Here is a 56,807-nt window from a genome sequence, read left to right as displayed (position 1 = left end):
GCCGTCCGTGCCGAGCTGGACACGTTGTCGGGCAAGGCTTCCGGTGACGGGCGCGCGAAGCAGGGTGTCTCGAAGCTGCGGGGCCTGGCGAGCTGGCGGGTCGACCAGAAGACCAACAGCGTCGTCGTGACCGCGGTGAAGGGACAGCAGGCGTCCCTGTCGGCGCTCGCGAAGTTCGGTGACGCGGTGCGCGTCGAGCAGACCGACCGCGCGCCGGTGCGGACCGCCAACTACCTCGACGGCGGCGACGCGATCAACTACGGCAGCTGCTCGGCGGGCTTCAACCTGCGCAACCAGAACACCGGCCAGGGCTTCCTGCTGACCGCGGGTCACTGCGTCGGTGCGGGGTCCACTGTGTACGGCCAGGACGGCGTGGTGCTCGGCACCACCGTGGCCAGCTTCTTCCCGAGCTACGACGACGCGCTGGTCCGCAACGACAACCCGTCGTACTGGTACCAGGGCTGGTGGGTCGACACGAACCCGTCCAACGGCGGGATCATCACGGTCAGCGGCCACAGCGACGCGCCGGTCGGCACGTACCTGTGCAAGTCGGGCATCACGACGAAGTGGACCTGCGGCTACATCACGGGCAAGGACGAGACCGTGAACTACAGCCAGGGCGCGGTGTACGGCATGACCCGCCACTCGGCGTGCGTCGAACCGGGCGACTCGGGCGGTGCGAACGTGGCGGCCCTGTCGCACTGGTCGCCGGAGGGTGTCACCAGCGGCGCGCAACTGTACTGGGACGGCAGCCGCTACCGCTGCGCCGCCGCGGTCGGTGCCGGGCAGAACGTGTCGTGGTACTTCCCGATCGCGGACAGCCTCGCGTACTACGGTCCCGCGTACGGCGTGACGATGTGGTGAGTCAGTAGCAGGCAACGGTCCCGGCAGCATGGCTGACCGGGACCGTGTGCGTTGTCCCGTCGAGGTGGAGCAGGAACGACGTCGGTTCGGGAAGGTAGTCCGGGACCGTGCCGGTCATGGCGAGCCCGCTCTGGAGGTGGGTGCTGGGTGCGGTGACGAGGATCGTGCCGGCGAAGGCGGCGGTGACGTGGCGGTGGACGTGCCCGGCGAGAACGGCGGTGACGTCGTGCCTTTCGACCACCGCGGCCAGTTGCTCGCCGTCGGTCAGGCGCTGCCGGTCGAGGAACGGTATGCCGACCGGGATCGGCGGGTGGTGCAGGCAGACGAACGCCGGGCCGGTGGTGGCCAGCGTGCGGTCGAGCCACGCCAGCTGCTCCGCACCGAGGTACCCGGCGGCGGAGTCGAGGACGACGAGGGTGTCGGCGGTGTAGTGCGTTGTCCCGCCGAGGAACCGGGTGTTCCCGAACTCGGCGAGGAGCTTCTCCGGGTTGTCGTGGTTGCCCGCCACGAGGTGCAGTGGGAGCGGGAAGCGGCCGATCACCTCGTGCAGGGCCCGGTATTCCTCGGGGGTGCCGTGTTCGACCAGGTCGCCGGTGATCACGACGCGGTCGGGTGGCGGGTCGAGCGTGCGGACGCGGCCCAGTGCCCGGTACAGAGCGGTCGCTGGTGCCGCGCCCAGTGGGCCGGTGGTGAGGTGCGGGTCGCTGAGGTGCGCGATGACGGCCATGGTCCCGACGATCCGCTTCGCTGTTCGCCGCGGCAACGCGTCATGCTCAGAGCGAACCTCGGGTGGTGCGCGCCGCGTGGTCGATGGTCAGCTGCGCGCGCTGACCGGGCGTGAGCGCAGCACGCCGAGCGCCACCGCTCCGTACAAGGCCACGCCGGACAGCGCCAGTCCTTCCAGGCCGACGACGACCTCGGTGGCATTGCCGCGCGGAGCAAACCACCGCCGGCGTGACCAGCCGTGCGCTGGTCAGCGGGGGCGACCCGGCACCCCGGGCCGGGTCTGCCACGGATGCGGGCCCGCCAGCGGGCGGTACTCCACGCCCAGCGCGTCCAGCCGTGGCAGGTGGTGTGCGATCAGCCGTTGCTCGAACTCCTCGTACGAGCGGTCCGGACCGCTCCACACCACCTCCGCGAACGCCGCCAGCCTCGGGAACGCCGCGTAGTCCACGCGCCGAGGCGAGTCCAGGTGCTCGGACCACACCTGCGCCTGCGCACCCAGCGCCGACGCCGACGGCTCGTACGCGTACACGTCTGCCAGCGTCCGCAGGTACCCCACCGGGATCGGCTCGGAGGGGTGGTCGGACTGGCGGTGGTCCAGGTACAGGTGGTCCTCCGGGCACAGCACCACGTCGTGCCCCCCGGCGTCGACGTCCGGGTGCCAGGCAGCGACGATCGTGCGGGGTGGCAGCCTGGGGGACAGGGCCTCGTCCCACACGGATGCCCTGCGGCCCAGCGACTCCAGGTGGGTGGCCAGCTGGGCCACGAACCAGCCGTGCAGCGAGTCCACATTCGACAGACCGAGGTCGGCCGCGCGGTCCACCGAACCAGGGTCCGCGGCCCACTGCGTCGCCGGGACCTCGTCGCCGCCGAGGCAGATCACCTCGGACGGGAAGATCTCCGTCACGTGGGTCAGGACCCTGCGGTAGAAGTCGACCACCTCGTCGGTCATGGCCAGCACGTTCTCGTTGACGCCCCACCGGGTCAGGACCTCGAGGCGCTCGCCGGTCACGCCCAGCCACGGGTACGCCGCGATCGCTGCCTGGCTGTGGCCCGGCACGTCGATCTCCGGGACCACCGTGATGTGCCGCTCCGCCGCGTACGCCACGATCTCCCGCAGGTCGTCCACCGTGTAGTACCCGCCGTGCGGGCGGCCGTCGTGGCCCGGGGTGCCGTCCGGTGGGCGGCCGGTCCACGAACCCGCTCGCCACGCGCCCACCGTCGTGAGCTTCGGGTACTCCGGGACCTCCAGGCGCCAGCCCTGGTCGTCGGTCAGGTGGAGGTGCAGCACGTTCAGCCGGTGCGCGGCCATCAGGTCCAGGAAGCGCAGCACGGCGTACTTCGGCATGAAGTGCCTCGCCACGTCCAGCAGACAGCCGCGCCAGGAGAACCTGGGCCAGTCCTCGACCACACCGCACGGCAACGGGTCACCGGGGAGGTCGACCGCGCGGAACGCCGCCGGGCCCCGCAGCTGCCGCAGTGCCTGGAAACCGTAGAACTCGCCCGCCGGGTCGGCCGACTCGACGTGCACACCGTCCGACGACACGGTCAGCCGGAAACCCGACGGCGGCAGCGACAGGTCCTTGGCGAACGTCGGCGCGGGCGGATCATGCAACGTCCCGCCCGTCGGCGTCACCCGTACCGGGCGTGGCAGCAGTCCTTCGAACACGGTCACCCCTTCACCGCCCCGGCCATGCCGGACACCAGATGTCGTTGCACGATCAGGAAGAAGGCCAGCACCGGGAGCGTCATCAACGTCGAACCGGCCATGATCGCGCCCCAGTCCTGCTCCTCGGGCTTGAAGAACACCAGCAGCCCCAACGGGAGCGTGCGGTTGTCGGTGCCCGAGATGAGGAACGTCTTCGCGAACAGGAAGTCGTTCCACGCGTGGATGAACGACACCACGCTCGCCGCGACCAGACCGGGAGCCACCAGCGGGAACAACACCTGCCACGTGAAGCGGAACCGGGACGCGCCGTCGAGTGCCGCCGCCTCCGCCAGCTCGTCGGGCACGGTCGCCACGAAGCCGCGCAGCATCCAGATCGCGAACGGCAGGCTGAACGCCAGGTGCACCACCACGAGCGCGCCCAGCTGGTTCAGCCCGATCGCGGGTACCACGTCGCCGAACGACCGCATCAGGAAGAACAGCGGGATGGTCAGCGCCTCCACCGGCACCATCTGCGCCACCAGCAGCATCACTACCAGCACGGTCCTGCCGCGGAACCGGAACCTGGTCAGCGCCACGGCCGACAGGAACGACACCACCAGCGACAGCGCGACCACCAGCAACGCGACCACGAGGCTGTTCACGAAGTACAGCCCGAAGTTCTCCACGTCGAGCACCCGGCGAAAACTGTCCAGAGTGGGCGCTCCGGTCCACGGGCGGGGGTTCGCCGACTGCACCTCACCCGCCGGCTTGAGCGCCGACAGCACCATCCAGTACAGCGGGAACGCCACGACCGCGGCGATCACCACGCACGCGACGTCGACGACGAGCTGCCCGCGCCTCACCGCACACCCCGCTGCGCCCGCACGTAGAGCCCGGTGATCAGCAGCAACAGCACGGTCATGACCACCCCGATCGCCGCGCCGAGGCCGTACTGCTCACCGGCGAACGCCTTCTGGTACGCGAACACGTTGAGCACCAGGTTCTGCCCGGCCACGCCACCGCCGTTCGTCATCACGTAGATCTGCGTGAACACCTTGAAGTCCCAGATGATCGACTGGATCGTCGCGATCATCAGCAGCGGCCGCAGGATCGGCAGGATCACCGCCGTCGCCGTGCGGCGGGCCGACGCGCCGTCCAGCGCCGCCGCCTCGATCACCTCACCGGGGATCGCCTTGATGCCCGCGTACATGGTGACCAGCACGAACGGGAACGAGCACCAGATGATCTCCGCGGCGACCAGCCCGAACGCGGAGAACCGTTCGAACGTCCAGGAATGGCCGCGCATCCCGTCGAAACCGAGACTCCCCAGCGCCTCGTTGACGAGCCCGAAGTCCTGGTCGAACAGGAACAGCCACACGTACGAACCCGCCATCGTCGGCGTCGCCCACGCACCCAGCGCGGCGAGGAACAGCAGCGTCCTCGGCACGGTCCGCGCGCGGTTCGCCAGCACCGCCAGCGCCGTGCCGACGAGCAGCGTCCCGACGACGCAGACCGCCGCGAACACGACCGTCGTGAGCAGGACGTCCCAGAACCGCGGGTCCGACAGGAGCGTGACGTAGTTGTCCACCCCGAGGAACACGAGCGGCGCCGCGCCGCTGGCCTGTGGCTGTCCGTAGTCGTACAGCGAGATGACGACCAGCTGGTAGATCGGGTAGGCCAGCAGCGCCAGCAGCACGACCGCCGCGGGCAGCAGGTACAGCAGGGCGGCGCGCCCGTCCCGCCGGTGCGCGAACGCCATCAGCTGCCGAAGGCTTCGTTCATCTCGGCCGCCGCCGCGCTGGTGGCCGCGGCCACGTCCAGCTGCCCGGTCGCGACCTGCTGGACCGTGGTCGGCAGCACGCCTGCCGCGTCGATCTTCGTCCAGGCCGGAGTCGACGGAACGAAACGGGTCCCGCTCTGGACGGTCTCGATGAACGGCTGGAGGAACGGGTCGTCGGCCGCGACGCGGTCCTGCACGTCGGTGAACGTGGGCATGTTGCCCATCGCGCCGAACATCTTCTCCTGGTAGGTCTTGCCGCCCAGGAGCTGCACGAAGTCCAGCGCGAGCGTGCGCTTCTTGCTGGAGGCGAACACGCCGAGCAGGTTGCCGCCCGCGAACGCCGGTGCGATTGAGCCCTCGGTCTTGCCGGGCAAGGGGATCACGGCGTACTTGCCCTTGACGGCACCGGCGTCGACCGCGGCCCGGTTGAAGTCGCCGCCGATCGTCATCGCGGCCTTGCCGCCGGCGAATGCGGCGACGGACTGGCTGCCGGTGAGCTGCGCGCACGCGGCGGGCGGGCAGATGTCCTCGCTGATCAGCTCGGCGTACTGGCTGAGCCCGGCACGGGCCGCCGCCGAGTCGATCGTGGCCTTCCAGGTCTCACCGTCCTGTTCGGCCACGTCGCCGCCGTTGGCCCAGATGTAGGGCAGGAGCGCGAACTGGTACTTGCCACCGACCGCGATCCCGTACAGGTCCGGCTTCGCGGCTCGGATCTGGCGCGCCGTCGCGGTCAGCTCGTCGAGCGTCGCGGGCGGCTTCAGGCCGAGTTCGGTGAAGACGTCCGTCCGGTAGTAGAGCGCGCGGGTGCCGGTGTACCAGGGGATGCCGTAGGTCTTGCCGTCCACTGTGGCCGTGTCGAGCACCTCGGGCACCAGGTCCTTGCTGTCCGGCCACGACCCGAGGTCGGCGGTCAGGTCGGCGAACCCGTTCGACGCGGTGTAGCCCGCGAGGTCGGTGTTGCCGAACTCGGCCACGTCGGGGGCGCTCGCCTTGTCGTTGAAGGCACCGTTGAAGCGGGACGCGCGGCCGTCGACGGGCAGGTACTCGACGTTCACGGTGACGCCGTCATGTGCTTTCTCGAACTCGGCCTTCGCCTCGTCGACAACGGCCTCCTTGGCGGCGTTGGACGCCTCCTGGAACAGCCAGACACGCAGTTCGCCAGTGGTCTCCTCGCTCTGCCCCGAGGTGTCGTTCGACGCCTGCGGTGGCGCGCAACCGATTGCGAGCGCGCCGAGAGCGGCAACAGCCAGTGTCCGTCGGAACTTCATGGTGGGACCCCCGTTGCACTATGCGCAATGGACGTTCTGCATTCCGCAACGGATGCTAGAGAGGTGCCACCACCGGCACAAGGGTCTGGACCAATCAGCGGGCGGCGACCAGCACGGTCACGACCACGACGACGCAGGCGAGGAGGATCGCGGGTAGCCACCACCCGGCGACAAGTGCACCGAGCACGATGAGACCGCCACTGCCGAGCACGACGCCGGTGCCATTGCTGGCGCCGTCCGGTGTCTCGGCCGCGGGACGGCTGCCCGGCGTCGCCTCCCAGCCGTCGCGCTCCTCGCCCATGAGCGGGTGCGGCGAGGGCAGGTCGGCGAACAACGCGCGGAGGTCGGCACGGGTCTGCGCGTCACGCACCAGGTCCCGGCGGCGGTCGTGTTCCGCCGTCGTCAGGTGTGCGGAGTCCCGGTGCTCGGCCAGCGCTCGCAGCGCCACCTTGCGGTCGGCGCTGTCGACCCAGAGTTCGTCGTCGTCGCTCATCGCCCGGCGACGATACCCTTGCCGGATGGCGGTCCGCGCGTCCGGCACGACCGTCGTCGCGGTGCTGGGCCGGCGTCAGGGCCAGGCGACGATGCCCACCGACGGCACCGGTGCCGAGCCCGCCGACGCGCCGAGGGTGCCCGTGGCCGGGTCGCGGGGGAGCCACGTGACGGTGCCGGAGTTCTGGTTCGACACGTACATCCACCGCTCGTCCGGGCTGAGCGTGCAGTGCCGTGGCCAGTCGCCGCCGGTCGGGGTGGCGCCCAGTGCGGTGAGCTGGTCGCCGGACACGACGAACGCCGCGATCGTGTTGTCGCCGCGGTTGGACGCGTACACGAACCGGCCGTCGGCGCTGACCGTGATCTCCGCAGGGAAGTTGCCGTCTCCCGCGGTCGGGATGACCTGGCCCGGGGTGAGTGTCCCGTCCTCCCACCGCGCCACCGTGATCTCCGGGCGCAGCTCGCCCAGGATGTAGACCAGCGGCTCGGTCGGGTGGAACGCCAGGTGGCGTGGGCCGGCACCGGCCGGGAGCCGGAGTTGCTGGTGTTGCGTGAGCTTCCCGTCCGCCAGCCCGTACACGTACACCGAGTCGGTGCCGAGGTCGACCGCCAGCACCCACTCGCCGGACGGGAGAACCTGGTGGGCGTGGGGGTCGCGGTCGCCTTCGTGCCGCACGAGGTCGGTCTGCTCGCCGATCGAGCCGTCGTCGTCCAACGCGTGCACGGCAACGGAACCCGACGTGTAGTTCGCGGTGAGCAGGTGGCCGGACGGGTGCACCGAGACGTGTGTCGGGCCCGCGCCGCCGCTGGACCGCGTGTTCAGCACCGCGTTCGTGGTGCGGTCGATCGCGGTGACGCGGCCCTGACCCTCGTTCGTGGTGTACAGGAACCGGTCGTGGAACGCCAGGAACGACGCGTCCGGCACCCCGGCGACCGAGCCGGTGACCGTCAGCGTGCCGTCGTCGGCCACCGCACCGGTCCGCAGGTCCGCGCCGAAACTACCGAGGTACACAGTGGACGGAGCGGAAAGCTCGCCCGCACCCCGGGCCAGCGCGAACGCGGCCGTGACGAAGCCCGCGTACCCGAGGAACTCCCGTCGGTCCAGCATCAGATCACCGCCATCAGTATCGCCGCCACCGCGAAGCCGACCACCGACAGTATCGTCTCCAGCACGGTCCACGTCTTCAGCGTGTCCTTGACCGAGATGCCGAAGTACCGCGACACGATCCAGAACCCGCCGTCGTTGACGTGCGAGGCGATGATCGAACCGGCGCAGATGGCCGCCGCGATCAGCGCCAGCTGTGGTTGCGAGTAGCCGACGTCCTTGATGGTCGGGCCGATGATGGCGGCCGACGCGGCGATCGCGGCCGTCGCGGAACCCTGCGCGATCCGCAGCCCGCAGCTGATCACGTACGCCGCGAAGATCACCGGCAGGCCAGCGTCGTGCAGGCTGCCGGCGATCACGCCACCGATGCCGGTCGCCTTCAGGACCGCGCCGTAGAACGCGCCGGCACCCACGACCAGCAGGATCATGCCGACCGGCCGCAGCGACGCCGCGCTCAGGTCCGCGACCTGCGACTTGGTCATGCCGCGGCGGTAACCCAGCAGCCAGAACGCCAGCAGCACGGCGATGGTCAGCGCGATCGCCGGGGTGCCGATGAAGTTCGCGACGCCGGCCGCGGTGGAGCCGGCGGGGAGCCAGATGCTGCCGAACGTCCCGGCCAGGATCAGCACCAGCGGGATCGCGATGATGCCGACGACCATGCCGAGCCCCGGTTCGTCGCCCTCCCGCTCGGTCTCCGCCGCCGCCAGCATCTCCTCGGGGACCGGGATGTCGATCCGCTTGCCGATCCACGACGAGAACAGCACGCCGCCCACGTACCACGCGGGGATCGCGCACACGGCGCCCATCAGGATCACCCAGCCGAGGTCCACACCCAGAAGTCCCGCCGCGGCAACGGGTCCGGGATGTGGTGGCAGGAAGGCGTGCGTCACCGACAGGCCCGCGAGCAGCGGCAGGCAGTACAGCAGGATCGACCTGCCGCCCTGCTTGGCCGCCACGTACACGAGCGGCGCCAGCACGAAGATGCCCACGTCGAAGAACACCGGGACGCCGAAGATCAGGCCCGCCAGCCCCATCGCCAGCGGCGCCCGGTTCTCACCGAGCGCACGCAGCAGCGATCTGGTCAGCACCTGCGCGCCGCCGGACGCCTCGAGGATCGCACCGAGCATCGTGCCAAGGCCGATGATCGCGGCGATGTGGCCGAGGATGCCGCCGAAACCCGTCTCCAGCAACGACTCGCCGGGTTTCTGCGCCGAACCGACCAGCGACTGCACTGGCAGCCCGGCGGCGAGCGCGGTCAGCAGGCCGATCACGAGCAGCGCGATGAACGGCTCGACCTTCCACCTGATGATGAGCGACAGCAGCACCGCGATGCCCACCGCGGCGAGCAGCAGCAACCCCGGTGTGGAGTGCTGCAGCCAGTCAACGAACCCCGACATTCGTCTCCTTGTGCGGTTCTATCCGATGGCCGCGAGGAATTCCTTCGCGCGCTGTGCGATCTCCGCGAGCCTTGACTCGGCCGCGAGCTTGGGCCCCACCACACCGCTGCCCGCGGTCACGGCGATCGCGCCGCCCGCCAGGTATGCCGCGGCGTTCTCCGCGTTCAGGCCGCCGGTGGCGACCAGGTTCACGTCCGGGTACGGGCCGTGCAGGTCCGAGAAGTACGCCGGGCCGAGCCGCGCCGCGGGGAACACCTTCACCGCCGTCGCGCCAAGGTCGACCGCGGTCGCCACCTCGGTCGGGGTCATCGCGCCGAGCACGATCGGCACCTGCTGCCGCACCGCCTCCTCCGCGACCGCGGGCCGCAGCCCGGGGGTGAGCAGGAACGTCGCGCCAGCGTTGATCGCGTCGCGGGCGTCCTGTTCGGACATCACGGTGCCCGCGCCGAGGATCAGCCCCTCCACCCGCGCCGCCTCCTCGATGAGCCGTGGCGCGTCCGGGGTGGTCAGCGCGAACTCGACGATCGGCAGGCCCGCCTCGACGAGGGTCCGCGCGAGCCCCACCGGATCGGGGATGATCGGCGCGCGGATGATGCACAGCGCGCGCCGGGCACCGAGTTCGGCGAGCAGGTCCATGTCAGACTCCTTCTGAACGTAGCTTGCGGAGTGAACAGTCAGGTCCGGTGTGGCTCGCGGAGTGAACGATCCGTCGTGTTGCGGATCGAGTGCCCGGCGAGCGCGCCGGTGTGCCTGCCGTCCTCGATGACGGGAACGCCGTTCACCAGCACGTACGGGATGCCGGCCGCCGCCTGGCGCGGCTCGTCGAACGTCGCCGTGTCGGCCACGGTGTCCGGGTCGAACAGCACGAGGTCGGCGGCGTAACCCTCCCGCACGAGCCCGCGGTCGGTCAGCCGGAGCCGCCGCGCGGCCCGGCCCGTCAGGTGCGCGACGCATTCTTCGAGGCTCAGCACCCCCAGCTCACGCACGTACCGCGCGAGGTAGCGCGGGAACGTGCCCCACGCCCTCGGGTGCGGGCGCTCGCCGACCAGCAGCCCGTCGCTGCCGCCGGTGTGGGCGGCGTGCCGCATGATCGCGCGGACGTTGTCCTCGTGCCCGACGTGCATGAGGCACGACGTGCCGAGCTTCTCGCTGATCAGGGTGTCGAAGTACAGCTCGGCAGGCGGCCTGCCGGCCTCCTGCGCCGATGCCGCGACCGATTTCCCCACCAGGTGGGCGTTCTCGTCGCGGCGGACGCCGTTGACCTCGATCGCGTCCCAGTCGACGGGCACGCCGTGGCAGCCGTCCGAGCCGTGGTCCTCGAGGTCGGCGCGGATCCGCTCCCGGATGTCCACATCGGACAGACGGGCGAGTGTCGGGTCCAGGCCGCCCTCGGTGGCCCAGCTCGGCAGCAGCGCGGACAGGTAGGTCGCGCCGGGCAGGTACGGGTAGGTGTCGAGCGAGATGTCGCAGCCGTCCGCGATCGCGTCGTCCAGCAACGACAGCAGCTCACCCGCGCGGCCTTCGTTGACGGGGAAGTTCATCGTGGCGTGCGCGAGGTGCAGCGGGCAGCCGGACCGCCGCGACACGTCGACCATCTCCGCGTACGCCGCCAGCGCACCGGCGCCGTAGCTGCGGTGGTGCGGGCTGTAGTACCCGCCGCCCGTGCCGACGACCTCGCACAGTGCGACGAGTTCGGCGGTGTCGGCGTACATGCCGGGTGTGTAGGTGAGCCCGGACGACATGCCCATGGCCCCCTCGGCGAGTCCGGTCGCCACCAGCGCCCGCATCCGGTCCACTTCGGACTCCGTGGCTGGCCGCGACTCCCAGCCCACCACGAGCATCCGCACGGTCCCCTGCGGCACGAGGTATGCCGCGTTCACCGCGATGCCCTTGTCGAGCCGGTCGAGGTACTCGCCGACGCCGCGCCAGTCCCAGTCGAACCCGGGCGGGTCGTCGTTCCACCCGGCGAGCTGTGCGCGCAGGGCGGCGAGCGTGTCGTCGTCGACCGGTGCGTACGACAGCCCGTCCTGGCCGAGCACCTCGAGCGTGACCCCCTGCGAGACCTTCGCCAGGTGGTCGGGCTTCGCCAGTACCTGCAGGTCGGAGTGCGCGTGCATGTCGATGAACCCGGGCGTCAGCACGAGCCCGCCGGCGTCCACGACACGGCCGCCGCCACCGTCGCCGATCGCGGTGATCCGGCCACCGTCGACGGTCACGTCGGCCCGGCGGGCGGGGGCACCGGTGCCGTCGACCACCGTCGCGCCGCGGAAGGTCAGCATCAGAAGAACGTGCGGATCAGGTCGACCACGGTCTCGCCGTCGGCGCCGACCATCGGCATCAGCGGGACCTTGTCGAACGTCGTGCACGGGTGGGAAAGCCCGAGACCGACCCAGTCGCCGACCTCCAGCGCCGCGTCCGTGCCGAGCGTGACGAACCCGTGCTGGTCGTTGACCGACGTGACCACGCAGCCGGTCAGCTCCGAGGTCACCCCGTCCACCCGCCGCAGCTCCGGCACCGGCAGATCGATGTCGTAGGGCACGTCCCGTTTGCCTGCGGTGATGAACGCGAGCCGCGGCTCCGGGCGCGAGGTGACCTGCGCCCACGCCCGCACCGCGGGCCGCAGCCGCGCGCCGTCGAGCCGGGGAGTCGCGCCGAGCGGCGAGTTGCGCTCGTAGTAGCCCTCGTCGTGCGTCAGGTACGCACCGCTGCGCAGCACCGGCAGCACGGGCAGCCCGTCCGGCCACGGCGCGCCGAGCACCTCGACGACCTGGTCGAAGAACGAGCTGCCGCCCGCGGTCACGACCACCTGGGCCACCCCGTCGAAGTGCCCGCGTTCCGCGAGGTCCAGTGCCAGCGACCGCAGCTCGGTCAGGTGGTCGTGCACGGCGGCGAGCCCGTCGGCGGACGCGTTGCGGGACACCGCGCCCTCGTAGCTCGCGACCCCGGTCAGCCGCAGCACCGGGCTCGCCGCGACGGCCTCCGCGACCTTCAGCGCCGCGGTCCGGTCCCGGCACCCGGTGCGGCCACCCGCCACCCCCAGCTCGATCAGCACGTCCACCGGCCGGGACGGTGCCGCCTCGCGCAGTGCGGCGGTCATCAGCTCGACGCCGCGTTCGGTGTCGACCCAGCACCAGAACTCGAAGTCCGGGTCGCGGTCCAGCTCACCCGCGAGCCACCGCAGCGCGGCGGCGTCGACCAGCTCGTTCGCGAGGATCACCCGGTTCACGCCGAACGCGCGGTAGATCCGCAGCTGGCTCGCGTTGGCCGTGGTCTGCCCCCACACGCCGTGCTCGAACTGCCGCGCGAACAGCTGCGGCGCCATCGTGGTCTTGCCGTGCGGCGCGTGGGCGAAGCCGTGGCGTGCGCACAGGGCGGCCATCGTGGTGAGGTTGTGGGTGAGTGCCGGCTCGTCGAGGACGGTGACCGGAGGGAGGAACCCGTCGGAGAAGAGGTTCACGCCGCGCGCCCTGGCGTCCCGTATGGACAATCCGGACAGTGCGGCCGGAATTCCCTTGAAGCGCCAGTCGATGCGCTCGTCGAGGAGCGCGTCGAGTGCGCCGGGGTTCAGCCGGCCCGGAGTGATCTGCGGCAATCCGCTCACCTCATATTGCGTATCTTGCAACGGCTATTGCGCTATGTGCCACGAAGTTGTGTAGCATCTCCTCGGCCGGCCAGTCAACGGCGGAGGAGGCGCGGCACTCGTGCGTACCGATGTGTTGTGCCTCGGCGAGACCATGGCCATGTTCGTGCCCGCCGAACCGGGCCCGCCCGCCGAGGTGACCACGTGGCACCGGACGGTCGGCGGCGCGGAGTCCAATGTGGCCTGCCACGTCGCCGCGCTCGGGCTGCGGTCGGCGTGGGTGAGCGCGGTCGGCGACGACGCGTTCGGCACGGCCGTCACCGCCGCGGTCGCGTCGTTCGGCGTCGACGTGTCCCGCGTCGCGGTCGACCAGGACCGGCCGACCGGCCTGTACGTCAAGGAACGCGACGCCTCCGGCAGCCCGGTCCGCTACTACCGCCGCGGCTCCGCCGCCTCCGGCATGGGGCCCGCGCTGCTCGACGAGCTGCCGCTCGACGAGGTGCGGGTCGTGCACACCAGCGGGATCACGCCCGCGCTGTCGGACAGCTGCCTCGCGCTGATGGACCGCCTGGTGCACCGGCCACGGGACTTCACGCTGTCGTTCGACCTCAACTGGCGGCCCCGGCTCTGGGCCGACCGCGACCCCTCGGTGCTGCGGGACCTCGCCGCCGCCGCGGACGTCGTGTTCGTCGGCGCCGACGAGGCCAAGCTCGTGTGGGGTGTCGAGGAGCCGGGACAGATCCGCGCGCTGCTGCCGGAACCGGCGACGCTCGTGGTCAAGCAGGGGGCCGAGGGTGCGACGCTCGTCGAGGGCGACGCCGAGCTGTGCCAGCCCGCGCTGAAGGTCGACGTGGTCGAGCCGGTCGGGGCCGGTGACGCGTTCGCCGCCGGGTTCCTGCAGGCCACGCTCGCCGGGTGGGCGCCGAGGGCGCGGCTGCGGGCCGGGCACCTGCGGGCCGCGACCGCGCTGCGCACCCACCACGACGTCGGCCCGTCGCTGCCGCCGGAGTACGTGTCCGCGATGCTGCACGCGTCCGAGGCGGAGTGGGCCGACGCGTACGTGACCGGGGACCTGTCATGAGCCAGAGCCTGGACCGCGCGCTCGTGCTGCTCGACGAGCTGGCCAACGGGCAGCGGACCCTCGACCAGCTGGCGATGCGGCTCGACGTGCACAAGACGACCGTGCTGCGGCTGCTGCGCACGCTCGAGTCGCACCGGTTCGTGCAGCGCGACGGGATCCGGTACTACCGGCTCGGCACGTCGCTGTTCGAGCTGGCGTTCCGGGCGCTCGACGAGCGGGACGTGCGGCGCAGCGTCGAGCCCGCGCTGCGCGCGCTGAACGCCGAGACCGGCCACACCGTGCACCTCGCGTCCTACGAGGACGGTGAGGTGATCTACATCGACAAGTACGAGAGCAGGCACAACGTGCGGATGTACTCCCGCATCGGCCGCCGCGCGCCACTGCACTGCACGGCCGTGGCGAAGGTGTTGGTCGGCGCGTTGCCGGAGGACCAGCGCAGGGAGATCGCCGCGTCGATCACGTACGAGAAGATGACACCGAACACGATCACCACGCCACGCGCGTACCTGGCGGAGCTGGACCGGGTGGCGGCGCGGGGCTACGCGATCGACGACGAGGAGCACGAGGAGCACATCCACTGCGTGGCCGCGCCGGTGCGCGGCGCGCGGGGCGAGGTGCTCGCGGCGATGTCGTTGTCGGTGCCGCAGGTCGTGCTCGACCTGGACGGTCTGCTGGAGCTGGTGCCGGCGTTGCTGGCCGCGGCGTCGGCGGCGTCCGTCGAGTGTGGTTACCCGGAAACGAGGAGGAGCAACTGATGCCGGGCCACACTGTGCACGTCGCGTCTCGCGAGGTCGGCGAGGTGATCTACATCGACAACCCGGAAACGAGGAGGAGCAACTGATGGCGAAGGTCGCGATCCACCCGGAGGGAACGAAGATCCCGACGGTGCCGCTCACGCACGGCATCCGCAAGGGCAACATCCTGCAGGTGGCCGGCCAGGTGGCGTTCGACCCCTCGACGAACGAGATCGTCGGGACCACGGTCACCGAGCAGACCCGCCAGGTCATGCAGAACGTGCGCCGGGTCCTCGAGGCGGGCGGTGCCACCCTCGACGACGTGATCATGTGCCGCGTCTACCTCACCGACACGGCCCACTTCGGCGAGCTGAACGACGCGTACCGCGAGTTCTTCGAGGAGTCCTTCCCGGCCCGCACGACCGTCTACGTCGGCCTCCCCGAGGGCCTGCTGGTGGAGATCGACGCGCTGGCCGTCCTGGACTGACGTGAGTGGGGGTCTCGTGACGGCACGGGACCCCATCGATTGACTTTCGATAGGTAGATGTCGATACTCGATGCATGATCGGTGTGCATCGGGCCGTCGTGGTCCCGCTCCGCGTGTTCCTCGTGGTGTTGTTCGGGATTCTCGTCCTGTTCCAGGTGATGTCGCTGCCCGGGCAGTTCGCGGACATGGCCAGGGAGAACCCGGACGCCGCACCCTTCCGGTGGCCTGCGACCGTGATCGCAATCTTCCTCGTGCTGTGCGTGCAGGTGGTGATCGTGGCGACCTGGAAGCTGCTCACCATGGTCCAGAAGGACCGCATCTTCACCGAGGACGCGATGAGGTGGGTGAACGCGATCGTGTGGGCCATCGCCGCGGGCTGGGTGGTGCTCGTCGGCGTGTTCCTGTTCGTGGGGTTCAACGCCGACGACCCCGGCGTCCCCCTCGTGCTGTTCCTGCTGACGACGGGGGTCACCGTGCTGGGACTGCTGATGGTGGTGATGCGCGCACTGCTGCGCCAGGCCACGACGCTGCGCAGCGACATGGAGTCGGTGATCTGATGCCGATCGTCGTGCGCATCGACGTCGAACTGGCCAAACGGAAGATGAGCGTGGGGGAGTTCGCCGAGAAGGTGGGCCTCACCCCGGCGAACGTGGCGGTACTGAAGAACGGCCGCGCGAAGGCGGTGCGCTTCTCCACGCTGGAGGCGATGTGCCGGGTGCTGCAGTGCCAGCCGGGCGACCTCCTCGAATGGGTGGACGAGGAGGAGCCGCCTACCTGACGAGGCGGTCGGCCTCCGTCTGCTCCGTGGGCGCGGGGCCGTCACGCCGTGCGAACCACGCCGTGACCACCGACTGGCGGAGTCCGGTGATCGCACCAGCAAAGGAAGTGAACGCCGCGATCCGGTCCTGCCGGAGGCGTTCCGCGCGCCCGACGCGCTCCGCCCGCCGGGCGGTGAACCACCCGAACAGGTAAGTGAGGCCCGACCCGGCCAGGGTGCCGCCCACGGCGACCAGAGTCGTGACCAAACCGTCCACGGCGGAAGAGTCTGTCAGCCAGCCACAACGCCGGTACAGTCCCGAGGATGTCCGACGACTCACCACTCGACCGGCTGAACGCCGAGGAGGCCGCGGCCGCGGAGCACGACCTGCTCGCCTGCTGCGCGTCCCGCCGCTGGGCCGACGAGATCCTCGCCCGGCGCCCGTACCACGACCTCGCCCAGCTGCGGAGTGTCTCCGAGCAGGTCCTCCGCGCGCTCGACTGGGCCGACGTCGAGCACGCGCTCGCCGCCCACCCGCGCATCGGGGAGCGCGCGACCGGGCCCGGGCCGGAGGCCGCCTGGTCCCGTGAGGAGCAGGCGGGCGCCACCCCGGACGAGGACCTGGCGGCGGGCAACGTCGTCTACGAGGAGCGGTTCGGGCACGTCTTCCTCATCTGTGCCACCGGGCTGACGGGCGAGGAGATGCTGGCCGCCCTGCGCGCCCGCCTCGGCAACGACCCGGCGGCCGAACGCGACGTGGTCCGCGAGGAGCTGCGCAAGATCGTGGACCTGCGGCTCGGGAAGGCGTTCGGATGAGTCTCTCCACCCACGTCCTCGACACGAGCGAGGGGCGGCCCGCCACGGGTGTGCCCGTGCGGCTCGAACTGCACGACGACGGCTGGCGCACCATCGCCGACGGGCACACCGACGACGACGGGCGCATCTCCGGCTGGGACACCGCCGAGCCCGGTGTGTACCGGCTCGTCTTCGAGATCCGCGGTGAGTTCTACCCCGAGGTCACCGTCGCCTTCCGGGTCACCGACGACAGCCACTACCACGTGCCGCTGCTCATCAGCCCGTACGGCTACTCGACCTACCGCGGGAGCTGACCCACGTTGACCGATCACGACATCCGCCTCGGCGACAACCAGTACGGCAAAGCCGAGACCCGACTCGTTCGGGTCGACCGGCACGACGACCGCCACGAGGTCACCGACCTCAACGTCAGCACCGCGCTGGCCGGCGACCTCGCCGCCACGCACCTGACCGGCGACAACGCGGGCGTGCTGCCCACCGACACGCAGAAGAACACGGTCTTCGCGTTCGCCCGCGACGGGATCTCCTCGATCGAGGCGTTCGCGCTGCGGCTCGCGCGGCACTTCGTCGACGCCACGCCCACGATCCACCGCGCCCGCGTGCGGATCGAGCAGTACAGCTGGGCACGGGTCGCGGACCACTCGTTCGTCCGCGACTCGGGCACCCGCACGACGACCGTCACCTACGACGGCACCGCGGCGACCGTGGTGTCCGGCGTGGACGACCTCGTGGTCATGAACACGACCGGGTCGGAGTTCCACGGCTTCCACTCCGACCGGTACACCACGCTGCCCGAGACGCACGACCGCATCCTCGCCACCGCCGTGCGCGCCGACTGGCGGCACGCGTCCGCCGCTGACACGGACTGGAACACCTCGCACCGGGAGGCCGCTCGTCACCTCGTCGAGGCGTTCGCCGACACGCACTCCCTTTCGCTGCAACAGACCCTGCACGCGATGGGCGAGCGGGTGCTGCGGCACCGCGAGGAACTGGCCGAGGTGCGGCTGTCGCTGCCGAACAAGCACCACTTCCTCGTCGACCTGTCACCGTTCGAGCTGGACAACCCCGGCGAGGTGTTCTTCGCCGCCGACCGGCCGTACGGGCTCATCGAGGGCGGGGTGGTACGGGACGGCGCGCCCGACCCCGGGCTCGCGTGGTGGTGACCATGGACTTCCTTCGACCGTCCACATTGGACGAAGCACTGGCGATGAAGGCGGAGTTCCCGGACGCCGTGCCGATCGCGGGTGGCACGGACGTGATGGTGGAGCTGAACTTCGACGTCCGCCGCCCGCCCGCTCTGCTCGACCTCGGCCTGGTCACCGAGCTGTCCGGGTGGACCCGGGAGAACGGGCACGTCCGGCTCGGCGCGACCGTGCCGTACACGCGGATCGTGACCGAGCTGGGTGACGTCCTGCCCGGGCTCGCGATGGCGGCGCGGACCGTCGGGTCACCACAGATCCGCAACCGGGGCACGGTCGGCGGCAACCTCGGCTCCGCGTCGCCCGCCGGGGACGCGCACCCGCCGCTGGTCGCCGTCGGCGCCGACATCGAGGTGGCCTCCACCAGGGGCAGCAGGACCGTGCCCGCGCGGGAGTTCTTCACCGCGCCCAAGAAGTCCGCGCTCGAACCGGACGAGCTGATCGTGGCCATCCAGGTGCCGGAGGCCGCCGGGCCGCAGCAGTTCGCGAAGGTCGGCACCCGCAACGCGATGGTCATCGCGGTCTGCTCGTTCGCGGTCACGCTCGACGTGGCCGGCAAGGGTGTCGGCACCGGCATCGGATCCGCGGGGCCGACCCCGTTGCGGGCGCTGGAGGCCGAGCGGTTCGCGGCCGCCGAGCTGCCGTGGGGGTCAGGCGAACCGTTGCAGGAGAACATCGTGCGGGCGTTCGGCGAACTGGTCGGCGCCGCCGCGCGCCCCATAGACGACGTGCGCGGGACCGCGGCCTACCGCCGCCACGCGCTGTCCGTGCTCGCCCGCCGCACACTCGGCTGGGCGTGGCGATCGGTACCGCAGGAGGTTGCGAAGTAATGCGGGTCAATGTGGAGGTCAACGGCGAGCAGCGCACCGCGGACGACGTGTGGCCGGGCGAGAGCCTGCTGTACGTCCTGCGTGAGCGCCTCGGTCTGCCTGGCGCCAAGAACGCCTGTGAACAGGGGGAATGCGGCTCCTGCACGGTCTACCTCGACGGCACGCCGGTGTGCGCGTGTCTCGTCGCCGCCGGCCAGGTCGAGGGCCGGTCGGTGCGGACCGTCGAAGGGCTCGGCAGCGCGGAGGAGCTGGACCCGGTGCAGGACGCGTTCGTCCGCACCGGCGCGGTCCAGTGCGGCTTCTGCACGCCGGGGCTGGTGGTCGCCGCGCACGACCTCGTGCACCGCAAGCCGGACGCGAGTGACGCCGAGATCCGCGAGGCGCTGGCCGGGAACCTGTGCCGCTGCACGGGGTACGAGAAGATCCTCGACGCGGTGCGGATGGCCGCGGTGGCCGTGAAGGAGCAGCGGTCATGAGGACCATCATCGAGAACGCCGCCATCGCCACCGTCGACGGCGGCGAAGGCGCGGGCACCGAGTACCGCTACGGGCACGTCGTCGTGACCGACGGGATCATCGAGGCGGTCGGCGACGGCGCCGCGCCACCCGGGCCGGCGGCCGACCGGTGGATCGACGGCACCGGCTGCCTCGTCACGCCGGGCTTCGTCAACACCCACCACCACCTCTACCAGTGGGCCACCCGCGGCTACGCGCAGGACGCCACGCTGTACGAGTGGCTGACCGCGCTGTACCCGGTGTGGGCCGGCATCGACGAGACGATCGTCCACACCGCGGCGGTCGCGGGCCTCACCCGGCTCGCCCGCACCGGTTGCACGACCGCCGCCGACCACCACTACGTCATCCCGCGGAACGCCGGTGACACCTTCGGCGCGACCGTCGAGGCCGCGCGCACGGTCGGCATCCGGCTGCACGGTGTGCGCGGGTCCATGGACCGCGGCGAGTCGCAGGGCGGTCTGCCGCCGGACTCGATCGTCGAGACCCTGGACGGCGCGCTCACCGGCACCGCGGCCGCCATCGACGCGTTCCACGACCCGTCGCCGGGTTCGTTCACGCGGATCGCGGTCGGGCCGTGCTCGCCGTTCTCGGTGAGCGAGGACCTGATGCGCAAGGCGACGGAACTGGCGCGGGACAAGGGTGTCCGCCTCCACACCCACCTCGCGGAGACCCTCGACGAGGAACGCCAGTGCCTCGACGAGTACGGCTGCACCCCGGCCGAGCTGGCCGACCGGCTCGACTGGCTCGGCGAGGACGTGTGGTTCGCGCACGGCATCCACTTCTCCGACGACGCGGTCGCCCGGCTCGGCGCGACCGGCACGGGCGTCGCGCACTGCCCGACCTCCAACTCCCGCCTCGGTGCCGGCATCGCCCGGGTGCAGGACCTGGTGCACGCCGGGTGCCCGGTCGGCCTCGGCGTCGACGGTGCCGCGTCCAATGAGGACGGTGGGCTCGGGATCGAGCTGCGCCAGGCGGTGTACCTGGCCAGGCAGAAGAACGGCCCGCACTCGGCCACCGCCCGCGACGGGCTGTGGCTCGCCACCCGAGGCGGCGCGCGTGTCCTGGGCCGCGAGGCCGAGATCGGCTCGCTCGAGGCGGGCAAGCAGGCCGACCTGGCCGTGTGGCGGCTGACCGGCATGAACCACGCGGGCATCACCGATCCGGTGGCGGCACTGGTGTTCGGCGCGCTGCCGCCGCTCGCGCTGCTGCTCGCGGGCGGCAACGTGATCGTCGAGGACGACGAGGTCCGCACCGTGTCCGAGGCGGACGCCGCCACGGCACTGGGCGCCGCGTCCCGAGCGCTGGCGGAGAAATCATGACCACCACCACCCAGCAGCCGCTCATCACCAATGTCACCGGTGGGGTCGGGGACAGCCCGATGCGGCCGGACGGCGCGCAGAAGACCCGCGGCGAGTTCGCGTACTCGTCCGACCTGTGGGCCGACGACATGCTGTGGGGCGCCACGCTGCGCAGCCCGCACCCGTACGCGCGCGTCAAGGGCCTCGACATCACCGAGGCGCTCAAGCTCCCCGGGGTGCACGCCGTGCTCACCCACGAGGACGTGCCCGACAACATCTACGGTCTCGAGCACCCGGACCAGCCGGTGCTCGCCGTGGACATCGTGCGCTACCAGGGGGAACCGGTCGCGATCGTCGCCGCCGACCACCCCGAGACCGCCCGCCGCGCCGCGGACCGCATCGTCGTCGACTACGAGGTGCTGACGCCGGTCACCGACGCGGAGGCCGCGATGCGTCCCGACGCGCCGGTCCTGCACCCGGCGCACGAGGGCGGCAACATCGTCCGCCACGCGCCGATCCGCTTCGGCGAGGAGAACCCGGTCGCGGACGTCGTGGTCACCGGCGAGTACACGGTCGGCATGCAGGACCAGGCCTTCCTCGGCCCGGAGTCCGGGCTCGCGGTGCCCGCCGAGGACGGCGGTGTCGACCTCTACATCGCCACGCAGTGGCTGCACGCCGACCAGCGGCAGCTCACGAAGGCGCTGGCGATGCCCGAGGACAAGGTGCGCCTGCACCTCGCGGGTGTCGGCGGCGCGTTCGGTGCGCGGGAGGACCTGTCGATGCAGGTCCACGCCTGCCTGCTCGCGCTGCACACGCGCAAGCCGGTCAAGATCGTCTACGGTCGCGAGGAGTCGTTCTTCGGGCACGTGCACCGGCATCCCGCGCTGATGCGGTACGAGCACGGCGCCACCCGCGACGGCGATCTCGTCTACGTCAAGGCGGAGATCATCCTCGACGGCGGTGCCTACGCGTCCACCACCGCGGCCGTCACCGGCAACGCGGCCACGCTCGGCGCGGGCCCCTACCGGGTGCCGAACGTGCGGATCGACGGCTACGGCGTCTACACGAACAACCCGCCGTGCGGCGCGATGCGCGGCTTCGGCGCGGTGCAGGCGTGCTTCGCGTACGAGTCGCAGATGGACAAGCTCGCGGCCGCGCTCGACATGGACCCGGTCGACCTGCGCATCCGCAACGCCGCCGAACGCGGCACGGTCATGCCGACCGGTCAGGTGATCGACTCACCCGCACCGGTCGCCGAGCTGCTGGAGCTCGTGCGCGCCAAGCCGCTGCCCGCGATCCCGACCGGGCCGCGCGACCTGCGTGAGCTGCCCGGCGGCGTGTCCAACACGACGCACGGCGAAGGGGTCGTGCGCGGGGTCGGGTACGGCGTCGGCATCAAGAACGTCGGGTTCTCCGAGGGTTTCGACGACTACTCGACCGCCAGGGTTCGGCTCGAGGTCATCGCGGGCGAGCCGGTGGTGTCCGTGCACACCGCCGCCGCGGAGGTCGGGCAGGGCCTGGTGACGCTGAAGGCGCAGATCGCGCGGACCGAGCTGGGTGTGCAGCGGGTGCAGATCCAGCCGTCGAACACCTTCGTCGGCTCTGCCGGGTCGTCCTCGGCGTCGCGGCAGAGTTACGTCACGGGCGGCGCGGTCAGGGCGGCGTGCGAGGAGGTCCGCGCGGGCGTGCTGGAGCTGGCCGCCGCACGTGGGTTCGCCGCGACCGGGCTCGCGGGTGGCAAGGTGGTGTCCGCGACGAACGAGGTGCTCGCGGACCTCGTCGACGTGCTCGGCGACGAGGTCGTCGAGCGGACCGTCGAGTGGCGGCACCGGCCGACTGCGCCGCTGGATCCCGTGACCGGGCAGGGTTTCGCGCACGTGCAGTACGCGTTCGCCGCGCACCGGGCAGTGGTCGACGTCGACGTCGAGCTGGGGCTCGTGCGGGTCGTGGAGCTGGCGTGCGCGCAGGACGTCGGCCGTGCCATGAACCCGGACGCGGTGCTCGGGCAGATCCAGGGCGGGTCCGCGCAGGGCCTCGGGCTCGCGGTGATGGAGGAGATCCAGGTCGTCGACGGCGTGGTGCGCAACCCGTCGTTCACCGACTACCTCATCCCGACCGTGCTGGACATGCCGCCGATGACGATCGACGTGCTCGAACGCGCGGACCCCCATGCGCCGTACGGGTTGCGGGGCGTAGGGGAGCCGCCGACGCTGTCGTCGACGCCCGCGATCGCGGCGGCCATCCGCGCGGCGACCGGCCTGGCGCTGTCACGGGTGCCGGTGCGGCCGGAGCACATCGTCGGAGCGTGACGAAACGGCGGTCGGCAACGCCTAACAAGATATGTTCGTGAGTAGTGTGGTGATTACGTTCCGCCATCAGTGGAGGGCAGTCGCGTTCTGTGCACGCCCAGCGTGCGGCAATGATCGCTACCGACGGTAGTTCACTCGAACAGCCTAGAACTAAACACATAGGGTGTTCACGTTGGCGGTGATCGGTCCCCTTTTGGGTGCAGAGGGGTTGCGCATTCACTGGTAATGTCACAACCCGCTTGAACCGGAGAAGGACAACCCCGAATGACTTGGCCGCTGGAAGGCTCCGGTGGATCGATCTGAGCTTGCGCGTGAATGGGCGGGGGCGCTGGCACAGGTCATCTACGTGGCGCACGCGCGCGATCACGTCGAGGGTGAGCTGGCAACGGCCCTCGACGCGCTCGTGGACGCCGCCCGAGCGGAGCCGTACGACGAGCGGCCGGTCCTGGACGTCGCGAACCATTTGGTGGCACTGGGTTTGGCCGGATCCGAATGTCTCGACGTGACGATCAACGTACTGGGTGAGCAGATGCCGAAGCTGTCCGGGGTCTCGGACCTCTTCGGGCTGCCAGGGCGTCTCGTGGTCGTGTTCGGCTCGCTCGCCAAGGGCATCGCGGAAGGCATGCGCCACAAGCTGTTCTCCGAGCAGGAAGGCCTGACGCTCGCGCTGATCCGCGCCCGCGAGAACGCGGAGAACGCGTTGCGGGACAGCGAGGCGCGGTTCGAGGAGGTCTTCTCGACCGCCAGCGTCGGCATGGCGATCACCGATCTGGACCTCGGCGTGATCCGCACCAACCGCGCGCTCACCGACATCCTCGAGCACCGGCGCGGCAAGTTCCCCGCAGGCCGGCTCGACGAGATCTTCCACCCGGACGACGCCGACTACCTGAAGCTGCGCTACCAGGTCCTCCTCGAGGAGAACTCGCTCCCGTTCCGCGAGCGGCGAAGACTCGTGAAGAGCGACGGCGAGGACGCGCTGGTCTTCCTGTCCGCGTCGGTGCTGCGGTCGCCGTCGGGTGCGCCCACCTATTACGTCACGACCGTCGAGGACGTGTCGGACCGCCACTTCCTGGAGAACCGGCTCCAGTTCCAGGCCACGCACGACGCGCTGACCGGGCTCGCGAACCGGCAGCGGTTCGTCGGCAAGCTGGAGGAAGCGCTGTCCGGTCAGCACACCGCCGACGAGTTCACGGTGCTGCACCTGGACCTCGACGGCTTCCACGCGGTGAACGACGGCCTCGGCCGGGACGTGGGCGACCGCCTGCTGCAGACCGTCGCGATGCGCCTGGCCGACGTGTTCGCCGAGGAGAACGCGACGGTGGCGCGGTTCGACGGCGACGAGTTCGGCGTGCTCGTGGAACACAAGGCGACCACCCCGACGTGTGCCGCGATGGCCACCCGCATCAACGAAGAGCTGGCGGAACCGATCTTCGTCGGCGAACACGGCGTCGCCGCGACGGCCACCATCGCCGTGCTGCACCAGCCGTCCCCGGGGACCACGCCCCAGGAACTGTTGCGCGCCACCGACATCACACTGCGCAGGCTCAAGCAGACCGGCCGCCGCCAGTGGGGCCTGGTCGACGAACAGCAGAACAAGGCCGACCGCGAACGCTTCAACCTGGCCGGCTCGATGCCCGGTGCCTGGGAGAACGGCGAGATCTCACTCGAGTACCAGCCGGTGGTGGCCGTGGCGTCCGGGAAGGTCGCCGCGGTGCGGGCGCTGCTCCGGTGGGACCACGCGGAAGGCGCCCTCGACCACGAGCGTTGCCTGCAGGTGCTGGCGGAGACCGGTTTCTCACTGCCGATCGGCCGGTGGATGCTCGGCCGCGCCTGCGCCGACCTCAAGGACATGCCCGGCCGCCCGGTCCTGTACGTGGAGCTGACCCGCGAGTTCGCCGGCGACCCGGACCTGGTGTCGACCGTGCAGGCGGTGCTCGCGGACGCGGGCCTCGCGCCGGACCAGCTGCAGGTCGGGATTCCGGTGCAGGCGCTGTGCATGCTGGACGGGCTGGCCGAGGACAACCTGCACGTGCTGGTGGACATCGGGGTGTCGGTGGTGCTGTACGAGTTCGGGACCACCACCGGGGACCTGGCCTGTCTCGAGGACCTGCCGGTCCGGGCGGTGAAGATGGCTTCCCGTGTGGTGTCCCGGGTTGCCGACGAAGGGTCCCTGTTCACCCGCGCGGTCCGCGACCTGGTCCCGCTGGTGCGGGGGAGCGGGGCGGCGGTCATCGTCGGGGACGTCGACGGTGCGGACCAGTTCGAGTGGTGGCGGGCGGTCGGCGCCGATCAGGTGCTTGGCGCACATGTCGGGCAACCCGGGTTGCCGGTGGACCTCCCGCTGGGCTGACCTCCCCGGTCTCGCTGTGCGGGCCGGGCTTCGAAAATCGGGTGACGGGCCCCGGTTCGCGTGTCACCCTGTGATCATGTTCCGGCTGGCCATGATCGATGCGTCCATGGGGTTCGCCCCCGTGGACTCGGTCGTGGCCGCCCTTTCCTTGCTGGACGGCGCCCGACTCTGACCCTCCTCCGCGTGGCCTGCACGGGGAACCCGCCGGGGAGGGTGGGTCTACCACGTGGTTCTCCGGACGTCGTTCCACACCAAGGGAAAGTCATGACCAAGCAGCACTTCGTGCGCACCAAGCCGCACCTCAACATCGGAACCATGGGGCACGTCGACCACGGGAAGACCACGCTCACCGCCGCGATCACGCGGACCCTCTCCGAGCTGGACCCGACGACCACCAGCTACGTCGGGTTCGAGGGGATCGACCGGGCGCCCGAGGAGCAGGCCCGCGGTATCACGATCAACATCTCGCACGTCGAGTACGAGACCGCCACGCGGCACTACGCGCACGTCGACATGCCAGGGCACGCCGACTACGTCAAGAACATGATCACCGGCGCCGCGCAGCTCGACGCCGCGATCCTCGTCGTGTCCGCCCAGGACGGGGCCATGCCCCAGACCCGGGAGCACGTCGTCCTCGCGCGGCGCATCGGGGTGCCGCACGTCGTGGTCGCCCTCAACAAGGTCGACCTCGTCGAGGACGGTGAGCTGCTCGACCTCGTCGAGCTGGAGCTGCGGGAGTTGCTGTCACAGTACGGGTTCGACGGGAACGCCACCCCGATCGTGCGGGTGTCCGGTCTCAGGGCGCTGCACGGCGACCCGGTGTGGGCGCGCGGCATCGTCGACCTCCTCCAAGCCGTCGACGAGCACGTGCCCGTACCACCCCGGCCGCTGGAAGGGCCTTTCCTCATGCCGATCGAGAACGTGCTCACGATCACCGGGCGCGGGACCGTCGTCACGGGCGCCATCGAGCAGGGCACCATCGAGGTCGGGGCGCCGGTCGAAGTGGTCGGCCTCGGTCCCAGCCGCACGTCCGTGTGCACCGGCCTCGAGACGTTCGGGAAGACCCTCGACCGGGCCGAGGCAGGCGACAACGCGGCGGTACTCCTCCGCGGGGTGCGCCGCGACGAGGTGCGGCGTGGGCAGGTGCTGTGCGCTCCCGGCTCGGTGCTGCCGCACACCCGGTTCACCGCCCACGTCTACCTGCTGTCCACACAGGAGGGTGGGCGCACGACCGGGTTCGCCAGCAACTACCGGCCGCAGTTCTACTTCCGCACCACCGACGTGGTCGGCAACGTCGAACTGCTCGACACGGCCATCGCACTGCCCGGGGACTCGATCGAGATGTCCGTAACCCTGGGCAAGCCCATCGCGATGGACGTCGGCCTGGGGTTCGCCATCCGTGAGGGCAACCGCACGGTAGGCGCGGGCACCATTCAGCAACTGCTCGACTAGCGCGACCAGACCCGGACGCCACGACGAGAGAAGCGGGCGCAAGCCACGCCACACCCGAGGCTGCCCGCCATCCCGTCGACCTGGCGAAGCCCGATCACACCGCGTCGAGGGGCCTGCAAGGAGCACAAGATCGCCAAAGCTCCGGCCCCTTGGCGCGGTGTGAGGGCCCGGGCCGGACCAGCCCCAGTGCCCTGAACCAGCGCTGACCAGCGAAAACAGCGAACCGAAACAGAGACGTCACGGTGAGTTTCCGACCGGGTGCGATGCGTGCACGTCAGAAGTTCACCAACCGGACGCGCCAGGACAATCTGGATGAATCGGGTGGGAAATTCCATGATCAAACGGTGGCGGCGCGTTACTTGATGCCGCCAAGCACGTCGGCGCCGAGTGCCGGATCGATCACCAGGAGTGTTATTACCGTTTTCCCGGTTGATCTGGCAATCGGCCTAATCAGTTTCAGGCCGCGGCAGGCGCCGGGGCGAGGGCGGCGACACCCGCGTCGGTCAGCGCCGCGGGCACGAGTTCCCCCCAGGTGCCCTGGTGCGCAGGCTCGACGAGGCCTTCGTGCGCGAGCGTGTGGGCCAGGTACTGGTCACAGCACGGCACACCGTCGATGAACAGGTCGGGCTCGGACGAGCAGCTGAGTTGTGCACGACCTGCGACAACCGCTCTCAGCATGGACAGAGCTCTGTGGTTCAGACCTTCTGGTAGTGCGGACATCGTGTTCCCCTGCGTTGGCGTTTCCTGCGGAGTTATGTCTATCACTCGGCACCGACAATTCGTGGGACGTGTGATGGACCTATTCGGTTTCATCGGTCTTTCTCACGGATTGTTACCAACAGGAGTACCCGCCGTCCACTCAGATACGCGCTCTGCCCGAATGGGCTACGCACCGAGGCCGAGCTCCGCCAGAGGGTTCCCGTTCAGCAACCAGTCGAGGGTTTCGTCGCCGACACGCGGTAACCCGGCGCCCCCCGAGCGGGCCAGCTCCCGCAGTCCCTCGGTGGCTTCGCGAGGCGTCCACATCGGATAGTCGGACCCGAAAAGCAGCCGGTCGACGATGCCCCACTCCTGCGCGCGCACCAGCGCGAGGTACCCGTCGAGCGGCCGCGCCCACGACGCCGACACGTCGGTGAACACGTTCCGGTTCTTCCGGCAGGTCACGATGCTCTCCCGTTGCCACGGGTGCCCCATGTGGGCGATGATCTGCACCAGATCGGGGTGCCGGGTGGCCACGTCGTCGACCAGAAGCGGATTGGACAACGTCAGGTTCCCGGCGGGCGACGGGGTGGCGCCCATGTGCCACAGCACCACCAGCCCCTGGCGGGTGGCTTCCCGGTAGAACGGGTCGTGCGACGGCGAGCGCGGGTCGAAACCGGCCAGCACCGGGTACAGCTTCACGCCGCGCAGCCCCAGCGACAGGCCCTCGGCCAGCTGGTCCATGGCGTCCGGGTCCGACAGGTCAAGCGACATGAACCCGACGGTCTCGGTCGTGGTCTCGCGGCAGAACCGGGCCACGAACTCGTTCGGCGTCCGCACGCCCTGCTTGGTGGCCCGCATGCCGAACACGAACGCCAGGTCGACGCCGCCGTCGGCCATGGCCTCGTCGAAGTCGGCGGGGGTCACGTCCACCCATTCGCGCTGGTAGACCGGCTTCCAGTTGGTGTCCCACTCGGGACCCCAGTGGGTGTGCTGCAGGCAGTGCGTGTGGACATCGATCATGGTTCGCCCATCGACTCGTGCATCCGGGACAGCACCGCCACCACGTCGTGGTCGGCCGCGAGCGCCGCCGCGGCCGTGGTCAGCCGCTCCAGGTACTCCTTCTGCTTCTTCGGCGTGAACTCGCCCGCCGGGCCGGACACCGACAGCGCCGCCAGGGTCTGGTCTGCCACCGTCACCGGCACCGCGAGGCACTTCAGCCCCGCGCTGCTCTCGTTGTCGTCGATCGCGTACCCGCGCCGCTGCGTCCGCCTGACCTCCTTCGTCATCTCGTCGAGCGAGGTGATCGTGCGGTCGGTGCGTGCGGGGAAGGGCTCGGCAGGCAGGTAGGCGGCCAGGGCCTCGGGTGCGACCCCGGCGAGCAGCATCTTGCCGAGACCCGTCGAGTGCGTGCTGTCCCGCGCGCCTGGGCTGGTCTCGAACCGCAGGGGCCGGTCGGGCTGCCGCACGCACACGTGCACGACCTCCCGGCCGTCCAGCAGGCCGAGGTTGGACGTCTGCTGCGTCTCGCGCGCCAACTCGTCCAGGTAGGACCCGGCCGCGGCGGACAGGTCCAAACTGGACACATAGGCGTCGGCGAGCGCCATCACCTTGTGGCCCAGCCGGTAGGCGGGCCGTTCGTCCACCCGGACCACGAACCGCATCTCGGTCAGCGCGGCCAGCAGGCGCACCAGCGTGCTCTTGGGCAGCCCGGTGTGCTCGTGCATGCCGGTCAGCGTCACCGGCGGCGGCACCGACGCGAGCAGGTCCAGCAGCACGAGCCCACGGGTCAGCGCGTGGGTGTGGTAGTTCGCGCTCTTCGGGCCGAGCTGGTCGTCGGTCCTCGTCGGACGCGCCCCACGGGTCTTGGTGGCCATGGTCTTACCTCTCAGCTCGTCGCACGACGGTGCCCGGCGTGGCGCCGGTGTGTTCTTCCCCCGTGACGACCGTCGTCCCGGCGACGAGTACCAGATCGACGCCACCGGGGAAACGGTGCGGCCGGGTGAAGGTAGCGCGGTCGGCAAGGCGTTCCATGTCCAGTACCACCAGATCGGCACGTCGTCCTGGCGCGACGACACCGCGGTCGGTGAGTCCTACCTGTTCCGCCGGTTGCCGCGTGCACTTGTGGACGATCGCCGCCAGATTCGCACCGAACTTGGCCACAGCTCGTGGAAATGTCCCGAACGAACGCGGGTGCGGGAAGCCGTGCCCGGTCGGGCCGTCCGGGTCGAGCGCGAGCCCGTCGGACGCGACGACCGTCGCCGGGTGGCCGAGCACCGTGCGGAGATCGGTCTCGCTGCGGCCGCCGGCGGTCATGATCACGGCGTGGCCGTACGCCGCGATGAGGTCCATGGCCACCGCGCTCGCGGAACGGGATTCGCCGGCGAGTGAGGCGATAGTGCGGCCCAGCACGGCGTCGGTCGCGCCACCCGCGACGGTGATCTCGGTCCACGGCACGGGGTTGCCGCGCCACGCCACCTCGACCCGTTCTCGCACCACGGGATCGGCGAGGTCGTCCACCGTGACCTGGTCCGGCAGCAGCTGCGACAGCGGCGCGTTGCCCGCGAGGTAGGGGTAGGCGTCGAACCCGATCAGCGGCCCCGCCATCGCCAGCACGTCCCGCACCCGGCCCCAGTTGCGCTTGCCCACCGCGGCAAGGTGCGAGATCTGCGTGCGGGCGCCGGTCAGCTGGGCGATGCGCACCGCCTCGGTCGCGGACGGCACGAGGTCGTCGCCGTAGTCCCGCAGGTGCCACGCGAACACCGCGTCGTGGTCGGCGACCACCTCGGCCAGCGCCCGCAGTTCGGCGGTGCGCGCTGCCCGCAGCGGCGGGTAGACCAGCCCCGTCGACAGCCCCAGCGCGCCGTCCGCGAGCGCGTTCGTGAGCAGCGCGCACATGTCGTCGATCTCGGCGGTGGTCGCGGGCCGGTCGGCGAGGCCCATGACCGCTGCGCGGAGCGGGATGTGGCCTGCGAGGGTCGCGACGTGGACGGACGTGCCCGCGACCGCGTCGAGGTACTCGCCGACCGTGCGCCACGCGATCTCGACGGCCGGGTCGAGGTCGAGGTAGGCGACCGCCGACCGCAGGCCCGCCACGTCGGTGCCAACGGGTGCCACGCCGAGCCCGCAGTTGCCGACGACCTCGGTCGTCACGCCCTGCCGGACCTTGCTGTGCGCCTTCGGGTTCGACAGCAGCGCCAGGTCGGAGTGGGTGTGGATGTCGACGAAACCCGGGCACACCACGCGCCCGGACACGTCGATCGTCCGCGCGCCGGACACCGTCGCGCCCGGCGCGAGCACCCCGGCGATCCACTCGCCGCGCACGAGCACGTCGGCCGCTCTCGGCGCCGCGCCAGTGCCGTCGACGAGCGTGCCGCCGGCGAGCAGGAGGTCACTCGACGTCATCGGTTCGCTCCGCGAGCTCCGCTCACGACGCCACCATGCGGTTGGTGAGCGTGCCCAGGTCGCCGATGGTCACCGACATCCGGTCACCGGCCTTGAGGTACTGGCCGGTGGCGGCACCGACGCCGGACGGGGTGCCGGTCATGATCACGTCGCCCGGCTCGAGCGTCATCAGCGTCGACGCGAACGACACCAGCTCGGCGACCGAGAAGATCATGTCCTTGGTGGACCCGTCCTGGCGGCGCTCGCCGTTCACGTCGAGCGTGATGTGCAGGGCCTGCGGGTCGGGCACCTCGTCGGCCGTCACGAGCCACGGGCCCATGGGCGCGAACCCGTCGAGCAACTTGCCGGCCAGCCAGTCGAAGAACCACACGTGCGAGTCACCGGTGTCGCGTTCGTAGCCGAAGTCCATCGACCGCGCGGACACGTCGTTCGACGTGACGTAACCGCCGACGATGTCGAGCGCCTTCGCGATCGGCACGTTCCGCGCGGTCGTGCCGATCACCACGGCCAGTTCGGCCTCCCAGTCGACCTCCCTGCTGACCGACGGCATCGGGATGTCCGCGCCGGGGCCGACGATGCCGGTGGGCGGCTTGAGGAACAGGCGCGGCGACAGGCGGGACTTGTCGAGCGGTTCGCCGCCCGCCTCGGTCACGTGGTCCTGGTAGTTCGCGGCGGCCGCCAGGAGCTTGCCGGGCCGCAGCAGTGGCGCCAGCAGCTCGACGTCCGCGAGCGGGAACGCGGGCCCGGCCGCGGTCGCCGCCCCGCCGAGCGACGCGGTCACGTCGCCGTCGCCGAGGGGCTGCACGATCGTGCCGTTCTCGATGAGCCTGCCGTGGCGGACGTGTCCGTCGTGCCGGAACGTCACGAGCTTCATGCGGTTCCTCCGTCGGTGGCGACCGGTACGCCTTCGGTCAGTGAACGCCGGGCCGCGTCGAGCACGGCCGCGGTCCGCAGTGCGTCGTCGAGGGTGGGGCCTGCCGGTTTCGCGCCGGTGACGACCGCGTGCAGGTCGTCGAGCAGGCCGGTGAGCGTGTCGACGGGCAGCCACTGCCGGTCCAGGCCGCTCGCCGTCGACACGGTGACGGCGGGTTTGGTCGCGTCGAGCACCAGCACGCCGTGCGAGCCGCTGACCCGGTAGCGGTGGTGGGCGAGCCTGCCCTCCGGCACGCCGGCCCTCGGCGCGGTGCGGCCGACGACGATCGTGCTGGTCATGCCGTGCTCGTGGCCGAGCGCCAGCACGGTCAGCGGGCCCGCCGCGGTGGCGTGGACGCGCAGGACGGGCAGGTTGGTCAGCGCCGCCACCACGTCGACCGGGTAGCCGCCGAAGTTCAGCAGCTCGTCCTGGCACGGGTGGCCACCCGCGACCACGAAGTCGACCTGCACGTTCCACGGCAGCCCGACCGTGCCACCGCGCAGCGCGGCCACCCCGGCCGTGACCATCGGGTGGTACCGGTGGTGCTGCGCCACGACGATGCCGGTGCCCTCCGCCGCCGCGACCACCTGCTCGGCCTCGGCGCGCGTGGGGGTGAACGGCTTGTCGGCGAGCACGTGCCTGCCCGCGCGGACGGCCGTGAGGAGCGCGTCGGTCCTGGTCTGGGCGGGGGCGGCGACGCTCACCACTGGCGCGTCCACTGTGGACAACGCGGTGGCGAGGTCGGCGTGGTACGGGACGCCAGCACTCTCGGCGGCCGCCAGCGCACGGGGTTCGTCGGCCGGGTGCGTGGCCGCGACCCCGGCGATGCGGAACGCCGGGTGCGCGGTGAAGGCGGGCAGGTACATGGCGGTCTGGTGGTCCTGGTCGCCGAGCCCGCCGAACCCGGCCAGGAGCACGTTGATCATGACGTCAACTCCACGGGCTGCCCAGAAGCCATCGACTGCTCCGCCGCCTCGGCCATCGCCACCGCGGCCAGGCCCTCGGCGCCACCCGCGACCGGCGTGCCGTCGAGCCACGCGTCGAGCTGGCGGGTGAACGCCGACCCGCTGACCGGCGGCAGCGCGGTGACGCCCTGCTCGCCGAACACCAGGCTCGGCTCGGCGTCCCACGGCAGCGCGACCGTGCCCTCGGTGCCGATCACCAGCACGTCGCGGTGACCGGTCGTGCTCGGCCGGTGCGCGCGGCTCATCTCGCAGACCGCGACCCGGTCGCCCGGGAACCGCAGCACCATCTCCAGGTAGTCGTAGATCGGCAGCTCGGTGGCGGTCTGGCGGCGGCCGCGCGCGTACACGCTGTCCGGGGTCGCGCCCATCCACCAGGTGACCAGGTCGAGCAGGTGCACGCCGTTGTGCAGCTGGTGGCCGCCGGAGCGGGCCGGGTCGAGCACCCACGCGTTCCAGTCGCCCCAGATCCAGCCGCCGAGCAGCGTCGCCCTGATCACCTGCGGCTCGCCGACCTGACCGGAGTCCAGCGCGGCCTTCACGGCCATCGAGTAGTCGTAGACGCGGTGTGTGTGCGCGGTGGCGAGCACGAGCCCGCGCTCGCGGAACGCGTCGACCACCGCCGTGGCCTCCGCGGTGGAGGTCGCGAGGGGCTTCTCGATCATCAGGTGCTTGCCGGCCGCCGCGACCGCCATCGCGATCGCGCCGTGGCTGCCGTTGGGGGTGCAGACGATCGCGCCGTCGACGCCGGGCCACGCCAGCGCCTCGGCCAGGTCGGTGGTCGCCCGCACGCCACCGTTGGCGAGCGACGCGGCCGCCGCGCGGGCAGGATCGGTGTCGACCAGGCCGACCAGCCGCGCCCGGGTGGAGGACCGCAGTGCCGCGATGTGCAGCCCCGCGATCATGCCGGTGCCGACGATGACGACCCCGAACGCATTCGCGTCTGTGTTCGGTGTTCGTTCCGCGAGCTCCGCGTCTGTGCTCGATGTTCGCTCCGCAAGCTCTGCGAAACAGCGTTCCATGTTGGGGGACTCTAAGGGAGTCGTTGGTACGGTGCAATGGTTGCACTCCCTTGTCTGGAAGGGCATTTCATGTCTCGTTCGCAAGCGTGGTACGCCGGGGACGACCGCAACGCCTACATCCACCGTGCGTGGATGCGGCGGGGTCTGCCGAGGGACGCCTTCGACGGGCGGCCGCACATCGCGATCGCCAACACCGCGTCGGACCTCACGCCGTGCAACGCCCACCTGACCGAGGTCGCGAAGTCGGTGGCCGACGGCATCTGGGCGGCCGGTGGCGTGCCGCTGCACCTGCCGGTGGTGTCGCTGGGCGAGACGCTGATGCGCCCGACCGCCATGCTGTTCCGCAACCTCGCGGCGATGGCGACCGAGGAGATGCTGCGCGCCAACCCGATCGACGGGGTGGTGCTGCTCGGCGGCTGTGACAAGACGATCCCCGCGCTGCTGATGGCGGCGTGCTCGGTCGACCTGCCCGCGCTGGTGGTGCCCGGCGGGCCGATGCTGACCGGGCACTTCCGCGGTGTGCCGCTCGGCTGCGGCACCGACGTGTGGCGACTGTCCGAAGAGGTCCGCGCAGGCACGCTGTCGCGAGAGGACTTCATGCGCTCCGAGTCGTCGATGATCCGCAGCCGCGGCCACTGCAACACGATGGGCACCGCGTCGACCATGGCGTGCGTGACCGAGGCGCTGGGCATGACGATCCCGGGCCTCGCAGGCACACCCGCGCCGGACAGCGGGCTGCTGGAGATGGCGCACCAGTCGGGCAGGCTGTCGGTGTCGATGGTGGCGGACGACCGCAAGCCCAGCACCGTGCTCACGCGCGAGTCGTTCCTGAACGCGATCGTGGCGCTGGCGGCGATCGGCGGGTCGACGAACGCGGTCGTGCACCTGCTCGCGATCGCCGGGCGGCTGGGGGTGCCGCTCGAACTGGAGGACTTCGACAAGGTGGGTTCCGGGGTGCCGCTGCTGGTCGACCTGCAGCCCGCGGGCAAGCACCTGATGGACGACCTGCACCGCGCAGGCGGGCTGCTCGCCGTGCTCCGCGAGGTGGCGGACCTGCTGTCACCGGAGCCGATCACGGTCACCGGCGAACCGCTGGTGTCGTACCTGGACGCGGCGAAGATCTGGGACGAGTCGGTGATCCACCCGAGGTCGGCGCCACTGCAGGACTCGGCGGGCATCGCCGTGCTGCGCGGCAACCTCGCCCCGTCCGGCGCGGTGATCAAACCGGCGGCGGCCACGCCGGAACTGCTCACCCACCGCGGCCCGGCGGTCGTGTTCGACTCCATCGAGGACCTCAACGCCCGCATCGACACGGTCGACGACGAGAACGCGGTCCTGGTGCTGCGCGGGTGCGGCCCGAAGGGCTACCCGGGGATGCCGGAGGTGGGCAACTTCCCGCTGCCCGCGCCGCTGCTGGCGAAGGGCGTGCGGGACATGGTGCGGATCAGCGACGCGCGGATGAGCGGCACGGCGTACGGCACGGTCGTGCTGCACGTGGCCCCGGAGGCGGCGGCGGGTGGCCCGCTGGGCCGGGTGCGGACCGGCGACATCGTGGTGCTGGACGTGCCGAACCGGCGGCTGGAGGTGGCGGCGGACCTGTCGGCGCGCCCGGTGTCGGAGGAGGCGTCGGCGGCGTTCGCGGCACCGGAGCGGGGCTGGCAGCGGCTGTACGTCGACCACGTGCTGCAGGCCGACCGCGGCGTGGACCTGGACTTCCTGACCGGCGGCGGACAAGCCACGCCCACGAGGGAGTCGCACTGAGTTATCGTGTTCGTCGGACCTTGGGGGTTTGATGCGTCGGTCATTGTCCTGCGCCGCTGTCCTGTCCGTGTTCGGTGCGCTGGTGGCCCCCGCCGCCGCGGTGGTTGCGGTGTGCACACCGGCCGCGCTGCCCGGCATCCCTGGCGTGACGCTGTACGAGGTGACGGGCACCGACTACGCGGGGACCTACGTCGCCCGTGGCGCCGACGCCGACGGCCAGGCCGGGGTGATCTGGCAGGACGGTGAGCCGGCGATCCTGCCGAACGACTTCGTGCCGTACGACATGAACCGCTCGGGGGTCATGTCCGGCAACGTGCCGGTGGCCGACCTCATCTCGGACTACCAGCGTGCGGCACTCATGACGGCCGACGGCACGATCACGTACCTGAGCACGGCGTACTCGGTGGCGGCGGCGGGACTGAACGAGAACGGTGACAGCGTCGGCTGGCTGCACCCCGAGCACCCGGTGATCCACTTCGCGGCGGTGTGGCCTGCGGGCTCGACGTCGTTCGAGGTCCTGGACCCGTACTGGTACATCCCGCTCGACGTCGACGACCAGGGGTACGCCATCGGCGAGCCGCAGGACCCCGCGCAGCCGCAGCGGATCTGGCGCCTGGACGGCACGGTCGTGTGGAACTACGGCCCGTACCCGCCCAGCGGCTCGTCGATCGACCTGGCGGACATCGACGACGGCACGGTGGCCGCCAAGCGCACCCGCCCGGACGGCCGCTTCGAGGTGGTGCTGATCGACGCCGCCACCGGTGCGGTGACCGCGCTGCCGGGCTCGGCGTCGGGGACCCCGCTGGAGATCGAGAACGGCGTGGTCGTGGGCAAGGGGCCGCAGGGCGCGACGATGTGGCGCTCGACCGGCGCGACGGTCCTGCCCGCGCCCGCCGGGCTGACGACCCGCGAGGCGACCGCGGTGAACGGCGACGGCACCGAGGTCGCGGGCATCAGCACCACGGCGAGCGGTGATGCCGTGGCCACCGTGTGGCGCTGCGTCTAGTGCTGTGTCCACTTGCGTTGGCCGGGGTGGGTTCGTGGTTTGTCCTTGCCGGACGGGGTTTTGCCTCCGGCGGCTCCTCGCCGGAGGGGCAGGTCTCCGGGATGGCAGGCAGCCTCGGGTGTGGTGTGGGGCTCGCGCCCCTTCGCGCCTGCGCCCCTTCGCGCCTGCGCGCCTTCACGGTGTCCGTTGTGCTGTGAAAGGCGCGTTCGCGGCGTTGGCCATGCTGTGAAAGGCGCTTTCAGGGCACTCAACGTCCTCAACGCGCCTTTCACGGCACCGGCGATGTCCTGAACGCGCCTTTCGCGGCACACCAGCCCACCCGGTACGACGATCACCGTCGGCTTGGCCGGACCTGCCGGAGGACCCGGCAAACGCTGGTGGACACAGCACTAGCCAGGAAGCACCACCTGTCGTAGCGCGGTCGCGTCGGCCAGGTCGTCCATGGCCTCGTTCAGGTCGGCCAGGCCGATGCGGGCGCTGATCAGCCGCTCGACCGGCAGCCGTCCCGCCTGCCACAGCTCCACGAACCGGGGTACGTCCCGCGCGGGCACCGAGGAACCCATGTAGCTCCCGATCACGCTCCGCCCGTTCGCGACCAGGTCCAGCGGCGACACCGGCACCCGCACGTCCGGATGCGTCAGCCCCGCGATCACCGTCCGGCCGCCCGGACCCGTGACCGCGAGCGCCGTCGACACCGCCGCACCCGCGCCGGCGGCCTCCACCGCGACGTCCACCGCCAGCCCCGCCGCCTGCTCGGGTGACATCGTCCGGGTCGCGCCGAGCGCGGCCGCCGTCGCGCGTTTCGCCGCCACCGGGTCGATCGCGACGATCTCGCCGGCGCCCAGTGCGGCGGCCGTCAGCACCGCGGCCAGGCCGACCCCGCCCAGGCCGACCACCGCCACCGACTCCCCGGCCCGCAACGACGCCGCGTTCAGCAGTGCCCCGCCGCCGGTCAGCACCGCGCACCCGAGCAGCGCCGCGACCTCCGCGGGCACCGAGTCCGGCACCCGGACCAGCGACCGCCGGTCCACCACCGCGTGCGTCGCGAACGCCGACACACCCAGGTGGTGGTGCACCGGCGCCCCGGCCACGGACAACCGGCGCTCGCCGCCGAACAACGTGCCCGCCGCGTTGGCCTGCGAGCCCGGTGCGCACGGGAACCGCCCCGCCGACGCGCACCCGGCACACGAACCGCATCTCGGCAGGTACGACAGCACCACCCGGTCACCCACGTCGAACCCGGCACCCGGCGTCACCACCCGGCCCGCCGCCTCGTGACCGAGCAGCATCGGCACCGGCCGGGGCCGGTTGCCGTCGATCACCGACAGGTCGGAGTGGCAGACCCCGGCCGCCTCGATCTCGACCAGCACCTCGTCCTCGCCGGGCGGCGCCAGCGTCACGTCCTCGATGGACAACGGCCGTGTCGACCGGTACGGCCTGCTCGCGCCGGCAGTCCGCAGCACCGCGCCCTTGATCAGCACGGGTACTCCGCCCGCAGGCCGACCCGCGAGTACTCGACGTGCCGCGTCACCGGGTCAACGGCGAGCGCGTGGTCGGTGACGGGCAGGTGGGGGTGCGTCTCGTTGTAGTACCGGCAGAACGCCTCGGCGAAGTTCACTCCCGCCGCGCGCCCGCACTCGCCGTTCCACGACTCGATCAGCTTCCGCGCGAACAACCCGTCGTACGCCTGGCTCACGAACTGGTCCATGGCGGCCACCTTGCGGCCCACGACCGGTGTGATGTCCACATAGGTGTCGTTGCGGATGCCGTGCAGCGACAGCACCTCGGTCACCGTCACCGGCAGGCCTGCGAAGAAGATCTGCTTGACCCAGAACTCGTCGCGGCCGTCGAGGTTGCGCAGGTAGGTCGCCGCGCGGTTGACGCCGTTCAGCGCCATCACGCTCGCCGTGGTGTGCGAGTCCGGCACCACCGGGTTCTTCGGGTAGTCCATGATCACCACGTCCGGCGCGAAGTCCGCGACGTGCGCGGCGATCTGGTCCACGATGTCCTCGTCGACCGTGCACCGGGCGTCGTCGTGGTCGAGGGTGATCACCCGGCCGATGCCGACGATCTCCGCCGCACGTGCCAGCTCCGCCTTCTTGTTCGCGACGACCTCGGCGAGTCCCGCCGACGTGACCGCCTGGTCCGGTTCGTCCTTGCGCCACTCCTCGACCCAGGAGTTCGCGTGGATCCGGCCGCCGTGCGTGAGGATCAGCGCGACGATCTCGTCGCCCCGGTCCGCGTGCCGGGCGAGCGTGCCGCCGCAGTTGGTGATCGTGTCCGCCGGGTGGGCGAAGATGGTCATGATCTTCACGGGAGCGTCCTCAGCACCTCGCGCGCCGCGTCGAGGGTGCGGTCCACGTCCTCCTCGGTGTGCGCGAACGAGATGTGGTTGCGCTTCAACGACATCGGCAACATCAGGAACCCCCGGTCGGTCATGCGGCGGTGGAACTCGCGGTACCGGACGTCGTCGTTGCGCATCAGGTCGCGGTAACCGTTGATCTCACCCTCGAGGAAGTACAGGCAGAACACCGAGCCGTAGCCGCGGACCTGCGCGGGCACACCGAGCTCGTCGACGATCCCCGTCAGGCCGTCCCGCATCCGCTGTCCCAGTGCGGCGGTGTGTGCGAACACCTCCGCGTCACGCAGTTTCGTGATCGTCGCGACCGCCGCCGCGCAACCTGTCGGGTGACCGGTGAACGTGCCTGCCAGCAGCACCGAACCGCCCGCCGAGTTGAAGTGCCGCAGGTGCTCCGCCTTGCCCGCGAGCCCGGCGATCGGGTGGCCGTTGCCCATGGCCTTGCCGAAGCTCGTCAGGTCCGGGGTGACGCCGGAGATCTCCTGCCAGCCACCGAGTGCGTGCCGGAAACCGGTGATCACCTCGTCGAAGATCAGCAGGCTGCCCTGCGCCTCGGTGAGCTTCCGCAGCCCCTCGAGGTGGCCGGGGTTGGGCAGCAGCGCGCCGACGTTGTGGGGGATCGGCTCGACGATCACCGCCGCGATCCGGTCCTGGTGGCGGGTGTACAGCTCCTCGAGCGAGGTCAGGTCGTTGAACTCGGCGATCAGCGTCGAGGAGAGGTTCTCCGGCAGGATGCCCGCGCTCATCGGGTCCATGCCGTACGCCAGCTCCGGCGGGGAGATCACGTTGCGCGCCACGGCGTCGTGCCAGCCGTGGTAGCCGCCCTGCACCTTGACGATCAGGTCCCGGCCGGTGACCGCGCGGGACAGCCGCACCGCGTGGAACGTGGCCTCGCTGCCGCTGGTGCAGCAGATCATCTGGTCCGCCGACGGGATGGCCGCGCACACGAGCTCGGCCAGCTCGACCTCGGGCCGGGTGATGCCGATGCCCACCAGGTCGACGGGGTTCAGCGCCCCGGCGACCGCCCGGTCCACGTCCGGGTCGTTGTGGCCGAGCACGATCGCGCCGAACGCGGCGTGGTAGTCGACGTACCGGTTGCCGTCGAAGTCCCACACGTACGCGCCCGACGAGCGCGCGAACCCGTACGGCTCGCCGAGGTACCGGCTGAACGAGTTGAGCCCGCCCGGGATGACCTGCTCGGCCCGGCGGGCCCAATCGGCGCCGGCCGGAAACGACGACTCGGCCATATCACTCCTGTTGGTAGCGGGGACCCGGATGCCGATCGTGCTACATGTGGAATCTCGTTTCAAGTGCCTCTCCGCCATTGACATGGAACGGGGTTCCAATTACCTCCTTGAAGGAGGGTGGGGGCGAAGGAGGCAGAGGTGGACAGAAGGAGCACCCGGCGCAGAGGCGTGCCCGCGTGCGTGATCCTGCTGGTGACGGCGCTTGGCCTGACTGGCGGCGCGGCCGCTGACCCGGCGCCGAACCCGCAGGACGTGCTGCGCGGCAGCGTCGTCTGGAACGGCGACTTCGACGTCGCCGACCAGGCCGGGCACCCGCACGGCTGGTCGGTCGAGGGCGACGAGTCCGGCGCGAACGTGGTCAACCTGTCGGCGTACCGGACCTCGGGGCTGACATCACTGGAGATCGACGACAAGGCGGGGACGAACGTCTACGTCCGCAGCGAGAAGGTCCCCGCGCTCGCCGGTGTCGAGTACACGGCGACCGCGAAGGTCAAGGGCCGCAGCGGCACGCCCGCGTCGCTGTACCTGGAGTTCTGGGGCATCGAACGGGACGCGCCACGCCTGCTCGCGGTGCAGACCGCCCCCGCGTTCTCGACCGGCTGGCAGGACGCGCGGGTGTCGGCGGTCGCGCCGGCGGGCACGGTCCAGGTGACGATGCTCGTCTACGGCACCCTGGCCGCCGCCGGAGTGTCCTACTGGGACGAGGCGCGGCTCACCGCGGCACCCGCGCCGTACGACCCGGTGGTGGCGGACGGCCGGGAGCTGTTCGTCGACAGCTACCGCATCGCCGAGCTGTCCGATGTGGACCGCGTGACGCATCCGGGGGTCAAGGACGAGCGGCCGCTGATCGTCGCCGACAGGCCGTGGGAGAAGACCGTCTACTACTCGGCACTGGTACGGAAAGGGCCGCAGCAATACCAGCTGTTCTACACCTGCTACAACGATGTCGCGCCCAACTACCACACGTGTCTCGCCGAGAGCACCGACTTCGTCCACTGGACCAAACCGAACGTCGGACTGGTCGAGTTCCAGGGCTCGACGGCCAACAACATCGTGTTCGCGGGCGGCTCGTCCGTCGCCTACGACCCGGACGGCCCCGCCGACCGCAGGTACCTGATGCTCGCGTTCAAGCCGGGCAGCTCCCCACCCGTGTACGTGGGCTACTTCTCACCGGACGGCAAACGGTGGACACCCGCGGCCGGTGGCGGCGCGCTGCTGCCGGGCGGTGACGTCGTCAACGTCTCCTTCGACGACCGCACGAAGAAGTTCGTCGCCACCTTCAAGGACCGGCTGTTCACCGCGCGCACCCCGGGCACCTACGACCGGTCCGCGTTCGTGTCCGTCAGCGCCGACGGTCTCACGTGGACACCGCGCGTGCTCGCGGTCAGCGGTGACGTCGCCGACGACGGCTGGGCCGCGACCTACGGCGGGGTCGAGGGCCAGGTCTACGGCATGCCGGTCACCCGGTACGAGAACCAGTACCTCGGCATCCCCTGGATGTTCCTGCTGACCGACTTCGCGAAGGGCCAGTACCGGACCGCCGCCGACGGGCCGGTCATCCCGTCGCTCGTCGCGTCCCGCGACCTGCTGCACTGGGACCGGTCCACGCGTGGCGCGCTGATCGAACCCGGCACACCGGGCGCGTGGAACGATGGTGCCATCTACACCGGCAACCACTTCGACGTCACCGGCGAGCAGGCCGCGTTGCTGTACGGCGGGTTCAACACCTGGCACGGCGGCGCCATCGCGGGTGGCCCGTCACGGGAGGTCCAGCACGCGTCGATCGGCCGGGCCGTGTGGCGCCGCGACGGGTTCGTCTCGCTGTCCAACGGCGCGCTGCCCGGGCTCGGCGACCCGGGCACCGTCACCACGAAACCGTTGGACCGCAACGCGGACACGTTGTACGTCAACGCCGACGTGCGTGGCTCGCTCGCCGTCGAGGTGCTGGACGCGGCCACCGGCGCGCCGATCCCGGGCTTCACCGAGGCGGACGCGGTGGTGGTCAGCGGTGACCAGCTCGCGGCGAAGGTCACGTGGCGCGGCGGCGCGTCGCTCGCCTCCCTCGGCGACCGCCAGGTCCGGCTCCGGTTCCACCTGGCGGGTGGGGACCTGTACTCCTTCTGGTTCAGTTCCGCCGGACGGTGAACTCGACCGTGCCCCGGCTGCGGAGCACGGTGACCCCGTTGCGGGCCACCGTCTCCGCGCCGGGGCACGTCACGTCGCCGTCGACGGCGACCACCGCGTCACCGGACGGGGCGCGGAAGGTCACCGTCCCGTTCTCGGCGGCGATGATCTCGGCCGTCGCGTACGCGATGCGCAGGCCGCCGGCCGTCACGCCGAGCGGCAGCATCAGCGCCCGGCGCCCGGGCAGTTGCAGCGGCTCGCCGCCGAACAGCGGCAGCCCGGCCTCGGTGACCGTGAACCGCTGGTCGTACCCGGACACGTTGAGCGCGTGCAGGATCCTGGCGCCCTGGTCGTCCGCGGTGGTCAGCAGGATGACGCCGGGCACCGCCGCGTTGTGCCGCAGCCCGGGCTCCGCGCCCAGCGCGGAGAACGCCGTCCGCCACAGGCCGAGGTCGCACTCGTAGTCGGTGGACAGCACGACCGCGCGGCCCGCCCCCATGGGCACGTCGAACCCGCAGCCGTGGCCCGTCGACAGCTCACGCAGCACGGTGTCGCCCGCGGCGGGCTCGTACAGCTCCGCCCAGCCGACCCGGGTCTCCGGCCGGGGCGACGCCCACCCGTGCGCGGTGACCGAGGCGAAGAAGGCGTGCGTGCCCTCGACCGTGCCGAGTGGACGCAGGCCGAGCGCGTCACGCAGCACCGTGCACGGTGCCCCTGCCATGTCGCGCGACGGCACCCGGCCTGCGAGCAGGAGCCTGCCGCCCGAGGTGAGGTACTCGGCCAGCGTCTGCTGTACCTCGGCGGGCAGGTGGGTCGTGCCGGCCATCGCGAGCACGGGGGTGGCGGCCGGGTCGAGTCCCTTCTGGACGTTCACCGCGCCGAAGCGGAACCCGCCGAGCAGCATGGCCCGCGCGAGGATCCCGCGCGGCCCGGCGCCACGGGTGCCGACCACGTCGTCCAGCACCGAGCGGACGGATGCGCTGCCCGGGTAGTGGTACTCGGTCAGGTAGTGGTCGGGCACGAAGCCGATCGCGACCTCGTCGTGCTCCTCCCACATGCCCGCCAGCACGGGCGCGACCGCGCGTGCCGCCCGCAGCACCCGTTTCGTCGGCCCGTACACCGGGTTGAGCTGCCCCTCCGGGCCCACCGGCGCGGCGAACCCGTGCCGCTCACCGGTGAACGCGATCCGGTCGTTGCCGTCGCCGACGGGTTCGTCCAGCGGTGGGTTCACCCCGCCGGTGAACAGGTAGTAGTTGAGCAGCTTGTTGCCCTGCGCCAGGCACATCCGCGTCTTGAGGTCGACCGCGGACGGGTCGTACTGGCGGGACAGGTCCGAACCGTAGTCGCCGGTGCCCGCCTCGAACTCCATCGACGTGAGTGGCTGGTCGCCGTCGTGCACGGCGTCGCAGAACGCGTTGACCAGGTACAGGTCGGCGGCGTTGGTGACGGTCAGCTCGCCGAGGTAGAGGTCCGTGCCGGAGAGCATGCCCGGCACGCCCGAGTAGCTGTCCATCAGCTGGCTGATGCCGATCGGGAACGTCTCGGCCTTGCCGCCGTCGGTGCCGTGGATGTTCACCACGAACGGCACGCCGGTGACGCCGGACTCCTCGGCGTAGGTGCGCAGCTCCTGGAAGTACCTGGCGAACCGGTCGCGCATGAACTCGCCGAGGTCACGCATCAGCCCCGCCGCGTGCTCCTCGTCCGGGGAGCGGAAGTCCATGATGAACGGGTACTCCCGGCCCTGTTTCGTGAGCCAGCCGCGGAAGTCGGAGAGCAGGTGGTCGGTCAGGTCGGGGGAGTTGGTGACCCACGCGAGCATGCCCACCTCGTTGTCGAGCTGCACCGCGATCACCGGGCCGCCGTTGCCGCGCAACCGTTCCGCGATCACCGGCATGACCGCCCGGTACCACTCGCGTGCGGCGGCGAGGAACGCGGGCGCGAGGTAGTCGACCGTCCTCGTCGGCGCCGGCCTGCCATCCCACCCCGTGGGCACGATCTCCGGGTGGTCGCGGTAGAGGCGGTAGGGCAGGCCCTCGTTCTTCATCTCCGCCATCACGAACGGGCCGGGCCGCGCGATCACGTGGAAACCGCATCCGTGGCACAGGTCCAGGAAGGCGCCGAGGTCGCGTTCGGGCCGGGTCCGGCCGGTGACGTCGACCGTGCCGTCCGGCAGCTCGTGCCACAGCCAGGGGATGTAGGTGGCGATCGTGTTCAGCCCCGCGGCCTTCGCCTTGTCGAGCCGGTCCTGCCAGTCCGCTCTGGCGAGCCGGAAGTAGTGCACCTCCCCGGACAGCAGGAGGACCTCCTGCTCGTCCACGAGGATTCGCTTGCCCTGGTAGTGCACGGTGTCGACCACGCTCTCGGCTCCCGATCGCTCGGCCCGCCTATTGCGGTAGGCGCTGATAGAGGGCTAACCTCCGGCGAATGGAAGCGCATACAGGATGCGCTTACATCGGCAACCGTACTGGTCGGGGCCGCTACGGACAAGGCACGCGCGGACACCGGTCGGGGGTGTCCGCACACACGCCGGTCAGGTTCTGCGCGGGAGGTGCAAGGTGGCACGTCGCTGGCGTCTTCTTGTGGTGGCGATGGCCGCCGCGGTGGGCATGGGAACGGTCTCTTGTTCGGCCGGTCCGACCGAGGCGGAGGGACTGACCGCGGACGGCCTGGTCCCGTTCATCAACATGGGTGACTACGCGCCGGGCGCGTCCCCGCAGCGGAACTTCAACCCGTTCTCGCCGAACAAGGCGGTCGTCGGGTTCACGTTCGAGACGCTGTACCAGGTGGACGGCTTCAACTGCGCGGAGACGCCGTGGCTCGCCACCGCCTACCAGTGGGAGGGCACGCAGAAGCTGACCTTCACGCTGCGCGATGGCGTGCGGTGGCACGACGGCAGGCCGTTCACCGCCGACGACGTCGTGTTCACCTACGAGATGATCAAGGCGAACCCGGCGCTGGACCTGATGGGCGTCGGCCCGATCCTGAAGTCGGTCACCGGCCAGGGCAGCACGGTCACCATGGAGTTCAACTCCCCGGCCGCGCTGCTGTTCTCCAAGATCGCCAAGGTCGAGATCGTGCCCAAGCACATCTGGGAGTCCGCGGGCGACCCGGTCCGGTTCACCAACAACGACGCGATCGGCACCGGCCCGTACCGCGTGAAGACGTTCAACGCCAGGCAGATGGTGCTCGAGCGCGACCCCGGCTACTGGCAGGCCGACAAGGTCAAGGTCAAGGAGCTGCGGTTCACGCACTCGCCGGAGGGCCAGGTCGACCAGCTGCGGCTGGAGCGCGGCGAGTACGACATGAACTCCATGTTCGTGCCGGACATCGAGAAGGTCTACGTCGCGAAGGACCCCGAGCACAACAAGTACTGGTTCGCGCCGGGTGGCGTGATCAGCCTGTACCCCAACCTCACGAAGGCGCCGTTCGACGACGTCGAGTTCCGCAGGGCGCTGACGTCGGCGTTCGACCGGCAGGGCATCGCGGACAAGGCGCAGTTCGGGTACGTGGAGACCGCGAGCCAGACCGGGCTGATCCTGCCCAACCAGGAGGAGTGGCTCGACAATGACTTCCCGGACGGCGGCAGGATCGCCTACGACGTCGACAAGGCCAGGAAGGCCCTCGACGACGCCGGGTACGAGGTGGACGGTGAGAACCGCAGGCTCGGCAAGGACGGCAAGCCGCTCTCGTTCGAGTTCAAGGTGCCGACCGGCTGGAACGACTGGATCCAGGCCGCGCAGATCGTCAAGGACGACTTCCGCGAGCTCGGCATCCAGGTCGACGTGGCCACCCCGCAGCAGGCCACGTACGAGGCCGACCGCGCGGTCGGCAACTACGACCTGCTGTTCGGCGTGTACGGCGGGGACTGCAACATCCACAAGGACTTCGCCGACCCGCTCGCGTCCGGGCAGTCGGCCGAGATCGGCAAGCCCGCGGTGTCGAACTTCTCGCGCTGGCGCGACGACACGACCGACCAGCTGCTGAACACGCTCGCGTCGGCCGGTGACGAGCAGGCGCAGAAGGACGCCGTGCGCGGGCTGCAGCAGGTGATGATGGACGAGGTGCCGAACATCCCGCTGTGGTACGGCGCGAAGTGGTTCCAGTACCGGACCAAGCGCGTCACCGGGTGGCCGAGCGCCGAGGACCCGTACGCGACCTCGACCGACGTGCTGCTGATCGTGACCCGGCTCCAGCCAGCGGGGTCATGAGGTACTTCCTCCGCCGCACCGCGTTCTTCGTCATCACCCTGTGGGCGGCGGTGACCCTCAACTTCGTCATCCCCCGGCTCCAGCCGGGGGACCCGGCGGAGGCGATCGTCGGGCAGCTCACCGGGCAGGGGCCGGTCGACCCGGACCAGATCCGCGCGGTGCGGCTGATGCTCGGCGTGCCGGACACCTCGTTGTTGTCGCAGTACTGGGACTACCTCGGCAGTCTCGTGCGCGGTGACTTCGGGATCAGCTACACGTACTTCCCGTACCCCGTCACGCACATGATCTCCGAGGCGCTGCCGTGGACGCTGGTGCTGGTCGGAGTCACCCAGGTCCTCGGGTTCCTCATCGGCACGGTGCTGGGCGCGTTCGCGGCGTGGCGGCGCAACTCGCGGTTCGACTCGTTCGTGACGCTCGGGTCGCAGTTCGTCGGCTCGCTGCCGTTCTTCTGGATCGCGCTGCTGTTGCTGTACCTGCTGGCGTTCCTCGCGGGGTGGTTCCCGGACTCGGGTGGCCACGCGGTGGACGTGACGCCGTCGTGGTCGTGGGCGTTCGCCGGAGACGCGATCTACCACGGCATCCTGCCCGCACTGTCCATTCTGGTCACCGCACCCGCGGGCTGGATCATCGGGATGCGCAACAACATGGTGCAGTCGCTCGGCGAGGACTACACGCGGCTCGCGCGGGCGAAGGGACTTTCGGTGCGGCGGGTCGCGCTCGCGTACGGCGCGCGGGTCGCGATCCTGCCGAACGTCACCGGGTTCGCGCTCGCGCTGGGCGGCATCCTCGGCGGCACCGTGCTCGTCGAGACGATCTTCGACTACCCGGGGCTGGGCAGGCTGCTGATGGAGGCGGTGGGCGCGCGGGACTACCCGTTGATGCAGGCGCTGTTCCTGTTCATCACGATCGGTGTGCTGCTGGCGAACCTCCTGGCGGACTTCCTGCTCGGTGTGCTGGACCCGCGCGTGCGGAAGGAGGCGGCGTGATGACAGTGGAACTGCTCACCAAGCCGTCGCGGGTGCCGCAGTGGTTGCGCATTCTGTGGGCGAACAAGAAGTCCCGCGTCGGTGTCGTGTTGCTGTCCGTGTTCGTGCTGACCGCGGTCTTCGCACCGGTGCTCGCGCCGTACGACCCGGAGTCGACGGACTTCGCGGCGGCGCTCCCGGCGAGCGGCGACCACTGGCTCGGCACCACGCAGCAGGGCCAGGACGTGTTCTCGCAGCTGATCCACGGCGCGCGCACGTCACTGCTGGTCGGTCTGGTGGCCGGGGTGTTCTCGACGATCATCGCGCTGTTGATCGGCATGACCGCGGGCTACCTGCGGGGCTGGGTCGACGAGTTCCTGTCCGGCCTGACGAACCTCGCGCTCGTGATCCCGGTGCTGCCGCTGATGATCACGCTGGCCGCCTACGCGCCGGTGCGCGGCGTGTGGCTGATCATCTTCGTGATCAGCGTGACCGGCTGGGCCTACGGCGCGAAGATCAAGCGCGCACAGATCATCACGTTGCGCACCAGGGACTACGTGACCGCGGCGAAGCTCGCGGGCGACGGCCCGATGCGGATCGTGTTCCGCGAGATCATGCCGAACATGACCTCGCTCGTGGTGGTCGGTTTCATGGGCGCGGCGACCGCCGCGATCGGCGCCGAGGCGGGGCTGGAGTTCCTCGGGCTCGGCGACCCGACCACGATCAGCTGGGGCACGATGCTGTACTGGGCCGACAACGGCGGTGCGCTGCTGACCGGCCAGTGGCCGTGGCTCATCGCGCCGGGTCTCGCGCTGACGATGCTCGTGACCGCCATGACCCTGATCAACTTCGGCGTGGACGCGCTGAGCAACCCGGCGCTGCGGGAGGAGTGAACGTGTCCCTGCTGGAGGTCGCGGACCTGTCGGTCGCGTACGCGACGAAGAACTCCCCGCCGACGCACGCGGTGCGGAACGTCAGCTTCTCCATGGCGGAAGGGGAGTGCGTCGGCCTGCTCGGCGAGTCGGGCTGCGGGAAGTCCACACTGGGCACCGCGCTGCTCCGGCTGCTCGACCGGCCGGCGCGCATCACGGGCGGCACGATCCGGTTCGACGGCACGGACATCACGGCGCTGGACGAGAACGCGCTGCGGCCGCTGCGGTGGCGTGCACTGTCCACTGTGTTCCAGTCGTCGATGAACTCGCTCAACCCGGTGCTGACGGTCGAGGCGCAGTTCCGCGACATGTTCCGCACGCACACCGACATGACGTCCGGGGAGATCCGGCGGCGCACCGCCGAGCTGCTCGAGATGGTGCTGATCGACCCGTCGTACATGCGGTTCCACCCGCACGAGCTGTCCGGCGGGATGAAGCAGCGGGTGGCGCTGGCCCTCGCGCTGGCGCTCCGCCCGAAGCTGGTGGTGCTCGACGAGCCGACGACCGGGCTGGACGTGGTGGTGCAGAAGTCCATCATGGACAGTGTCAGGACGCTGCAGCGCGAGCAGGGGTTCGCGGTGTTGCTGATCAGCCACGACCTTGGCACGGTCATGGAGATCGCGGACCGGGTCATGGTGATGTACGCCGGTTCCGTCGTGGAGTCGAGGCCCGCGGGTGAGATGCTGCACCCGTACTCGCGCGGGCTGCTGGGCAGCTACGCCGACCCACGCGCGGAAACCGTTGACGTCACCTACATCCCGGGCCGCCCACCGGATCTGTCGCGGTTCCAGGACGGGTGCCTGTTCGTGGACCGCTGCCCGGTGGCGCTGCCGAAGTGCGCCACGGAGAAGCCGCCATTGGCGCCGGTGGGCGACGGCCTGGTGGCGTGCCACGTGGCGCCGTCGACGAAGGCCGATTTCGCGGACTCGACGTTCGTGCGCTCGGTACGTGCGGTGGCCGAGGCCCCGCCGGTGCTCGAGGTGACGGGTGTGCACAAGACGTACACGCGGCGCCGGACGTCGGTGACCGCGGTGGACGACGTGTCGTTCGCGCTGCGGCGCGGCCGGGTCACCGCGCTGGTGGGCCAGAGCGGCAGCGGCAAGTCGACGATCGCCAAGTTGCTCACCGGCATCGAACGCCCGGACACCGGCACCGTCATGTTCGGCGACGTGCCGGTGCACCGCCTGCGGGGGCGGGCGATGCGGCGGTACCGCAAGGACGTGCAACTGGTGTTCCAGGACCCGTTCGCGGCACTGAACCCGGTCCGCACGGTGCGGCAGACACTGGTCCGCCCGCTGCGCAACCACCTTGGTCTGTCCGAAAAGGACGCACGGGCACGACTCGAATCCCTGGTGGACACGGTGGGGCTGGCACCGGCCTTCCTGGACCGCTACCCGCACCAACTGTCCGGCGGACAACGACAACGCGTGGTGGTGGCGCGGGCCCTGGCCCCGGAACCGTCGATCCTGATCGCCGACGAACCGATCTCCATGCTGGACGTGTCGATCCGCGCGGAGATCGTCGAGCTGCTGGACCGCCTGGTGCACCACCGCGACCTGGCGATGCTGTACATCACCCACGACCTGCTGTCGGCCAGGCTGCTGGCCGACGAGGTGCTGGTGCTGAACAAGGGCACGGTGGTCGAGGACGGCCCGACCATCGAGGTGATCCGCAACGCGCAGGCCCCGTACACGAAACTCCTGCTGGACGCCCTGCCGAACCCGCCGCGGTGACGTCGCGGCACATGGCAGGCTGCACACCATGACCACGCCGAAGCCACCGAAACCATCGAAACCGCTGTCCAAGGGCGGCAGGGTGGTCATCTGGACCCTGATCATGTTCATCGTCACGCTCGGCGTGTTCGGTGGCATCGCCGTGATCGCCGATGGAGTCGACGGCGGCGATGCCCTGGCCGACGGGCCGGTCGGCACCCTCACCCCCACCGACCGCGAGTGTGGCGACGTAAGCTGCTGGTGGATCGGCGAGTTCGTCAGCGAGGACGGCGCGATCACCCGGAGCGGTGTCGTGCTGCGCGACGCCGAGACGGTCCGCAGGGGCGACCCCATGCCGAGCGGGATCGACAACGTGCGCCTGCACGACGACCCCGAGCGCCCCACCGCCTACACCGACGACTACAACCCGGTCCCGGGGATCGTCATCGGCGGGTTCCTGCTGGTGTTCTGCCTGGTGACGGCGGTGTTGCTGGCACGGATGGTCCGGCGTCACAAGCGGGCAGGCCACGCGGCAGCGGCGTAGTCCGCGAAGGCGATCGGCTCCCGGCCGAGCACTCGCCGTACCCCGTCAGCGGGGGGCGCCAGGCGACCCGCCCGCATGGCGGCGAACATCGCGTCCAGCTCGTCCGTGAACTCCTCGGGTACGCCCTCGGCCAGCAACTCCGCCCGGTACTGCGCGGGTGTGAGCTCCTCGTACCGGATCTGCAGCCCGGCCGCCGCCGCGATGGTCGCGACCGCATCGGCGAAGGTCAGCCCACGCGGGCCGGACAGGTCGTACACCTGGCCGTGGTGCCCGTCGGTCGTCAGCGCTGCCGCGGCCACGTCGGCGACGTCCCGCACGTCGACGAACGGTTCCGGCACCGCACCCATCGGCAGCGCGAGCCTGCCCGCCATCAGCGGGGCGTGCCACAGGTCCTCGTCGAAGTTCTGGTTGAAGTTGTTCGGTCGCAGGATCGTCCACTCCACACCGGACTCCCGCACGGCCTGTTCCGCCGCGGCCATCCCGTGGAACGCGTCCGGCACCTGATCGATCCCGCGCGCCGACAACACGACGAACCGCCCGACCCCGGCCGCCGTCGCCTGCTTCACGAACGGCCCGGCCGCGGCCGGGTCGGCGGGCGCCACCACGTACACCGCCGTCGCGCCCGCCAGCGCGCCGGGCCACGTGTCCTGATCGGACCAGTCGAACCGCACCTCCGTCGACCGGGACACCGGCCGCACCGGGGTGCCCCGCAGCGCCTGTACCAGCCGTCGTCCCGTCTTGCCCGTGCCACCGAGAACCACTGTCGTCATGCACAGCAGTCAACCGCCGCCCCGACGGCCGCGACCATGGGCGGCCGTACCGGGGCCATGTCCGATCGTTCACGGCTATCTTGGGAGCCATGGACCCGTTCGACGACCTGCTGCGTGGAGTCCGCGCGACCGGTGTGGGCCTCGAGCGCATCGAACTGACCCCGCCCTGGGCGCTGCGGTTCGCCGACGGGCTGACGCTGTTCACACCACTGCGGGGCGAAGGGCGGATCGGCGGGACGACCGTGCGCGTCGGTGACACCGCCATCGTCCGCGGCGAGGCCACCGCCGAGGGCGACGTGCCCGCGGTCGTGGTCACCGGCACCTACGGCTCGGCCGCCAGGAGGCTGCTCAGCGTGCTGCCACCGGTGATCGTCGTGCCCGACCCCGTCGACGAGTGCGCATCGCTGCGGACCTTCCTCGACACGCAGGACCACGGCGCCCAGGTCGTGATGGACCGGCTCGTCGACTGGCTCGTGGTCTGCACCCTGCGCGAGTGGTTCGACCGGAGCGACGCCCCCGACTGGTTCCACGCGCTGGGCGACGACACGGTCGGCCCGGCGCTGCGCGCGATGCACGAGTCACCGGACCGGCCGTGGACGCTCGTCACCCTGGCCCGCGAGGCCGGGGTGTCCCGCACGACCCTCGCCACCCGGTTCACGAGGCTCGTCGGCACGCCGCCGCTGACCTACCTCACCGACTGGCGCATGACCCTGGCCGCCGACCTCCTGGCGGAGACCACCGCGACGGTCGCCGCGGTGGCCCGCCAGGTCGGTTACGCGGACGCGTTCGGCTTCAGCAGCGCGTTCAAACGGCACCACGGCATCAGCCCGACCACGTGCCGCAAGACCTGTCAGTCGGCGAACACCGCGTAGCTGAAGCCCGCCATCCGCAGCCGGCCGTCGTCCAGCGTGGTGTCGCGGCCGAGCACCTGGGTGCCCGGCACCGGGATGTCGGTCACGGCCGCCTCGAACGCCGGGTTGACCGCGACCGTGAACTTGCCGCCGCGGCGGTAGACGAACGGGTAGCCCGGGTTGATGATCTCCACGGCGCCGGACGGGCCGAACGCGGGATCCGACTTCCGCAGCGCGATCAGCTCGCGCACCAGGTTCAGCAGCGACTCCGGGTCCTGCTGCGCGTCGGCCACGTTCGGGCGGGTCGGCGACGGGTGCGGCGGCAGGTACGTCACCTCGGGGTCCGCCTTCTCCCACTGCATCGGCGTGCGCGAGCCAGCCCGGTTGTAGCCGGCCCGCATACCGCCGAGGACGCTGCCCTCCAGGTCCGGCAGCCCTGGCTGGTACTGCATGCCGATCTCGTCGCCGTAGTAGATCGCGGGCAGCGTGGGCCACGTCAGGATGAACACCATCGCCGCACGGGCGTGGTCCGCGGTGCGCGCGCCCGCGACCAGGCGCGGGAAGTCGTGGTTCGCCGACGGCAGGACGACGTACCCGTCGTCGCCGATCACACTCGTCGCCGTCGCCCACTCGGCGAGGAAGTCGTACACGCTGCCTTCGCCCGACGCGTCGAAGAAGCACGGCCTCGTCCGGTACGAGTGGTCGTGGACGGCGCCGTTGTGGAACAGCGACCGGTACGCCTGGCTGGTGCCGAAGTGCAGGAAGAAGTCCGCGTGGAACCCCGACGGCACCGATACCTGCGGCTGCGCCCACTCACTGAACAGCGCGGCCTCCGGGTGCGTGTGGTCGAGCCAGTCGCGCAGCTCCCGCCACAGCGCGGCCGTTTCCTTCTTGCCGGGGTCGTCCTTGACCAGCGACGACGCCATGTCCACCCGGAATCCCGCGACCCCGGTCCGCAGCCAGTAGTCCATGATGTCGCGCAGGGCCTGGCGGTTCTCCCTCGGTCCCGGGGCGTCGACCGGCTGCCGCCACGGCTCTGCCGGGTCCATCCGCCCGTACCCGAAGTTCAGGGCCGGCTGCACCGGGAAGAAGTTCGGCAGGTAGAACCCCTCGCGCCGGCCCGGCGACGGCTGGAAGCCCGGCGCCTGCCGGTCCGCCCAGACATAGCGGTCGTCCGACGGGTCGTCCGCCGACCGGACGAACCACTCGTGCTGATCGGACGTGTGCCCGGCCACCAGGTCCAGCAGCACCCGGATTCCCTTGCGGCCCGCGGAGTCCACGAGCTTCGCCAGGTCGTCGCGGCTGCCGTAGCGCGGGTCGATCGCGTAGTAGTCGGCCACGTCGTAGCCCGCGTCACGCATCGGGGAGGCGAAGCACGGGTTGAGCCAGACCGTGTTCACTCCCAGCCAGGCCAGATAGTCCAGTTTGGACTCGATGCCGTTCAGGTCACCGATGCCGTCGCCGTTGCTGTCGGCGTAGCTCTGCGGGTAGATCTGGTACAGCACGGCATCGGGCAACCAAGCCGGTACGGCCATGAACACTCCTCGCTTCGCTACCGGGTCAGGCGCAGTGACCGGATCCCGGGCATGGGCAGCTCCACGGTGACCGACGCGACACCGTCGTCGCCGACCACCACCTTCGCAAGGTACTCGATCGGGAGCGTGTCGGAGGATCGCAACGTGGCCCACTGCTCAGCGGTCGGCCAGTCGGCGTCGGAGAGTTCGCGCCACACGCGGCCGATGTTCGCGTGTTCCTCGTCCACCCGCGCCGACTCGACCGCGTACGTGCCGGGCGCGAGACCGGACACCGTCACCGTCACCTCCCGCGCCAGGTCCGCCGCACCGTCTATCTTGGACTGGTCGAGGGTTCCGTTCCACACCAGCACATCCACGCTGTCGTCCGTCCGCGTCGCGAGTGCCTCGACGAGCGACTCGCCGCCGTCACCGGTGCAGGTCGCCGGAATCCGGCCGCCCGCCAGCCGCGACAGCAGGTACAGCGCCCAGAACCGCGGCTTGCGCAGGTTGCCGACGGTCAGCAGGCCGAACCCGCCGTGCAGCAACCGGGGCGGCCAGCCCAGCTCCTCGAACTGGTCCGAGCACACCCAGTACGCGAGGCAGTCGGTCGACGCGAGCGCGCTCTTCATGCCGTGCAACACGAACGGCGCGGAGAACACCGAGTCGCTGACGCGGTGGAAGTGCGTCGGTGTGACACCCCACTCGGTCCACAGGATCTCCGGCTCGGCCTTGCCGGTCGCCTGCGCGAACGACCTGGTCAGCGGCCGCATGTCCAGCGGCGCGTTGCCGTAGGTGTGGGTGGAGACGAAGTCGACCGGCACGTCGTGCTCGCGGCAGTACTCCAGCAGCGCCCCGACCCAGCCCGCGGCCGCCGACGACGGGCCGCCGACGCGGATGCGCTCGTCGACCGCCTTGATCTCACGCACGGCGATCTCGTACAGCCGGTGGTAGTCGTCCTGCGTGCCGTTCCAGAACACCTCGAGGTTGGCCTCGTTCCAGACCTCGAACTCCCAGGTCGCGACTTCGTCGGCGCCGTAGCGCTCGCGGAGGTGTTCGGTCAGCGCGCGCACGAGGTCACCCCAGCGCTCCCACTCGCGCGGCACGGACACCTGCGCGTGGTACTCGAAGACCGTGTAGTCCGGGTCGGCGGTGAGTTCCTTGGGGATGAAGGACAACTCGACCACCGGCTTCAGCCCGGTGGCGAGGAAGCGGTCGTACACCTCGTCCAGCCCGGCGAAGTCGAAGCCGCCGTCGGCGTTGACCGTGACGGTCTCGGGCAGGAACGTGCCGTGCGCGCGGACGGACCGCACCCCCAGCTCGTCCTTCATGATCCGCAGCGCCTCGGCGTACTCGGCGGCGACGTCCGACCCACCAGCGCCGGGCTTGTCCCAGATCAGGAGCGAGAAGTGCTCGGCGCCGATCATGCGCCGCCACACGTCCGGCAGCGGTGTGGGCGTCGCGGTGGCGTCGACGGCGACGGACACCGCGCCCGTGCCGCCACCAGGTGCCGCCGACACGCCGTCCGACAGCGCGCCGGCGCCGCTGTCGCTCCAGGTCGCGACCTTGTAGTGGTAGGTCCGGCCCGGTTCGACCATGGTGTCGGCGTAGGGCGGGCCGGGGACCGCGAGCACGTCGCCGCCGAGGTGGTCGAGCGGCGTGAACGGACCGTCCGCGCTGGTGGCGCGGTGCACGAGGTAGCCGAGCGAGCCATCGACCGGCGTCCAGTCGAGGTGCACGAGCGCGGTGCCCGGGGTGGCCGTGAGCCCCGACGGCGGCGGCAGCTCGCCGATGCCGGTCAGCGGCTGGCCGGCGGGTATGTCGCTGGGCAGGCCGATGCGCTGCTCCCAGTCCTGACGTGCGGTCGTGTCGGTCACGCTCGGCCCCCTTGGCGATGTAAGCGCTGTCTGTAAGCGCATACACTAGGTGGGTCGCAGGGCCGTCGCAAGAGAGAACGGGTGATCAGCGAGGTGGGGGCTCCGGGCAGCCACAGCTCGCGCGGCGGGTCTGCGTGACCGGGAGCATCTCCGAGCGCGGCTCGCGGTCCGGGTCGGCCAGGCGCTCGACCAGCAGGTCGACGGCCGTCTCGCCGAGGCGGCGCATCGGCTGGGTGACCGTCGTGAGGCTCGGGCGGACGACCCGGCCGAGCGGGATGCCGTCGAACCCGACGACCGCCATGTCCGCCGGGACGCGCACGCCGCGGCGCTCCAGCGTTTCCAGCCCGCCGATCGCCATCTGGTCGTTCGCGAACACCATCGCCTGCGGCTGGGTGCCCCGCTCCAGCAGGCGGCGCGCGGCCTCGCGGCCACCGGCCTGCGTGAAGTCGCCGCGCGCGTCGGGCTCGGACGGCACCGGCAGGTCCGCGGCGCGCAGCGCCTGCTGGAACCCGGCGAACCGGGCCTGCGCGTCGGGGGAGTCCTCGCCGCCCGCGACGAACGCCAGCCTGCGCAGGCCGTGGTCGGCGATCAGGTGCGTGGTCAGCGCGAACTCGCCGTCGCGGTTCGCGACCTCGAGGTGGTCGAGGTGGTCGATCTCGCGCGGTCCGGCGATCATCACGACCGGCAGCCGTCGCGACATCAGCTCCAGGTCCTCGGTGGCGACGGTCCTCGCCAGCACCGCGAACCCGTCGACCCGACCGGCCACCGACGCGACGAGGCTCTCCGGGCCACCCTCCAGCGACGCCGCGATCAGCAGCGCGTACCCGTGCCGCCGCGCCGCCCGCTCCATGCCCCGGGTGATCTCGTCGGCGTACAGGGTCTGCTCGGAGTCGTCGTCCTCGAGCTCGGGGTCCGCGTAGTCCGGGAAGCACAGGCCGAGCACACCGGTGCTGCGGGAGGCGAGACCGCGGGCGTTGCCGCTCGGCACGTAACCCAGCTCGCGTGCCGCCGCGAGCACCCGGTCCCGCGTCTGCTCACGGACCGTCTCCGGGTTGCGGTACACGCGGGACACGGTCGCGATCGAGACGTTCGCCTTCTCGGCGACGTCGTACACAGTCGGTGCCCCCACGGCGGAACCCTCCGGTGTTCAATGGGTCGCTTCGCGCTCCGTCGCTCCGCTCCCGGATGTAAGCGCATTCAACGCGGTCAAGCTACCGCTGTACCCCCAGGTCGGCAACATGCCACGAGCGCCAC

At 70.9% G+C, this 56,807-nt stretch carries 52 protein-coding genes (2 of these 52 only partly in view); 24 read left to right on the top strand and 28 right to left on the bottom strand.

Annotation, left to right across the window (positions count from 1 at the left end):
• Positions 1-864: the 3' portion of a S1 family peptidase gene (locus tag FHR82_RS30725; protein ID WP_184814035.1), read on the top strand. The gene continues 363 nt to the left of window position 1, outside the view; the window shows 864 of its 1,227 coding nt (coding positions 364-1,227); its start codon lies off the left edge, out of view; it ends in the stop codon at positions 862-864.
• A gap of 1 nt (position 865) precedes the next feature.
• Here FHR82_RS30725 and FHR82_RS30720 read toward each other — a convergent pair whose 3' ends face one another.
• The 11 genes from FHR82_RS30720 to FHR82_RS30670 all read right to left on the bottom strand — a co-directional run bounded on the left by FHR82_RS30720 (position 866) and on the right by FHR82_RS30670 (position 12,878).
• Positions 866-1,591, bottom strand: coding sequence for a metallophosphoesterase (locus tag FHR82_RS30720; RefSeq protein WP_184814034.1), 726 nt, complete (start codon positions 1,589-1,591; stop codon positions 866-868).
• Positions 1,592-1,837: 246 nt separating this feature from the next.
• Positions 1,838-3,262, bottom strand: coding sequence for a beta-N-acetylhexosaminidase (locus tag FHR82_RS30715; RefSeq protein WP_184814033.1), 1,425 nt, complete (start codon positions 3,260-3,262; stop codon positions 1,838-1,840).
• Positions 3,259-4,098 carry a carbohydrate ABC transporter permease gene (locus FHR82_RS30710; protein WP_311771344.1) on the bottom strand — a complete coding sequence of 280 codons (840 nt, stop codon included), beginning with the start codon at positions 4,096-4,098 and terminating at the stop codon, positions 3,259-3,261. Before FHR82_RS30710 ends, FHR82_RS30715 begins: the two co-directional genes overlap by 4 nt.
• Positions 4,095-4,994: a carbohydrate ABC transporter permease gene (locus tag FHR82_RS30705; RefSeq protein ID WP_184814032.1), complete on the bottom strand. Its 900-nt coding sequence runs from the start codon at positions 4,992-4,994 to the stop codon at positions 4,095-4,097. Before FHR82_RS30705 ends, FHR82_RS30710 begins: the two co-directional genes overlap by 4 nt.
• Positions 4,994-6,283, bottom strand: coding sequence for an extracellular solute-binding protein (locus FHR82_RS30700; protein ID WP_184814031.1), 1,290 nt, complete (start codon positions 6,281-6,283; stop codon positions 4,994-4,996). The genes FHR82_RS30705 and FHR82_RS30700 overlap by 1 nt, the downstream gene beginning before the upstream one ends.
• A 94-nt stretch (positions 6,284-6,377) precedes the next feature.
• On the bottom strand, positions 6,378-6,776 hold the full coding sequence (locus FHR82_RS30695) for a DUF1707 SHOCT-like domain-containing protein (RefSeq protein ID WP_184814030.1): 399 nt from the start codon (positions 6,774-6,776) through the stop codon (positions 6,378-6,380).
• A 75-nt stretch (positions 6,777-6,851) separates the two neighbouring features.
• Positions 6,852-7,883: a lactonase family protein gene (locus FHR82_RS30690; protein ID WP_184814029.1), complete on the bottom strand. Its 1,032-nt coding sequence runs from the start codon at positions 7,881-7,883 to the stop codon at positions 6,852-6,854.
• Positions 7,883-9,277: a GntP family permease gene (locus tag FHR82_RS30685; protein WP_184814028.1), complete on the bottom strand. Its 1,395-nt coding sequence runs from the start codon at positions 9,275-9,277 to the stop codon at positions 7,883-7,885. The genes FHR82_RS30690 and FHR82_RS30685 overlap by 1 nt, the downstream gene beginning before the upstream one ends.
• An 18-nt stretch (positions 9,278-9,295) precedes the next feature.
• Positions 9,296-9,913 (bottom strand): bifunctional 4-hydroxy-2-oxoglutarate aldolase/2-dehydro-3-deoxy-phosphogluconate aldolase, encoded by a 618-nt coding sequence (locus FHR82_RS30680; RefSeq protein ID WP_184814027.1) that lies wholly within the window; start codon positions 9,911-9,913, stop codon positions 9,296-9,298.
• A 38-nt stretch (positions 9,914-9,951) separates the two neighbouring features.
• Positions 9,952-11,556 carry an N-acyl-D-amino-acid deacylase family protein gene (locus tag FHR82_RS30675; protein ID WP_376706453.1) on the bottom strand — a complete coding sequence of 535 codons (1,605 nt, stop codon included), beginning with the start codon at positions 11,554-11,556 and terminating at the stop codon, positions 9,952-9,954.
• The gene (locus tag FHR82_RS30670) at positions 11,556-12,878 is read right to left on the bottom strand and encodes an amino acid deaminase (protein WP_446471828.1); all 1,323 of its coding nucleotides are present in this window, start codon (positions 12,876-12,878) and stop codon (positions 11,556-11,558) included. Before FHR82_RS30670 ends, FHR82_RS30675 begins: the two co-directional genes overlap by 1 nt.
• A gap of 133 nt (positions 12,879-13,011) precedes the next feature.
• On the opposite strand from FHR82_RS30670, the gene FHR82_RS30665 reads away from it, so the two are divergent.
• The 5 genes from FHR82_RS30665 (at position 13,012) to FHR82_RS30645 (ending at position 15,937) form a co-directional block, all read left to right on the top strand.
• Positions 13,012-13,938, top strand: a complete 927-nt coding sequence (locus FHR82_RS30665; RefSeq protein WP_184814170.1) for a sugar kinase — start codon at positions 13,012-13,014, stop codon at positions 13,936-13,938.
• Positions 13,935-14,693 carry an IclR family transcriptional regulator gene (locus FHR82_RS30660; RefSeq protein WP_184814026.1) on the top strand — a complete coding sequence of 253 codons (759 nt, stop codon included), beginning with the start codon at positions 13,935-13,937 and terminating at the stop codon, positions 14,691-14,693. The genes FHR82_RS30665 and FHR82_RS30660 overlap by 4 nt, the downstream gene beginning before the upstream one ends.
• Before the next feature lie 85 nt (positions 14,694-14,778).
• The gene (locus FHR82_RS30655) at positions 14,779-15,159 is read left to right on the top strand and encodes a RidA family protein (protein WP_184814025.1); all 381 of its coding nucleotides are present in this window, start codon (positions 14,779-14,781) and stop codon (positions 15,157-15,159) included.
• Between the two features lie 74 nt (positions 15,160-15,233).
• Positions 15,234-15,716: a DUF2975 domain-containing protein gene (locus FHR82_RS30650; RefSeq protein ID WP_184814024.1), complete on the top strand. Its 483-nt coding sequence runs from the start codon at positions 15,234-15,236 to the stop codon at positions 15,714-15,716.
• Positions 15,716-15,937 carry a helix-turn-helix domain-containing protein gene (locus FHR82_RS30645; RefSeq protein ID WP_184814023.1) on the top strand — a complete coding sequence of 74 codons (222 nt, stop codon included), beginning with the start codon at positions 15,716-15,718 and terminating at the stop codon, positions 15,935-15,937. The genes FHR82_RS30650 and FHR82_RS30645 overlap by 1 nt, the downstream gene beginning before the upstream one ends.
• Here the strand turns inward: FHR82_RS30645 and FHR82_RS30640 are convergent.
• Positions 15,930-16,193, bottom strand: coding sequence for a hypothetical protein (locus FHR82_RS30640; protein ID WP_184814022.1), 264 nt, complete (start codon positions 16,191-16,193; stop codon positions 15,930-15,932). The two genes, FHR82_RS30645 and FHR82_RS30640, sit on opposite strands and share 8 nt — an antisense overlap.
• A gap of 47 nt (positions 16,194-16,240) precedes the next feature.
• Here FHR82_RS30640 and uraD point away from each other — a divergent pair, with 47 nt between their 5' ends.
• The 9 genes from uraD (at position 16,241) to tuf (ending at position 26,685) form a co-directional block, all read left to right on the top strand.
• Positions 16,241-16,732 (top strand): 2-oxo-4-hydroxy-4-carboxy-5-ureidoimidazoline decarboxylase, encoded by a 492-nt coding sequence (uraD, locus tag FHR82_RS30635; RefSeq protein WP_184814021.1) that lies wholly within the window; start codon positions 16,241-16,243, stop codon positions 16,730-16,732.
• Complete coding sequence (gene uraH, locus FHR82_RS30630) at positions 16,729-17,025, top strand: hydroxyisourate hydrolase (protein WP_184814020.1); 297 nt, start codon at positions 16,729-16,731, stop codon at positions 17,023-17,025. The genes uraD and uraH overlap by 4 nt, the downstream gene beginning before the upstream one ends.
• A 6-nt stretch (positions 17,026-17,031) precedes the next feature.
• Positions 17,032-17,895 (top strand): factor-independent urate hydroxylase, encoded by an 864-nt coding sequence (gene pucL / locus FHR82_RS30625; protein WP_221464432.1) that lies wholly within the window; start codon positions 17,032-17,034, stop codon positions 17,893-17,895.
• A 2-nt stretch (positions 17,896-17,897) separates the two neighbouring features.
• Positions 17,898-18,761, top strand: a complete 864-nt coding sequence (locus FHR82_RS30620) for an FAD binding domain-containing protein (RefSeq protein WP_184814019.1) — start codon at positions 17,898-17,900, stop codon at positions 18,759-18,761.
• Entirely contained in the window at positions 18,761-19,237 is a 477-nt protein-coding gene (locus FHR82_RS30615; protein ID WP_184814018.1) for a (2Fe-2S)-binding protein, read from the top strand. Before FHR82_RS30620 ends, FHR82_RS30615 begins: the two co-directional genes overlap by 1 nt.
• Entirely contained in the window at positions 19,234-20,595 is a 1,362-nt protein-coding gene (locus tag FHR82_RS30610) for an 8-oxoguanine deaminase (RefSeq protein ID WP_184814017.1), read from the top strand. The genes FHR82_RS30615 and FHR82_RS30610 overlap by 4 nt, the downstream gene beginning before the upstream one ends.
• Positions 20,592-22,883: a xanthine dehydrogenase subunit D gene (gene pucD, locus FHR82_RS30605; protein ID WP_184814016.1), complete on the top strand. Its 2,292-nt coding sequence runs from the start codon at positions 20,592-20,594 to the stop codon at positions 22,881-22,883. The genes FHR82_RS30610 and pucD overlap by 4 nt, the downstream gene beginning before the upstream one ends.
• Positions 22,884-23,172: 289 nt before the next feature.
• Positions 23,173-25,233: a putative bifunctional diguanylate cyclase/phosphodiesterase gene (locus FHR82_RS30600; RefSeq protein WP_184814015.1), complete on the top strand. Its 2,061-nt coding sequence runs from the start codon at positions 23,173-23,175 to the stop codon at positions 25,231-25,233.
• A 264-nt stretch (positions 25,234-25,497) separates the two neighbouring features.
• Positions 25,498-26,685 carry an elongation factor Tu gene (tuf, locus tag FHR82_RS30595; protein WP_184814014.1) on the top strand — a complete coding sequence of 396 codons (1,188 nt, stop codon included), beginning with the start codon at positions 25,498-25,500 and terminating at the stop codon, positions 26,683-26,685.
• Between the two features lie 456 nt (positions 26,686-27,141).
• On the opposite strand, the gene FHR82_RS30590 is transcribed toward tuf, so the two are convergent.
• The 7 genes from FHR82_RS30590 to FHR82_RS30560 all read right to left on the bottom strand — a co-directional run bounded on the left by FHR82_RS30590 (position 27,142) and on the right by FHR82_RS30560 (position 33,686).
• Positions 27,142-27,363 carry a hypothetical protein gene (locus FHR82_RS30590; protein WP_376706452.1) on the bottom strand — a complete coding sequence of 74 codons (222 nt, stop codon included), beginning with the start codon at positions 27,361-27,363 and terminating at the stop codon, positions 27,142-27,144.
• 207 nt (positions 27,364-27,570) lie between these two features.
• Positions 27,571-28,407: an amidohydrolase family protein gene (locus FHR82_RS30585; RefSeq protein ID WP_184814012.1), complete on the bottom strand. Its 837-nt coding sequence runs from the start codon at positions 28,405-28,407 to the stop codon at positions 27,571-27,573.
• On the bottom strand, positions 28,404-29,261 hold the full coding sequence (locus FHR82_RS30580; protein ID WP_184814011.1) for an IclR family transcriptional regulator: 858 nt from the start codon (positions 29,259-29,261) through the stop codon (positions 28,404-28,406). Before FHR82_RS30580 ends, FHR82_RS30585 begins: the two co-directional genes overlap by 4 nt.
• A 4-nt stretch (positions 29,262-29,265) precedes the next feature.
• Positions 29,266-30,789 carry an N-acyl-D-amino-acid deacylase family protein gene (locus FHR82_RS30575; RefSeq protein WP_184814010.1) on the bottom strand — a complete coding sequence of 508 codons (1,524 nt, stop codon included), beginning with the start codon at positions 30,787-30,789 and terminating at the stop codon, positions 29,266-29,268.
• A 22-nt stretch (positions 30,790-30,811) separates the two neighbouring features.
• Positions 30,812-31,663 (bottom strand): fumarylacetoacetate hydrolase family protein, encoded by an 852-nt coding sequence (locus tag FHR82_RS30570; RefSeq protein WP_184814009.1) that lies wholly within the window; start codon positions 31,661-31,663, stop codon positions 30,812-30,814.
• A complete protein-coding gene (locus FHR82_RS30565; RefSeq protein WP_184814008.1) occupies positions 31,660-32,628 on the bottom strand; it encodes a Gfo/Idh/MocA family protein in 969 nt (322 codons plus the stop codon). The genes FHR82_RS30570 and FHR82_RS30565 overlap by 4 nt, the downstream gene beginning before the upstream one ends.
• Entirely contained in the window at positions 32,625-33,686 is a 1,062-nt protein-coding gene (locus FHR82_RS30560) for a Gfo/Idh/MocA family protein (RefSeq protein WP_225943926.1), read from the bottom strand. The genes FHR82_RS30565 and FHR82_RS30560 overlap by 4 nt, the downstream gene beginning before the upstream one ends.
• Positions 33,687-33,755: 69 nt before the next feature.
• Between FHR82_RS30560 and FHR82_RS30555 the strand changes: the two genes are divergently transcribed.
• Both FHR82_RS30555 and FHR82_RS30550 read left to right on the top strand, forming a co-directional pair.
• Positions 33,756-35,447, top strand: a complete 1,692-nt coding sequence (locus tag FHR82_RS30555; protein ID WP_184814006.1) for a dihydroxy-acid dehydratase — start codon at positions 33,756-33,758, stop codon at positions 35,445-35,447.
• A gap of 31 nt (positions 35,448-35,478) precedes the next feature.
• Complete coding sequence (locus tag FHR82_RS30550; RefSeq protein WP_184814005.1) at positions 35,479-36,453, top strand: hypothetical protein; 975 nt, start codon at positions 35,479-35,481, stop codon at positions 36,451-36,453.
• Positions 36,454-36,842: 389 nt separating this feature from the next.
• On the opposite strand, the gene FHR82_RS30545 is transcribed toward FHR82_RS30550, so the two are convergent.
• The 3 genes from FHR82_RS30545 to FHR82_RS30535 are packed head-to-tail and all read right to left on the bottom strand — an operon-like array spanning position 36,843 to position 40,059.
• Positions 36,843-37,934 (bottom strand): zinc-binding dehydrogenase, encoded by a 1,092-nt coding sequence (locus FHR82_RS30545; protein WP_184814004.1) that lies wholly within the window; start codon positions 37,932-37,934, stop codon positions 36,843-36,845.
• Entirely contained in the window at positions 37,928-38,758 is an 831-nt protein-coding gene (locus FHR82_RS30540; protein ID WP_225944694.1) for a PIG-L deacetylase family protein, read from the bottom strand. Before FHR82_RS30540 ends, FHR82_RS30545 begins: the two co-directional genes overlap by 7 nt.
• A gap of 5 nt (positions 38,759-38,763) precedes the next feature.
• The gene (locus FHR82_RS30535) at positions 38,764-40,059 is read right to left on the bottom strand and encodes an aspartate aminotransferase family protein (protein ID WP_184814002.1); all 1,296 of its coding nucleotides are present in this window, start codon (positions 40,057-40,059) and stop codon (positions 38,764-38,766) included.
• A 138-nt stretch (positions 40,060-40,197) separates the two neighbouring features.
• Here FHR82_RS30535 and FHR82_RS30530 point away from each other — a divergent pair, with 138 nt between their 5' ends.
• Complete coding sequence (locus FHR82_RS30530; RefSeq protein ID WP_184814001.1) at positions 40,198-42,204, top strand: hypothetical protein; 2,007 nt, start codon at positions 40,198-40,200, stop codon at positions 42,202-42,204.
• Here the strand turns inward: FHR82_RS30530 and FHR82_RS30525 are convergent.
• Positions 42,185-44,539, bottom strand: a complete 2,355-nt coding sequence (locus FHR82_RS30525) for a beta-galactosidase (protein WP_221464431.1) — start codon at positions 44,537-44,539, stop codon at positions 42,185-42,187. The two genes, FHR82_RS30530 and FHR82_RS30525, sit on opposite strands and share 20 nt — an antisense overlap.
• A gap of 199 nt (positions 44,540-44,738) precedes the next feature.
• Between FHR82_RS30525 and FHR82_RS30520 the strand changes: the two genes are divergently transcribed.
• From FHR82_RS30520 to FHR82_RS30500, 5 genes are read left to right on the top strand one after another with little or no spacing between them, the layout of a single operon-like run.
• Positions 44,739-46,391, top strand: a complete 1,653-nt coding sequence (locus FHR82_RS30520; RefSeq protein ID WP_184814000.1) for an ABC transporter substrate-binding protein — start codon at positions 44,739-44,741, stop codon at positions 46,389-46,391.
• The gene (locus FHR82_RS30515) at positions 46,388-47,377 is read left to right on the top strand and encodes an ABC transporter permease (RefSeq protein WP_184813999.1); all 990 of its coding nucleotides are present in this window, start codon (positions 46,388-46,390) and stop codon (positions 47,375-47,377) included. Before FHR82_RS30520 ends, FHR82_RS30515 begins: the two co-directional genes overlap by 4 nt.
• Positions 47,377-48,249 carry an ABC transporter permease gene (locus FHR82_RS30510; protein ID WP_184814167.1) on the top strand — a complete coding sequence of 291 codons (873 nt, stop codon included), beginning with the start codon at positions 47,377-47,379 and terminating at the stop codon, positions 48,247-48,249. Before FHR82_RS30515 ends, FHR82_RS30510 begins: the two co-directional genes overlap by 1 nt.
• Positions 48,250-48,251: 2 nt before the next feature.
• On the top strand, positions 48,252-50,021 hold the full coding sequence (locus FHR82_RS30505; RefSeq protein ID WP_184813998.1) for an ABC transporter ATP-binding protein: 1,770 nt from the start codon (positions 48,252-48,254) through the stop codon (positions 50,019-50,021).
• 28 nt (positions 50,022-50,049) lie between these two features.
• Positions 50,050-50,544: a hypothetical protein gene (locus FHR82_RS30500; protein WP_184813997.1), complete on the top strand. Its 495-nt coding sequence runs from the start codon at positions 50,050-50,052 to the stop codon at positions 50,542-50,544.
• On the opposite strand, the gene FHR82_RS30495 is transcribed toward FHR82_RS30500, so the two are convergent.
• The gene (locus FHR82_RS30495; RefSeq protein ID WP_184813996.1) at positions 50,511-51,314 is read right to left on the bottom strand and encodes an NAD(P)H-binding protein; all 804 of its coding nucleotides are present in this window, start codon (positions 51,312-51,314) and stop codon (positions 50,511-50,513) included. The two genes, FHR82_RS30500 and FHR82_RS30495, sit on opposite strands and share 34 nt — an antisense overlap.
• Before the next feature lie 89 nt (positions 51,315-51,403).
• On the opposite strand from FHR82_RS30495, the gene FHR82_RS30490 reads away from it, so the two are divergent.
• Complete coding sequence (locus FHR82_RS30490) at positions 51,404-52,186, top strand: AraC family transcriptional regulator (RefSeq protein WP_184813995.1); 783 nt, start codon at positions 51,404-51,406, stop codon at positions 52,184-52,186.
• On the opposite strand, the gene FHR82_RS30485 is transcribed toward FHR82_RS30490, so the two are convergent.
• From FHR82_RS30485 to FHR82_RS30470, 4 genes are all read right to left on the bottom strand, one after another.
• Positions 52,165-53,700, bottom strand: a complete 1,536-nt coding sequence (locus FHR82_RS30485) for an alpha-amylase family glycosyl hydrolase (protein WP_184813994.1) — start codon at positions 53,698-53,700, stop codon at positions 52,165-52,167. The genes FHR82_RS30490 and FHR82_RS30485 overlap by 22 nt on opposite strands.
• A 17-nt stretch (positions 53,701-53,717) precedes the next feature.
• Positions 53,718-55,553: a GH39 family glycosyl hydrolase gene (locus FHR82_RS30480; RefSeq protein ID WP_221464429.1), complete on the bottom strand. Its 1,836-nt coding sequence runs from the start codon at positions 55,551-55,553 to the stop codon at positions 53,718-53,720.
• A gap of 85 nt (positions 55,554-55,638) precedes the next feature.
• Entirely contained in the window at positions 55,639-56,682 is a 1,044-nt protein-coding gene (locus FHR82_RS30475; protein WP_184813992.1) for a LacI family DNA-binding transcriptional regulator, read from the bottom strand.
• Between the two features lie 82 nt (positions 56,683-56,764).
• A protein-coding gene (locus tag FHR82_RS30470) for an ABC transporter ATP-binding protein (RefSeq protein ID WP_311771343.1) crosses the window boundary here: on the bottom strand, positions 56,765-56,807 show its 3' end. The gene runs 1,706 nt beyond the window's last position; only the last 43 of its 1,749 coding nucleotides appear in the window; the start codon falls outside the window, past its right edge; the stop codon is at positions 56,765-56,767.

The organism is Actinophytocola algeriensis, from assembly GCF_014203735.1.
GTDB classification, from domain to species: Bacteria; Actinomycetota; Actinomycetes; order Mycobacteriales; family Pseudonocardiaceae; genus Actinophytocola; species Actinophytocola algeriensis.
Note: the sequence above shows the minus strand (reverse complement) of the source record. Positions and strands in the feature narration are given on the sequence as shown.

Coding starts and splice junctions, on each gene's coding strand:
- FHR82_RS30720 (WP_184814034.1), bottom strand. CDS start 1,591: ATGGCCGTCATCGCGCACCTCAGCGACCCGCACCTCACCACCGGCCCA.
- FHR82_RS30705 (WP_184814032.1), bottom strand. CDS start 4,994: ATGGCGTTCGCGCACCGGCGGGACGGGCGCGCCGCCCTGCTGTACCTG.
- FHR82_RS30700 (WP_184814031.1), bottom strand. CDS start 6,283: ATGAAGTTCCGACGGACACTGGCTGTTGCCGCTCTCGGCGCGCTCGCA.
- FHR82_RS30695 (WP_184814030.1), bottom strand. CDS start 6,776: ATGAGCGACGACGACGAACTCTGGGTCGACAGCGCCGACCGCAAGGTG.
- FHR82_RS30690 (WP_184814029.1), bottom strand. CDS start 7,883: ATGCTGGACCGACGGGAGTTCCTCGGGTACGCGGGCTTCGTCACGGCC.
- FHR82_RS30685 (WP_184814028.1), bottom strand. CDS start 9,277: ATGTCGGGGTTCGTTGACTGGCTGCAGCACTCCACACCGGGGTTGCTG.
- FHR82_RS30680 (WP_184814027.1), bottom strand. CDS start 9,913: ATGGACCTGCTCGCCGAACTCGGTGCCCGGCGCGCGCTGTGCATCATC.
- FHR82_RS30675 (WP_376706453.1), bottom strand. CDS start 11,556: ATGCTGACCTTCCGCGGCGCGACGGTGGTCGACGGCACCGGTGCCCCC.
- FHR82_RS30665 (WP_184814170.1), top strand. CDS start 13,012: ATGGCCATGTTCGTGCCCGCCGAACCGGGCCCGCCCGCCGAGGTGACC.
- FHR82_RS30660 (WP_184814026.1), top strand. CDS start 13,935: ATGAGCCAGAGCCTGGACCGCGCGCTCGTGCTGCTCGACGAGCTGGCC.
- FHR82_RS30655 (WP_184814025.1), top strand. CDS start 14,779: ATGGCGAAGGTCGCGATCCACCCGGAGGGAACGAAGATCCCGACGGTG.
- FHR82_RS30650 (WP_184814024.1), top strand. CDS start 15,234: ATGATCGGTGTGCATCGGGCCGTCGTGGTCCCGCTCCGCGTGTTCCTC.
- FHR82_RS30645 (WP_184814023.1), top strand. CDS start 15,716: ATGCCGATCGTCGTGCGCATCGACGTCGAACTGGCCAAACGGAAGATG.
- uraD (WP_184814021.1), top strand. CDS start 16,241: ATGTCCGACGACTCACCACTCGACCGGCTGAACGCCGAGGAGGCCGCG.
- uraH (WP_184814020.1), top strand. CDS start 16,729: ATGAGTCTCTCCACCCACGTCCTCGACACGAGCGAGGGGCGGCCCGCC.
- FHR82_RS30620 (WP_184814019.1), top strand. CDS start 17,898: ATGGACTTCCTTCGACCGTCCACATTGGACGAAGCACTGGCGATGAAG.
- FHR82_RS30615 (WP_184814018.1), top strand. CDS start 18,761: ATGCGGGTCAATGTGGAGGTCAACGGCGAGCAGCGCACCGCGGACGAC.
- FHR82_RS30610 (WP_184814017.1), top strand. CDS start 19,234: ATGAGGACCATCATCGAGAACGCCGCCATCGCCACCGTCGACGGCGGC.
- pucD (WP_184814016.1), top strand. CDS start 20,592: ATGACCACCACCACCCAGCAGCCGCTCATCACCAATGTCACCGGTGGG.
- tuf (WP_184814014.1), top strand. CDS start 25,498: ATGACCAAGCAGCACTTCGTGCGCACCAAGCCGCACCTCAACATCGGA.
- FHR82_RS30590 (WP_376706452.1), bottom strand. CDS start 27,363: ATGCTGAGAGCGGTTGTCGCAGGTCGTGCACAACTCAGCTGCTCGTCC.
- FHR82_RS30585 (WP_184814012.1), bottom strand. CDS start 28,407: ATGATCGATGTCCACACGCACTGCCTGCAGCACACCCACTGGGGTCCC.
- FHR82_RS30580 (WP_184814011.1), bottom strand. CDS start 29,261: ATGGCCACCAAGACCCGTGGGGCGCGTCCGACGAGGACCGACGACCAG.
- FHR82_RS30575 (WP_184814010.1), bottom strand. CDS start 30,789: ATGACGTCGAGTGACCTCCTGCTCGCCGGCGGCACGCTCGTCGACGGC.
- FHR82_RS30570 (WP_184814009.1), bottom strand. CDS start 31,663: ATGAAGCTCGTGACGTTCCGGCACGACGGACACGTCCGCCACGGCAGG.
- FHR82_RS30565 (WP_184814008.1), bottom strand. CDS start 32,628: ATGATCAACGTGCTCCTGGCCGGGTTCGGCGGGCTCGGCGACCAGGAC.
- FHR82_RS30560 (WP_225943926.1), bottom strand. CDS start 33,686: ATGGAACGCTGTTTCGCAGAGCTTGCGGAGCGAACATCGAGCACAGAC.
- FHR82_RS30555 (WP_184814006.1), top strand. CDS start 33,756: ATGTCTCGTTCGCAAGCGTGGTACGCCGGGGACGACCGCAACGCCTAC.
- FHR82_RS30550 (WP_184814005.1), top strand. CDS start 35,479: ATGCGTCGGTCATTGTCCTGCGCCGCTGTCCTGTCCGTGTTCGGTGCG.
- FHR82_RS30540 (WP_225944694.1), bottom strand. CDS start 38,758: ATGACCATCTTCGCCCACCCGGCGGACACGATCACCAACTGCGGCGGC.
- FHR82_RS30535 (WP_184814002.1), bottom strand. CDS start 40,059: ATGGCCGAGTCGTCGTTTCCGGCCGGCGCCGATTGGGCCCGCCGGGCC.
- FHR82_RS30515 (WP_184813999.1), top strand. CDS start 46,388: ATGAGGTACTTCCTCCGCCGCACCGCGTTCTTCGTCATCACCCTGTGG.
- FHR82_RS30510 (WP_184814167.1), top strand. CDS start 47,377: ATGACAGTGGAACTGCTCACCAAGCCGTCGCGGGTGCCGCAGTGGTTG.
- FHR82_RS30500 (WP_184813997.1), top strand. CDS start 50,050: ATGACCACGCCGAAGCCACCGAAACCATCGAAACCGCTGTCCAAGGGC.
- FHR82_RS30495 (WP_184813996.1), bottom strand. CDS start 51,314: ATGACGACAGTGGTTCTCGGTGGCACGGGCAAGACGGGACGACGGCTG.
- FHR82_RS30490 (WP_184813995.1), top strand. CDS start 51,404: ATGGACCCGTTCGACGACCTGCTGCGTGGAGTCCGCGCGACCGGTGTG.
- FHR82_RS30485 (WP_184813994.1), bottom strand. CDS start 53,700: ATGGCCGTACCGGCTTGGTTGCCCGATGCCGTGCTGTACCAGATCTAC.